We start from the raw sequence: 55,472 nt of genomic DNA on the forward strand, positions 1-55,472 counted from the left end.
GATTGGGGTGGGCCTCACTGGCCTGGCCGTCATGCTGAGTGCCGACGGTGCCGCACCCCTTCCGCGCAGCGTCGGTGAATGGATGGCGCTCATCGCGGGGCTACTCTGGTCGATTGCCACAACCGGCATCCGCTCAAAGTCCACGCTCGCGCCCGCCGCATCGGCCTTCGTTTTCTGTGCCGGTGCGATGGTGACGTCCCTTTTGTTGGCACCTGTTCTGGCTTCGTCGCCGACCGTTGAAACGTTCGATAACCTCGGGCGCCTGTTTTCCGTCGCCTTCGCGACTGGGGGCATCTGGTGGGCGCTATCCGTGAGCAGTCTCATGTGGGCGACCGTGCGCCTGGAACCGGCACGGGTTGGCATATTGCTGATGTCCGAGGTTCTGGTGGGGGCGATATCCGCCGCGATCCTTGCCGGTGAGCACCTGCATTCCCTCGAACTCGCGGGAGGATCGCTTGTCTTGCTTGCCGGCATTCTGGAAGTGTGGCCCATTCGCCGGGATCGCGCGTCGACGGCGGCATGAGGCAATCCATCGCGTAATGTCCTTTCAAGACGGGCGGGGATCATTTCGCGAGGAATCCTTTTCCCGCCCGGGAATCCGATTGAAACGGTTCTGGACCAACGGGTTTGGTCCGAAGGCAATTAGACCAAGGGAGCAACGCTGATCTGTTGATCCCCCGCCGCGGAATGCCGAATATGGCGCAGGGGGAGAGGGGTAATTTCTTGAACGGACTGCAAATATCCGAACTTGGCTTCTCCTATGGCTCGAAACGGGCGCTCGACAGCGTGAGTTTCAGGGTCGAGCCCGGAGCGTTCTGCGCGTTGCTGGGTCCGAATGGGGCCGGCAAGAGCACATTGTTCGGGCTCCTGACCCGGCTCTTCACGACCCGCGAGGGTTCGATCGAGATCGAGGGTTTCGATCTTGCCCGCAACCCGCGCGCCGCTCTCGCGCGGATCGGCGTCGTCTTCCAGAGCCAGACACTCGACCTCGACCTGACGGTCCAGCGAAACCTCTCCTATTTCGCAGCGCTTCACGGACTCGGGGGCAAGGATGCAGCGCACCGCATATCTGCCGCCCTCGAGCGTCTCGGTATGGCGGATCGCGCGGGCGAAAGGGCGCGTGATCTCAATGGCGGCCATCGCCGGCGCACCGAGATCGCGCGGGCACTGATCCACGATCCCAAGGTCCTGTTGCTGGACGAACCGACCGTGGGCCTCGATGTCTCCGCCCGCGCGTCCATCGTCTCCCATGTTCATGCCCTTGCGGACGAGGAAAACCTCACTGTCCTCTGGGCCACGCATCTCACCGATGAAGTCCATCCCGGCGACCAGCTCGTCCTGCTGCATCGGGGTCGCATCCTCGCAGACAGCACGGCCAAAGAGGTCGCGGGTGACAAAACTCTGTCCGACAGGTTCCTCGCGATGACCGAGCTTGCGTCATGAAGGGCTACATGCTTGCGCTCCGGGCCATCGTGCTGCGGGAAGCGCTCCGTTTCCTGCAACAGCGCGGTCGGTTTGTTGCGGCCCTGGTGCGTCCGCTGGTCTGGCTGCTCGTCTTCGCTGCCGGGTTTCGCGCCGCACTCGGCCTCTCGATCATCCCGCCCTACCAGACCTACATCACCTACGAGACCTATATCGTGCCCGGTCTCTGCGGCATGATCCTGCTCTTCAACGGCATGCAGGGCTCGCTGTCCCTCGTCTACGACCGGGAAATGGGCTCCATGCGGCTCCTGCTCACGAGCCCCCTGCCCCGAGGCTGGCTTCTCTTCTGCAAGCTCCTGGGCGGCACCGCGATCTCTATCTTGCAGGTCTATTCGTTTCTCGCCGTGGCCGCGGTTTTCGACATCCGACTGCCCGCACTGGGCTATGTCACCGTCTTTCCCGCCCTGCTTCTGGGCGGGCTCATGCTCGGCGCCCTCGGCCTCGCACTTTCCTCCTTCATCCGCCAGCTGGAGAACTTCGCTGGCGTGATGAATTTCGTGATCTTCCCGATGTTCTTCCTGTCCTCCGCGCTCTATCCGCTGTGGAAGATGGCCGAGAGCTCGCCGCTGCTCCGGGACATCTGCGCCGCCAACCCCTTCACCTATGCCGTCGAGATGATCCGTTTCGCGCTCTATCTCCGCATCGAGCCCACTTCGATCGCCATCGTCATCGCCTCCACCGCAGGTTTCCTGGCTCTCGCACTGTGGGGCTACGACCCGTCGCGCGGCATGATGACCCGGAAGGGCTGAGTGCGATGGGCCATTCGTTCGATCCGGATGTCCTGCTGGAAAGACCGTTGATGGCGACGCTCTCGACCATCGGACCATCCGGGCCCTGCAATGCGCCGGTCTGGTATGTCTGGGAAGACAATGCCCTCTGGATGCTCGGCTCGGACACGGGAAGTTCCGTCCGCCGGTTGCGCGAAGATCCGCGCTGCGCGGTCGAGATCGTGGATTACCAGAACGCGGCCGGCATTCTCCTGCATCTCGGATTTCGTGGTAGCGCTAGCATCGAACCCTCATGCCCCGCGCGCTTCCGGAGACTCCTCTCCCGATATCTCGACCCGGAAGAGGCGTCGTGGAATCCCTGGTTCATCGAGACAGTGGCCCGCATGGACGACCCAGACAACCGATGGATCCGGCTCGCCCCCGAGAGCACCTTCACCAACAACGTGTCCTATTTCCGCTCCGGGCCAAACCTCGCATGGCCCTGATCGGGCCCGTGCAGCACCGCCGGGCTTCCTTCAAGCCGCAGGATGCGGTCAGCCAGCGCCTCCGCTTCCCGGGTTTCGTGCGTCACCAGCACCGTAGCTACCCTGCTTCTGGATCGCAGCGCGATGAATAGCTCCATCATCTCGGCGGCGAGCTCGGGATCGAGCGACACGAACGGTTCGTCCATCAGAAGCACCGTCGGATCGCGCGCAAAGGCCCGCGCCAGCGTGAGGCGCCGCTGCTGCCCGAGAGACAGCTCCGCCGGATAGTAGTCGGCCTTGCCCCCCAGCCGCACGGTCTCAAGCGCGGGTTCGACCTCATCCTGCGTGAGATGCGCGGTCAGCATCAGGTTTTCCCCGGCCGTCCGCCAGGGAAGCAGGCGCGGCTCCTGAAACACCATCGAAAGCCGCTCCGCAGGTGCGATGCGGCCCACGAACCCGGTTTCGACCTGCGCCAGAACCCGCAACAGGGTCGTCTTTCCGATCCCCGATGGTCCGGTGATCGCGACCGTCTCACCCGGTTGCAGCACGAAATCGACCTGCCCGAGAATGGCCGCCCCACCTAGCTCCAGACGCTCCAGATGCAGCTCCAGGGCGGGCGCGGCCCCGCTCGAGGCCGGAAGATCAGCTGCCAGGCTGGTAGAAGACGCCATCGGGAAGTTCCTTCACCGATCCCAGAAGATCCTCGCCACCCAGTTCGGCCATGAATCGCAGCATCCGATCGGCGGCATCGGTATCGATCGGACCCGCCTCCGGGATACCGGCCCGCCAGCCCGAGACCAGCGCGTCAAACTCGGCATCGGACGCGGCGTTCATCCGCGGGCGCAACCGCTCCCACGCCTCGGCGTCTTCCGCGAGCAGTTCCTTGGCCTCCCGCGACGCCGTCGCCAGCCCCGCGACCGCACTTGGGTTGGACTCGATGAGCTCTTCCCGCACTACGTAGCCCAGAAGCGGAGTATTCGGGTCGAGCCCGAGCGCCAGTGCCGCGTCCTCGACACTCACGAGGAGTTCCATCCCGCCCGCTTCCATCTTCGCCATGTAGTGCCAGAAGTTGATCGCACCATCGAGATCACCGGCAAGCGCCGTCTTATAAATGAGTGGAGGTGCCCCGAACACTTGCTCGGTACTCGCCATCAGGTCCATCCGGTGTTCCTGTTCAGCAAAGGCGCGCAGGATGAGCCAGCTCTTGTCGAGCGGACCGCCGGCAATGCCGATCTTGCCGCCATTGAGATCGGCGATGGTCAACGCATCGCTGTCGCCGGGCACCATCAGCCCGCCAACCGCCTTCGAATAGGGAATGAAGACATAATCCTTGCCATTGGCGCGTTGCCGCGCGACCCAGAGCCAGTCGGAAACGATCACATCCGTCTCGCCACCCTGGAAAGCCACCTGCGCGGCCGAACTGCCCGCCATACCCTGAACCTCGAGGTCGAAGCCGTTCGCCTCATCGAGCCCGTAGTGCTCGATCGTGTCGAGTTCCCAGTTCACCGTGCCGAATTCCAGCACTGCCGCCCGCAGGACTTGCGTTTCGGAAAGGGCCGCCGGCGCCAAGCCCAGCATGATCGAGAACAGAGCCAAGACGGAAATGTTCCGGGCAAAACTCATGCGATTCTCCACTTAATCAAAGATCTAACAATAGTAGGTCCGCGTGAATCGTTCCGCAAACACCTCTGAGGATGCGGAGTTTGACCAGATCCATCGCCATGTATACCCGGAAGTTCCACCCGACGCCGAAGTATTTCGTACCACAATCGCATCAGGCCCGGCGCGAACCCCTGCTCGCGGCGTTTACATTTGCACGACGAGAGGTCAGAAGAGCGGCACTTCATTCCGGAGAGTCGAAAAAATGGGTTATCGCATCGCCGTCGTCGGTGCCACGGGCAACGTGGGCCGTGAAATGCTGAACATCCTCGCCGAGCGGGAATTCCCCGTGGACGAGATCGCCGTTCTTGCTTCGCGCAAGAGCCTTGGTACCGAATGTTCCTTCGGCGACAAAACCCTGAAGACCGACGATCTTGACACGTTCGACTTCACCGGTTGGGACATGGCGCTCTTTGCCATCGGCTCCGAGGCCACGAAACAGTATGCTCCCAAGGCCGCCAAGGCCGGCTGCGTGGTGATCGACAACTCGTCGCTCTATCGCTACGAGCCCGACGTTCCGCTGATCGTACCGGAAGTGAACCCGGACGCGATCGAGGGTTACGCGAAGCGCAACATCATCGCCAATCCGAATTGCTCGACCGCTCAGATGGTCGTGGCACTCAAGCCGCTGCACGACCGCGCGACGATCAAGCGCGTCGTCGTCTCGACCTATCAGTCCGTTTCCGGTTCCGGCAAGGAAGCGATGGACGAACTGTGGAACCAGACCAAGGGTCTCTACGTGCCGGGACAGGAAGTCGAGCCGAGCGTCTATCCGAAACAGATCGCCTTCAACGTCATCCCGCACATCGATGTGTTCATGGAAGATGGCTACACGAAGGAAGAGTGGAAGATGGTCGCCGAGACCAAGAAGATCGTGGACCCCAAGATCAAGGTCACCGCGACCTGCGTCCGCGTTCCGGTTTTCGTCGGCCATTCCGAGGCGGTCAACGTCGAGTTCGAGGATCCGCTCGACGAGGACGAGGCCCGCGACATTCTCCGCGAGGCGCCGGGCTGTCTGGTCGTCGACAAGCGCGAGGACGGTGGCTACACCACGCCGGTCGAATGCGTCGGCGATTACGCAACCTTCATCAGCCGCATCCGGACCGATCCGACGATCGACAATGGCCTGGCGATGTGGGTGGTTTCGGACAACCTGCGCAAGGGTGCCGCCCTCAATGCCGTGCAGATTGCCGAGCTTCTGGGTCGCCGCGTTCTGAAGAAGGGCTGATCGACCAGAACTATTAATCATATGCGGGGCCGCTTGATGCAGCCCCGCATTTTTTGTGACTAGAAGGTGTTCAGACCTTGGTGTCTTCGTCGCGGCGAACGCTTTCGCCCACGCCCTGACGCTCGCTTTCCTTGCGACCGGCTTCTGCCACACGCTCAGCAGCAGCGCGAACCTTCGCCTCGGCGCGATCCACCGCCTCACGTCCATCGGGCGTCTCAGTGTTGGCGGAATCCGCGGTCTCGTCAGCCATGTTTGCGGCTTCATCGACCATCGCTTCACCAACCGCCTTCATTTTGGCGCCTTCGGTTTCCGCGACACGGCGGGCCGTATCCTTGGCACGGGCCGAGGTCTTGCCGAACAGGCGGTTCTCGGTCTGCGACGCCGGCATGGAACTGCCGAAGGCCGCGCCCAATGCGAGGGCCAGCGCGCCGAAGACGAGCGGTTGCTCCTGCATCATGGAGTCGAGCGAGTTCCGACCCCGACGACCGGCTGCCGTCGCCCGTTCGTGGGCGCTGCGAGCATTGCGGCGCATCGCGCGACCTGCATCGGACATAGCGCCCTGAGCCTGCCCGGCCCGGTCACGGATTGCATCGGACGCGCTTTCGGCACCTGCACGTGCCTTGTCTGCTGCATTCCGACCGCCTTCGGCAACTCGACTGGCCGCATCCTTTGCACCGGACGCGGCGCGCTTGGCTACACCATCCGATGAGGAATCGGACGTGCCTGCGGTTGAGACGGTATAGGCGCCGCCACCGGAGGTGTTCTTCGGCGGCATCAGCGGATCGTGGTAGGGTTCCGTGTAGCCGACGCCGCGCGCCGGGGTGTCGAAATCCTCGTCATCGCGCCAGTCGTCCGAACCGTAGTCGTCGCGGTAGGACGACCGTTCCAAGCGCGGACCGCCACCACCGGCCATCAGCCAGGCAATTCCGACCGAGGTCAGCAGCACTGGAAGCGGGTTGTCACGCAGGGTGCGCCCGAGGTTGCGGCTGACTTCCCCACCGTTTTCGCTGACCGCCTTGACGACCTGATCGATGATCCCGTCCCGGCTTGCTCGGGCCTGAAGCTCGTCGATCGTATTGGAGACCGTGCGGCGCTGGGTCTCAACATCGCGTTCTAGTTCGCCGACACTGCGCGAACCCGGATCTGTCGTAGTCACTGCCATTACACTTTCTCCTTAATCATCTCAGCGTCGCGCATCGTGGCGCGGGCGGTGCGCTCGGGTGCGAGATTGCTGGCCTTAAGCGAGCTGGCTCCTTTCGCGGCGAGCCCGATCGCACAAAGGGCAATCGCACCACCCACGATCACCGCAGACCAGACGGCCGGAATACCGGCTTCGACCAGCGCCGAAACCAGCGCCGCCGAAAGCACGTTGAGTGCTACGATGCTGAAGACGAGGGCTGCGACCAGCGTGCCGAGAGCAACGGCGATCTGCGTCGATTTCGAGCTCATCTCGGCCCGAAGCAACTGAACTTCCTTGCGGAACAGGTCGGTGATGTTACCGACGAGATCCGTCATCAGCGCGGGCGTCGAACGTTCGTTCAAATCCTGCATGTCTTATACTCCCGTCGGGTTGGTGATGCGGCCGGCCGGCGTGGTTTCGGTCGGACGATGTGGCGCGGGCGTATCCACGGGCACAGGTCCGGCCGAACTCGGCATGGGCGCGGGACGTGGAGACGGAGGCAGCGGGCGATCCACGGTCTTCCGGGATTCAGCCATCCGTGGCGCAGAGTCATCTTCCGCGGGATCGGTTGCACGGGCGAAACGTGCCATCGCGAAACCGGCCAACGCAGCCCCACCGAGGAACGCTGCAGGGTTTTTGCGGGCCAGATCGGAAAGACCCGATGCCATTTCCGAGAGGCTCTTGCCTTCGACGCTGCGGGAGATCTGCTTCAGCCCGTCGGCGGCCTCGTGAAGAAGGTCGCGCTGAAGCGGCGAATCCTCGAGTTCTGCTGCGGCAGCTTCCAGCCCATCCGCAGTGCGGCGCACCTCACCGGCGGCATCCTTCTTGGCCGCCTCGGCCTTGTCCATCGCCATGGCGCTGGCGTCCTGCAGACCGGCTTCCGCCTGGGCGCGAGCATCGTCGAACCGTTCCCTGGCGCGCTCTGCTGCTTCACGACCTGTTGCTTCCAGACCTTCTTTGCCGGAAAGCGTCTCACTCTGCGGTGTAGATTTATCGTGTTCCATAGTATTCATCACTTCTCCTGTTCGGTGATTTCTTTCGACTGCGCTCAAGCCAATCCAACAAGAGACAGAACAGCGAGAATCACCACAATCACACCGATCAGCCAGAAAATATTATGCATGACATACCTCTCCTTTTTACGTGCTGTGGCCCCGCGATTTCGCGGCTGCCTCAGCAAGTGATTTGGGTCGTTAACGTCGCGTGGCTGGAATTGTTCCCGGAAATCCGGCCGACAACGCGCCTCTCAGAAAGTTTACCAAGGGCGCCTTTGCGCAGTAGTGGCACAGGTCACGGCGAAGGTTGCCGGAATGCGATAGAGCTGCATTCTCGATAAACACATAACTTTTTGTAAAATTACCGCAGCCCCTCTCTATCGCTGGGCGTGCTGGGTTGGGGTGGCGCATTCCCGCGTCGTGGAACAGGCCCGGCACGACATGCGCACCGGGCCGCCAGGAATGGTCAGGCGTCAGAGGATCGCGCCCAGAGGTTGATATCCTCTTCGGTCGCGTATTGATCGATCAAGCTCAACTCTTCTGCGGTGAATTCGAGATTGTTCACCGCTTCCGCACAATCGGCCACCTGCTCCGGGCGCGAGGCCCCGATCAGCGCGGTGGTGATACCCTCGTCCCGCAGCACCCAGGCAATCGCCATCTGCGCCAGTGTCTGTCCACGGGCCTGCGCGATCTCATTGAGTTTTTGCAAATGCGTGATCGCCTTGTCACTCAGCATGGAGGGTTTCAGCGACTTGCCCAGCGTTGCGCGCGAGCCTTCCGGGATACCCTTGAGGTATTTCGATGTGAGCATTCCCTGCGCCAATGGCGTGAAGGCAATAGACCCGACACCAAGCTCGGCGAGCGTTTCCTTCAACCCGTCACGCTCCACCCAGCGGTTGAGCATGTTGTAGCTCGGCTGGTGAATGAGCAGTGGCGTGCCCATTTCCTTCAGGATCCGGCAGGCTTCCCGCGTGCGATCCGAATTGTAGGAGGAAATGCCCACATAGAGAGCCTTTCCTTGCCGCACGATGGAATCGAGGGCTCCCATCGTCTCCTCGAGCGGCGTATCCGGATCGAAGCGATGGGAATAGAAGATATCGACATAGTCGAGACCCATACGTTTCAGCGACTGATCGCAGGATGCCATGAGATACTTGCGGCTGCCCCAGGCCCCGTAGGGTCCGGGCCACATGTCGTAACCTGCCTTGCTCGAGATCACCAATTCGTCCCGATAGCCGCGAAAATCCGTTCGCAGCATCTCGCCGAACGCTTCCTCGGCACTGCCCGGCGGCGGGCCGTAGTTGTTGGCAAGATCGAAATGGGTGATGCCCCGGTCAAAGGCCTCCCGGCAGATCGCACGCTTGGTATCGAGCCGCGAATCTTCTCCGAAATTGTGCCAGAGCCCCAGCGAGATCGCGGGAAGCTTGAGCCCCGATCGCCCGCATCGGCGGTATTTCATGGTCTCGTAGCGTGCATCGGATGGTGTGTAGGTCATACAGCCCTCAATCTTCGTCTTTTGCTACCGTTCGGTAACCGAGTTCATACCGGGAGGCAAATCGTGCATACGGCGGCAAAGGCAAGCGCCAGTATTGTGATACTTTCCTCTGAGACCGCCGGGGAGCAACATCTATCGACCAAAGTCTGCACCGGTCTCACGTTCGAGGACCATGGATCAGCCGCCTCTTGCATGAGACACTGCGACCGGGAGGAAATCGGGCTTGATCAAACGCCGGAAAGACAGGGTAGACCCAAGAGTCATGGTCGCCTCACTCGGCGCATTCCTGCTTTTCTGGGCTCTGCTGTCGGCCCTCAAGGGCGATCCGAGCATCCTGCCTTCTCCAATCGCCGTCTGGCAGGCCTTGGTCAACCAGTTGCTCGCGGGCAAGCTCCTCTACCATGTCTGGATGACACTGCTGCGGGTGATTGCCGCCTTCTCGATCTCGATGGTGATCGGAACCGGGCTCGGCATGGCTCTAGGCACCTGGCCACGCTTCAACCGATGGGCCGATCCCTGGGTCGTTGTGTTCCTGAACCTTCCAGCCCTTGTGGTGATCGTGCTCTGCTATCTCTGGATCGGCCTGAATGATGTGGCCGCGATCACGGCCGTTGCCATCAACAAGATTGCCATGGTCTCGGTCACCGTCCGGGAAGGCATGTTCGTTCTCGATCGGGGCATTGCCGAAATGGCTCAGGTCTACCGCCTTGGCCGGTGGACCCGCTTCCGCCATATCCTCCTGCCGCAACTCGCCCCGTTTCTTGCCGCAAGCGTGCGCAATGGGCTGGCCGTCATCTGGAAAATCGTGCTGGTGGTCGAGTTCCTGGGCCGCTCGAACGGCGTCGGCTTCCAGATCCATCTCTATTTCCAGCTCTTCGATGTGGCGAATGTCCTGGCTTATTCCCTCAGCTTCGTCGCTGTCATGCTGGCAATCGAATACCTGATCGTGAAACCCTTCGAGCGACGGACGACTACCCCCCGTTAACCTTTTCCGCGGCGGAAGTGAGGGGGCTTGAGGAAGGATCATTGATCCGGTTCACTGGCTCCGTCCGCGGATCATCACCAGAAAGCCACATGACCGAAACGCCCTCAGTTCTCTTCGTCTGTCTCGGCAATATCTGCCGCTCACCACTGGCCGAAGCCGCAATGCGACTGGCCGCCAGTGATGCCGGTGTCGATATCGAGGTCGATTCCGCCGGCACAAGTGGCTGGCATGTGGGCGAGCCTCCGGACGACCGGGCACGGGCAACCGCGTTGCGCCATGGAACGGACATCGGGGGCTATCGTGGCCGTCAGGTGGATCGCGAGGATTTCACGCGCTTCACCCACATCATCGCGCTTGATCGCAGCAACATGGCAAAGCTGAAGGCCCTTCGACCCAAGGACTCCACCGCGAAGCTGAGCATGTTGATGGATCACGTTCCGGGCGACGGGGGGCGGGATGTGAAAGATCCCTACTACGGCGGCGCATCCGGTTTCGAGGACACGTGGTCGGTTGTGACGAAGGGCGCAGAGGGTCTTCTTCAGGCCATTCGGTCCGGGGAATGACCAATCTCGCCGCTCATGCGTCCCGTTTGCTCGGTCGAGGCGCCATCGGTTCCACGCCACTCCATGGCGGCGATCTTTCCGAGATCCAGATGGTCACGCTCGAAGGCGGCACCCGCCTCGTAGCGAAATCGGGCGAGACCGCCAAGACCGAAGCGGACATGCTTGCGGCCATCCGCGCCGCAGACGTTCCCGCACCGGCCGTTCTGGCCTGTGACGAAACAATGCTCGTTCTTGAGTTGCTCCCCGACGACGGCTCGCTGTCAAATACCTGGGCGGATCTCGGCGAGAAGATCCGCAGACTGCACGCGGCCTTGGGATCAGCATATGGGTGGGAAAAGGACTACCGTTTCCATACGGTTTCCATACCGAATATGTATGCCGAGTCATGGCCCCAATTCTGGGCCGAGCGCCGGCTTTTGCCGTCCCTGCCCCATGTCGCTGCAAGCTTCGTTCCCCGTATCGAAAAACTTGCAGCCCGGCTTGGCGAGATCCTGCCCACAACCCCTCCCCCGTCCCTGCTGCATGGGGATCTGTGGTCGGGTAACATTTTGTCCTACAAGGGAAAAACAAGCGGGCTTATCGATCCGGCCTGCTATTACGGGCACGGGGAGGTTGATCTCGCCATGCTCCATCTTTTCGCCTCGCCCGGCCCGGAATTCCAGGCAGGTTACGGAGAGCTCGAAGCAGGATGGGAGGCAAGACTTCCAATATACCAGCTCTGGCCTGCTTTGGTGCATCTCCGCCTCTTCGGCAGCGGTTATTCCGGCATGGTCGACCGGATGCTGCGCGCGGCAGGTGTCTGAACAAACTTGTGAAATATTGCTGTCAGACCAGCGCAGGATCTTCGAGATAAAGCCGCAACATCCGCCGGATTTCCGTGCGCATCAGGGAATCTGACGCTGGATTCGCGACCAATCCGGGTGCATGGGCCGCATCCGCAAGGTGTAGCACAAGGATGGCCGAAACCATTGCGCGCGAAGGCGACAGAGGAGGCTCCGCCCGTCGCAGCCGATCCGCAATTCTCGCGCAGATCATGTCCCGCATCTGCTTCCTGGCAGCCGGATCGAGATCGTGCCGTTCACTTATGACGCGGAATGCCGGATCCTTGTTCCCGCAATCCACCAGCGCGTCGAATGCCTCGACCGCAATCTCGGAAGGCGGCCGATCACAAGCGCCCAGACCATCGAGACAGGCCAGAACGGCGGAGAGCCCATCCTTCTCGATCTCCTGGACAATGTGCTGTTTCGTCGGGAAATATTGATAGAGCGACCCGATCGAGGCCCCGGCCTCCGCGGCAATCGCACTCATGGTTGTGCCGTCGTAGCCAAGATCCACGAAGAGTCCTTTGGCCGTTTGTTTGAGCAGATCAACCCTCAGACGACCTTTCTGCGTCCGTGGTACGCGCCCCTTGGCATTGGTTTTGCTGCAATCTGGAGACATTTTCATTTCTGCGCCCCCAAGGATCCGATTTCCCCTGTTTGCTTCAATATGCAGGATGGCGAAGAAACGAGCCATCGATCCACTGGTTGAATACGATCTATACACGCACAGCTTGCAGGTATGTTCAACTATGCCGTGAAGTTTTTCGTGGGCTGGCATGATCCCCCTCCATCGAAGTATGGGGGAGGCCAAGAGGCAGGGGAATTCTGGGAGAATCGATGTGTGCAGCGACTTCGTCATAGGCTGGGAAGAGTGGGTTTCCCTGCCGGACCTCGGTCTGCCCGCAATCAAGGCAAAGGTGGATACCGGCGCCAAGACACCGGCCCTGCACGCCTCGGTGATCGAACCGTTCGGTCCCGCGGACAATCCGCAGGTCCGTTTCATGCTGCAACCGAATCCCGACAATCCTGATCTAGAGATTACCTGTTCTGCACCTGTGATCGATCGACGCTATGTCACCAGTTCAAACGGCGACAGCGAACAGCGCTACGTGATTTCCACGCATATCAAGATTGCCGACCGAACATGGCCAATCGAGGTGACGCTTACGGACCGCAGTTCGATGGCCTATCGGATGCTGCTCGGGCGGTCCGCCATCGACTCCGACATGGTTGTCGATCCAAACCGCTCGTTCATCCAGCCGCAACTGTCCTTCGATCTGTTTCGCAATATCCCGCACCGCAAACCGATCCACCGGCCTCTGCGAATTGCCTTGCTGACGCGAGAACCCGAAAACTACTCGAGCCGCCGCTTGGCCGAAGCTGCACGGGAACGCGGCCATGTGCTTGAGATGATCGACACCAGCCGCTGCTACATGCGTATCGGAGGAACGATTTCCGAAGTGCATTACGACGGCAAGGTTCTGCCTCGCTACGATGCGGTGATCCCGCGTATTGGCGCTTCCATTACCGCTTACGGCATGGCTGTCCTGCGGCAATTCGCCAGTACTGGCGCGCTTTGCCTCAATTCCGCCGAGGCAATCGGCGCCTCGCGAGACAAGCTTCTCGCCCACCAGCTTCTCGCGCGCGCCGGGATCGGCATGCCCATAACGACCTTCGCGAATTCACCCAAGGACACGCGCGACCTGATCAACATTGCCGGAGGATCGCCGGTCGTTGTAAAGCTGCTCGAATCGACCCAGGGGCGCGGCGTGGTGCTCGCCGAAACCCGGAAGGCGGCAGAAAGTCTGGTAGACGCGTTTCGCGGGCTCGATGCCAACTTTCTCGTTCAGGAGTTCGTCAAGGAAGCCGGTGGCTCGGACATCCGCTGCTTCGTGGTCGGCAACAAGGTTGTCGGCGCCATGATGCGATCGGCGGCAGAAGGCGAGTTTCGCTCCAACCTTCACCGCGGGGGTACCGCGAGAGTTGTGAAACTCAGCAGGGACGAGAGGAATGTTGCGCGCCTGGCCTCCCGCGAACTCGGCCTATCCGTCGCCGGTGTGGACATTCTGCGAAGCTCCGAGGGCCCGAAGGTTCTCGAAGTGAATTCCTCGCCGGGGCTGCAGGGGATCGAGGCCGTCACAAAGAAGGACGTCGCGAGCCAGATGATCATGCTCCTCGAGAGTCGGGTACGACCGCTTTCCAAGACCCGCGACACCATAACAAAACGCTCTTGAGAGCCAGATCGGGCGTAGCGGCGCCATTTCGAAAGGTCGATCCAACGCGCGGACCTACAACAGGCCGAGGCTTCGGAAGGAAGAGTCCGTTTCCTTTCCAATGATCACATGGTCATGCACCACCACGCCGATCGCCTTGCACGCCTGCGCGATCTGTTCGGTCATGTCGACATCAGCTCGGCTCGGCGTCGGATCTCCTGACGGGTGATTGTGAACAAGGATGATTGCGGTCGCATTCAATTCGAGTGCCCGCTTCACGACCTCGCGCGGATAGACGGGCACATGGTTCACCGTTCCCTTGGCCTGTTCTTCGTCGGCGACCAGCACGTTCTTCTGATCGAGGAAGAGGATGCGAAACTGTTCGGTGTCCCGGTGCGCCATGACCGTTTTGCAATAGGTCATCAACGCGTCCCACGAACTGATCACAGACCGCTGCATCACCTTGGCGCGTGCCATGCGGTGCGCGATGGCTTCGACGATACGCAGCTGCAGATAGACCTTGCTTGTTGTGCCCGGCACTTGCAGCAGCCGATGCTCTGACGCTGCGACCACGCCGTTCAGATCCCCAAAGGACTCCAGCAGCTTCTTGGCCAGGGGCTTCACGTCAATGCGCGGGATCGCGTTGAAGAGCAACAGTTCGAGCAACTCATATTCCGGCATGGCATCGTGTCCGCCGGAGAGAAATCTCTGCCGCAAGCGCTCTCGATGCCCCCAGTAGTGCGGGCGGTTCGGGTTCGCATTCTGTCCGCTCGGTCCGGGAAACTGCGCATTGGGCGCGCCCGACGTCATCCGCTGATAAGCATCGGGCGGCGGCAGGTGTTGCTCGAATGCTTCGAGACTCCGCATGGCTTCTTCAGAGAAACCGTAATTTTGCCGCTTTTCCGTCATGGCTGCCTCCGCTGCGCGGAAGCCAAATTCCACTGCTCTGGTTAAGGGAGAGTTTCAGACCTCTCCCTCCAAACCGCCCGTTGCCGCTACGTCGCAAAAAGAATGGAGAGTTCGTCCCAGGCTCCGGGGGCTGCGGTGAGAACCCGTTCCTGCTTCGATTCCGTCGGATCATGCGCCAGCGGCAAGCTTTGTCCACCTGCTTCGTGGACCATCAGCAGACCACCCAAACAATCCCAAGGGTACATCACCGTCTCGTAATAACCAGCCAGCCGGCCCGCCGCCACATAAGCCAGCATCTGAGCACCAGACCCATTGCGATAGAACATGCCGCCGGCTCCAAGAAGCTGTTCGACCTTGATCCCGAGGTCCTGAGGCACGGAATAGGCGCTGGCCCCGAGCCCGACGATGCCGGTACCGACGGTCAGATCAGGCGAAATGCGGCTTAGTTTGCCATTGACCAACATTCCCCCACCCTTGATCGCCGCAAACCGCTCGGTGTTTGTCGGAACCTCCGTGACGGCAGCGACGCATTCCCCTCCCTTCAGGACGGCAATGGCCACGCACCAGTTGGGCAAACCGTGGAGGAAGGGTGACGTGCCATCGATCGGGTCGATCACCCAGATGAACTCGGATTGACCGGTCTCGAAGCCATATTCCTCTCCGAGAAAGCCATCCTGCGGAAAGACCTTGCCGACCTTCTCCCTGACAAGCCGCTCAATGGTGCGATCCGCCTCTGAGACGACGTCCTGCGCCCCGCCCTTGGCCTCAACCGCGAGATTTTCCCGGTTCTGCCAGAAGTTGAACGCGAGCCGTCCAGCCTCTTCCGCTATGGTTTGAGCCAAATCGAAGCGTTCGCGAACCTGCTGATCTATCAAGGTTTCCTACTCCAATACCCTGCTTCAACATTACATGAAATCCTGCCTCTCCGTGTCACATCGCGACACCCGTCTCATCTCTGGCGGGACAGGTAGACATAGAATGCGCCCTCGCCGCCATGCCGGCGGTGCGCGGGTGTCACCTGCAGGATTCGTTGACGGTTGGGGGACATCGACAACCAGTGTGGGACGCTGCGACGCAGAATGCCATGTCCGCCATCCCCGGACATGAAATCATTTTCTGCCCTGCCCTTGCCCGTGATGATCAGAACAAGCCGCAGGCCTGAATGGTAGGACGAAGCAATGAAGCCGTTGAGCGCACCGTGCGCGCGCTCGGCCGTCATGCCATGGAGATCGAGCCGAGCTTCGGGTTTCATAAGTCCCCGTCGAAGCTTTTCGTACCGTCTGCGGTCCATCCGCAAGGACGGCGAAGATGGCTTCTCGGCTTGCTGGAGCAACCTCGGCGCAATCTCTGGCCGTTTAGAGCTGGCTGCGGGTTTCTTGATCGGTACAGGTGCTACAGCCGGTTCCGCCGATTGAGCCGCTTTCCGAACAGCCTCACGGTGCAATGGCTCAACCGTTGCCTTCAGCCGATCCCAAAGTTCCGCATCTTCGGGGCTGAGACCCCGCCGACGCTTTCGCCCCGCCATGCCCCCATTGCCCCGACGCTTAGCCGCCGGTGCCGGTCAGGAGCCAGTTCGGATTGCCGGAGGTCATGTCGCGGCTGAATGTCCATACATCAGGCTGCTGCTTGATATCATTCGGTCCGCCCTCGACGATTTCGCCTTCGGCATTCCGTACGGTCGACGTCAATTCACCAAGGAACCGCATCGTGATATCGCCTTCGTTGGTTTCCTCGTCGAACTGTGCATCGACCAGCTTCACCTCGCGAATGCCTGCAAACTGAGCCTCGACCGTGTAACCCTTCGCGTTCCGCTCCTCGATTGCCGCCGCAAAAGGCTCGAACACCTCGGGCGCGAGAAACTCGCGAAGCGTGTCAAGGTCGCCGTTCTCATAGGCCATAACAATCATTTCATAAGCCGAACGCGCGCCATGTGCGAACTCGCTTGCAGAAAAATCCGGATCGACGCGCTTCATGGATGCAAGCGCGCGCCCAGCTTCGCTTTCGGGATCCACGAGCTGTGCGATGTCGTGATCCACGCCACCGCCATCAATGACCTCAAACGCTCGTCCATTGTTGGCCGCAGCGTTTTGATCCGGCAATTCGCGTGGTTTTTCAAAACCTTCACGGGTACCAAGAACATTACGGAGCCTCAGGATCAGGAACAGCGCAACGCCGGCCAAGATTATGATCTGGATCATTTGCGACCCCATCGGCCACCCTTTCAGTTAATTTGCTTGCCAGTTTATGGCGTTTCGTCTCGGTTACTCTTATGTAAGCACTCAAAGAGGCGAAGTCCATCAGAGCAGGGCTGTCGCGGGGAGGGTTGGACCGTCGATGTGGTTGTTTCTGATATTTGTGGCGGTTCCGATTATTGAAATCGCCCTGTTCATCCAGGTCGGCGGTGCAATCGGTCTGCTCCCTACACTTCTGATTGTGGTAGCCACCGCCATCGTGGGAACCGCACTCATGCGCCATCAGGGAGTGCAGGCTCTCGCGCGACTTCAATCGAGGCTGGAAGCGGGAGGAGATCCTGTCGGCCCGATTGCCCATGGCGCGCTGATCCTCGTGGCGGGTGTGCTGTTGCTCACACCGGGTTTCTTCACGGATGCGACCGGTCTTCTGCTTCTCGTTCCCGCAGTCAGGGACCGCGTCATATCCTGGGGCGCATCGCGGATCACCGTTCAGACCTTCTCATTCGGGTCCACAACCCGACAACAGCCAAAGCCCGGGACGGACACGATCGACGCGGAATACGAGGAGATCCTCGAAGAAGATGATACCGGGAAACCGCGCGGCAACTCGGGCTGGACCCGCCCGGACTCCTGAGAGATTTCGGAGCAGAACTTGCAAGGGCTGCGTTGTGAGCCGGGTTCGGAAGTGATAGACGGCCCCAAACGCATTTTTCCAACGGATGGTCTGACACATGGCTGATGAAACCACCAATGGAGCGGACGCCCCCGCCCTGCCGAAACTCCAGATCCTGACGCAGTATATTCGGGACATGTCCTTCGAGAACATCGCGGTTCAGAAGGGCCTCGGTGGCGAAGGCAAGCCGGATATCAAGGTCCAGGTCAACCTTGATGCCAAGAAGCGGTCCGAAGATCGCTACGAGGTCTCGATCAAGGTCACCGCGAACTCCACCATTGGCGAGAACCCGGTTTTCATCCTCGAACTCGACTATGCAGGTCTTTTCGTCGTGCAGAACGTGCCGAAGGAGCAGCTGCATCCGTTCCTTATGATCGAATGCCCGAGGCAGATCTTCCCGTTCCTTCGCCGCATCGTCAGCGATGTGACCCGTGACGGTGGCTTCCCGCCGCTCAATCTCGAACCCATCGACTTCGTCGCGCTCTACAAAGCCGGCATGGCACGTCAGGCTGAAGCGGCAAAACAGCAGGAACCGGCCGGGACCGCCTGAACCGTATCGTTCTTCTGCCAAGCCTTGAGAACTCGTCTGCCCTGTTTGCCTAGCGGCAACAGGGCAGAATTCTTTGATCCAGCGCCCCGGCTATCCAATCATTCCGTTGCAGGCCATAGCGGTGCCGCGCCAAGGCTCGCCAAAAAGCCCGCATGCGCCTCGCGCTCGGCGTCGGTCAGTCTTTCCGGCAGTGGCCGTGGCCGCTTCGTCGGCTGCCAATTCCCTGCCCCTTCGGTCTTTGTTTCCGACTGAACGACAGAGAGCGTGAAATCCGGCTGCCGCCCGCCCATGAGCTCGAGATAGACTTCCGCAAGCAATTCGCTGTCGAGCAGAGCTCCGTGTTTTTCACGGCCCGAGTTGTCGACGCCGAACCTGCGGCAAAGGGCATCCAGTGTATTCTGTGCACCCGGATACCTGCGCCGTGCCATGTCCAACGTGTCGACGGCCTGTGCCCACGGGATACTGGGCCGTTTGACCCACCCAAGTTCAGCATTGAGAAACTTCATGTCGAACGCCGCGTTGTGGATCACCAGTTTGGCATCGCCGACGAAGTTCAGAAATTCATCCGCAATCTTCTCGAATACCGGTTTGTCCGACAGAAACTCGCTGCTCAGCCCGTGCACCTTGAAAGCATCTTCCGGCATGTCGCGTTCCGGATTGATATACTGGTGATATGTCCGACCTGTCGGCACCAGATTGAGAAGTTCCACCCCACCGATCTCCACAATCCGATCCCCTGCACTTGGATCAAACCCGGTGGTTTCCGTATCCATCACGATTTCACGCATTTGTTGGCTCCTCTCCTTCCTTGGAAAGCCTCCGAAGGATCTTCCGGACCTCGTCGCGAGCATGATCGAGACCCTTGTGTGTCTCGATCAGAAAATCCGCACGCTTTCTCTTTTCGTCATCAGGCACCTGCCGCGAAAGAATTCGCGCAAAATGCGCTTCAGTCATGCCTGGTCGAGCCAAAACCCGATCTTTCTGGACCTCCGCAGGTGCGGTCACGACAACGATTCCGTCCATCACCGCATCCGCAGATGTCTCAAACAGGAGCGGAATATCAAACACCAGCACAGGGTGGTGTAGATGACGATTGATGAAATCCGCTCGATCCTGCGCGACGAGCGGGTGTATCACAGCCTCGATCTGCGCAAGCAATTCCGGTTTCGCGGCAATCTCGTGCTTCAAATTCCCACGATCTACGAGGCCGTCGGCAATTGCCCCCGGAACGATCCGGGCAATGGGCGCAACCCCTGCCCCCCCACGGTCATAAAGTCGATGCACTGCGGCGTCTGCATCCCAAACCGGCACGCCTTCCTCTGCGAACATTCGGGTCGTGGTGCTTTTTCCCATTCCGATCGAACCGGTAAGCCCGAGTTTATAGGGTCGGGAGACACTCACCCCAGCACGCGGGCCCTGAGGTCGGCGTCGACGACCGGCATCTTGCCGAACCAGGCCTGAAATCCGGGCACACCCTGGTGAAGCAGCATTCCCAGTCCATCGACTGTCCGGAAACCTTGCGACGACGCCTTTTTCAGGAAAGGTGTTTCGAGAGGGACATATACAATATCCGACACAATTGCCTCGGGGTCGGCGCGCATCAGGTTCACTTCCAATGGCTCCTGCCCGGCCATTCCCAGAGCCGTCGTGTTGACCACGGTAACTGCGCTGTCCGTGGCATCTTCGAGTTTAGACCAATCGACAGGTTTTACCGGCCCACCGAAATGCTCCGATAGTGCTTCAGCTCGTTGTCGTGTTCTGTTTGCCAAACGGATTTCAGGTGTACCCTCGTCGATGAGCGTCTGGATCACGGCCCGAGATGCGCCGCCCGCACCGATAACGAGCGCCGGCCCCCGATCGGCGCGCCAATCGGGATGAGTCTGACGAATGTTCTCCCTGAAACCGTAGGCGTCCGTGTTGTCGGCGTGAAAGCCGCCACCTTCGAGAAAGGTGATCGTATTCGCCGCTCCGATCGCCTTGGCGGTCTCCGACACGGTCTTGGCAAGCTCCAGAACGGCTTCCTTGTGCGGAATCGTGACATTGACGCCGCGAAACCCCAGCAAGGAGAGCGAGCCGAGCGCCTCGCGCAAGTTCTCAGGCGCCACGGCGACAGGCACGTAGTAGCCCGTGATTCCATATCGCTCGAGCCAATAGCCATGCAGAACCGGCGAACGGGAATGGTTGATCGGCCAGCCAATGACGCCTGCAAGCGGAATTCCGTCTTTCATGCCGTTCCTATGTTTCTTGTCCGGAGAAAGCCGAGAATTTCGAGCAAGGGAAGGCCCAGGACGCAGAAATAGTCACCGGAAACCTGTGTGAACAGTTGCGCGCCCAATCCTTCAAGCCTGTAGCACCCCACCGTCTGGAGAAGAGCCTCGCCTTCAGCGGCAATATACCTGTCGAGAAATGCGTCACTGAAAGGCCGCATGGTGAGTCGAACTTTCCCGACGTGCCGCCAGACCGGTTGGCCGCCCTCATAGATAACCGCTGCTGAAAGCAAATCATGCGGTCTGCCGCTCAGCGACTTGAGCTGGAACCGGGCGTCCTCCAGATCGCGAGGCTTGCTAAAAAGCTTTCCCCTGCAATCCAGAACCTGGTCGGCGCCGATCGTCAGTGCCGCCGGATCACGTGTAGCTGCCCTGTGCGCCTTCAGTTCCGCGAGAGTGTCGGCGATGTCCCGTGGTGGGGCGCCCTCCGCCAACATGCTCTCCTTCACGGCATCCTCGTCCACCGAAACCGGACGGGCTTCGAATGCGATGCCTGCATTTCGCAGCAGGGTCGCTCGACTGCTGGAACGTGAGGCGAGAATCACCCTTGGCTGCATATTGGCTAAAGTCCGGCTTTTCTGTGTCGAAGCCCCTATTTGCGGCCTATCGGAACGACTGGCAACCCGCCGGACTGCCCCGCAACGCGTCAGAAACCGGTTGTACTAAAAGAATCCTGCGGGTACATCTGTGGATAAGGACTGCGCGCCCCTTGCACGGTACGGGGGATAACTCGGTGAGCTGAATCTGCTCCCCGTGTGCCTGGAGGTTATCCACCGAGTCCTTCCACGTGGACAAAAGAATCGGAGGGTTCGGGATAACTCGCTTAACGATGTGTCCAAATAGGTAAAGATCGCCTTAACACTCACCTTCTCCAATTTATATCAACTTGTCAAATAACTGAAATATATGAGAAAAATTGGTTTCCGGATTCCTGAAGGCAAAGCCTCAAAGTTTCTCACATCGGCCTACAGCCTGTGGAAAACTTTGTGGGAAGTTTTTGGTTTACGGTTATCCCCATGACTCACGGGATAAACCTTCTAAAACCATCCTGAGACTCAAATAAGGATTAGAGAGGGATATCCGGCCAACTTGCGTACCCTCCCACATGTGCTAGCCCAGAGTGAGAATCTGATCGGAGAAGCCGATGCTCGACCTGTTGTCAGCACTCTATCCCTGGACGAAAGCGTTCCACGTCATCTCGATGACGGCCTGGATGGCCGGAATGTTCTACATGCCCAGGCTTTTCGTCTATCACGCCGAAAGAGCGCCGGTTGGTTCGGAAACATCTGAAATCTTCAAGGTGATGGAGCGAAAGCTTCTCCGGCTCATCATCAATCCATCCATGGTCGCGACATGGGTCTTCGGCCTGATGCTGCTATTCACCCCGGGCATCGTGTCATGGAGCGTTGATTTCTGGATCTATCCGAAACTGGCTGCCGTTCTTCTCCTGACGTGGATGCACCATTGGATGGTCAAACGATGGAAAGATTTCTTGAATGACGAAAATACCCGTTCCGGTCGCCATTACCGGCTCATGAACGAAGTTCCGACGCTGGCTCTGGTTGTCATCGTCATCATGGTGATCGTAAGACCCATTTGACAGATGCCGAGAAATGTGACATTGAGCCAAAAATTCGGGGAGGCGTCCTGCCTCGAACCCCGCTTCTTCCCCTTATACATTCCGGATCAATTCTGTGTCTCCGATGGATCTATCGACTGATTTCAAGCAACTTTCGCTGGCCGAACTCAAGGCCAAAAGCCCGGCCGATCTTCTGACCTTTGCGGAAGAGCTCGAGATCGACAACGCATCGAGCATGCGCAAGGGCGACATGATGTTCGCCATCCTCAAGGACATGGCCGAAGAGGGCGTTGAGATCTCCGGTGACGGAGTGCTCGAGGTTCTTCAGGATGGCTTTGGCTTCCTGCGGTCTCCAGAGGCTAACTATCTCGCAGGTCCGGACGATATATATGTAAGCCCGACCCAGATCCGCAAATTCAATTTGAGAACGGGCGACACGGTTGAAGGTGTCATTCGGGCTCCGAAAGAGAACGAGAAATATTTCGGTCTCGTGAAGGTCTCGAAGATCAACTTCCAGGAACCCGAGGCCGCCCGGCACAAGGTCCATTTCGACAACCTGACACCGCTTTATCCCGACGAGAGGATCAAGCTTGAAGTCGAGGATCCGACGATTAAGGACAAGTCTGCTCGGGTGATCGACCTGGTGGCGCCAATCGGTAAGGGCCAAAGGGGTTTGATCGTGGCTCCGCCGCGTTCGGGCAAGACGGTCATCCTTCAGAATATCGCCAGCTCAATCGAGAAGAACCATCCGGAGTGTTTTCTCATCGTGCTGCTTGTAGATGAACGTCCGGAAGAAGTGACCGACATGCAGCGCTCCGTGCGGGGCGAAGTCGTTGCTTCCACTTTCGACGAACCAGCATCTCGTCACGTGGCCGTGGCGGAAATGGTGATCGAAAAGGCGAAGCGCCTCGTCGAACACAAGCGGGACGTGGTTATCCTTCTCGACTCGATCACGCGCCTTGGCCGCGCTTACAATACGGTCGTTCCGTCCTCCGGGAAGGTTCTGACGGGTGGTGTCGATGCCAATGCATTGCAGCGGCCAAAGCGCTTCTTCGGTGCTGCTCGAAATATCGAAGAGGGCGGCTCGCTGACTATCATCGCGACGGCGCTGATCGACACCGGTAGCCGAATGGACGAAGTGATCTTCGAAGAGTTCAAGGGAACGGGTAACTCCGAAGTCGTCCTGGATCGCAAGATTGCGGACAAACGTGTATTCCCGGCCATCGACATCCTGAAATCCGGTACCCGGAAAGAAGAGCTTCTCGTCGATAAGGTCAATTTGACGAAGATGTTCGTGCTTCGTCGAATCCTGAATCCGATGGGCACAACGGATGCGATCGAATTCCTCCTCGGTAAATTGAAACAAACAAAGAGCAACTCCGAGTTCTTCGATTCGATGAACAGTTGATCTAATGGTGTGGCTCAACAATCTGAAGACACGATATTCGCGCAGTCATCCGCCCCTGGAAGGGCGGGTGTTTCTGTTGTTCGACTTTCGGGATCCCTTGTAGGGCAAACTATAAAGTCGATTTGTGGTCTGGTGCCTGCTCCACGCCACGCTACATTACTTTGGGTACGTGAGCCAGGTTCAGGTGCACGGATAGATCAGGCGCTTGTCCTTTGGTTTCCCGGACCGGCGAGCTTCACGGGTGAAGACGTCGCTGAACTCCATCTCCATGGCAGTCCTGCGGTCGTTCGGAGGATCTTCTCCGTTCTAAGTGAACAATCGGGACATCGGATAGCGGAACCCGGTGAGTTCACCCGTCGAGCGATTCTTAATGGGAAGATGGATATCGTTCAGGCCGAAGGTCTTGGCGATCTCCTGTCAGCCGAAACCGAGGCGCAGCGCCGACAGGCCTTCGATGTCCTGGACGGGAAACTCTCCAAGAGTGCGCAAGCATGGAAACAGTCCTTGATGACTGCGCTATCGCTACTCGAGGTTTCGATCGATTTTTCTGACGAAGAGCTACCGTCGGACGTACTCGATAACGTTCATGGTTTGGTCTCTGAGGTTCTTCGGGCCATCAAGACCAGCCTTGAAGGGAGCTCGCAAGCCGAACGTCTGCGTGAAGGTTTCGAGGTCGCAATTGTCGGACCTCCAAACGCAGGTAAGTCAACACTGCTGAACTATTTGGCCGGTCGCGAAGCTGCAATAACATCTGCACGCCCAGGCACTACGCGGGATGTAATTGAACTGAGTTTCGATCTCGATGGTATCCCGGTTACCTTTCTCGATACAGCCGGCCTGAGATCTACGGATGACGAGATAGAGGCAATTGGAGTCGAACGCGCACTGCGACGGGCGCGGAACGCTGATGTGAGGATCTTCCTTCGGAGCGATTCATCAGATGAAAATTTTGACGATCTGATACCGGCGGGTGATGATCTGGTTCTCACCGCAAAGTCGGATTTGGACGCAACTGCAGGTCGGGCCATTTCCGGAAAGACGGGAGATGGTGTTAGGGAGATGCTCAGTGATCTGAGTGCGGTGCTAAGCGGCCGGATAGCTGGCGCTAGTCTCGTCGCTCACGAACGGCAACGCATCGCGCTCGAGAGAGCAGCATCGGCTTTGGATCTAGTGGTCAGGCGAGGGGGCTCCATTGCCTTTGATCCGGAACTTGCCTCCGCTGATATACATTCGGCTTTGAATGCCCTTGATTACCTGATCGGAAAATTCGATATCGAAGCAGTGTTCGATCTGATCTTCAGGAATTTCTGTCTCGGGAAATAGGGAATGTTTCACGTGAAACACCAGAACTTCGACGTCATCGTGGTCGGTGGCGGGCATGCGGGTACCGAGGCGGCATACGCGGCACACCGCAAGGGTATGAATGTCGGCCTTGTCACCCATCGGTTCGATAGACTGGGTGAGATGTCATGCAATCCGGCGATTGGCGGGCTCGGCAAGGGACATATGGTGCGGGAAATTGACGCACTCGATGGCATGATGGGCTGGGCTGCAGATCAGGCCGCGATCCAGTTTCGCCTTCTCAACAGGTCCAAAGGTCCTGCAGTTCGGGGGCCGCGGGCCCAGATCGATCGTGATCTCTATCGTCGGACAGTCCAGGGGTTTCTCAAACACTTGCCGCGACTTACGGTGATTGAAGGCGAAGTTACTGATCTGCTCACCGAGAAAGACAGAGTTTTGGGTGTCAGGATTGCCGATGATAGTGAGATACATGCACCGGCCGTTGTTCTGACTACCGGAACTTTCCTTGGTGGAAAGATATTCATTGGCGAGAAGGTCGTTGAGGCCGGAAGGATGGGCGACAAGGCAGCGACGCGTCTATCGGATTCGCTCAAGGATCTGGGTATCGGGCTGGGCCGGTTGAAGACGGGCACCCCGCCACGACTGGACGGCAGGACTATTGATTGGTCTGTGGTCGACTCCCAAGAGGCGGATGATGAGCCGTTCTATTTCTCGTTTCTCACGAAGAACACTGCAGCAAAACAGATTCCGTGTGGCATAACCCATACAAACGCTAGGACACATGACGTGATCCGGGAGAACATTGGTCGTTCAGCGATGTATGGCGGGCACATCCATGGTGTTGGTCCAAGATACTGCCCGTCGATCGAAGACAAGGTCATGAGGTTCGCGGACAAGAACAGTCATCAGGTCTTCCTTGAACCGGAGGGCTTGGAGACAGATGTCGTTTATCCGAACGGCATCTCGACATCGCTTCCCGAGGATGTTCAGAAGGAATATGTGAGGAGTATCAAAGGCTTGGAGAATGTGGACATTCTGCAGCCTGGATACGCAGTCGAGTACGACTACCTCGATCCTCGCGGGTTGGGTGCAACCTTGGAAATGAAGAACCTCAAGGGCCTGTTTCTCGCGGGGCAGATCAACGGGACAACGGGTTATGAGGAAGCCGCAGCACAAGGTTTGGTAGCTGGATTGAACGCAACCCGATATATAGTGGGTGGCGATGCCTTTGTTCTGAGCCGTGGCGATGCATATATCGGTGTAATGATTGATGATCTCGTGACAAGAGGAGTATCCGAACCTTATCGGATGTTCACGTCCCGGGCGGAGTTCAGGCTTCATCTGCGAGCTGACAATGCGGATCAACGTCTCACGCCACTTGGCCAGGAATTCGGCTGTATCGGAATCGAGAGATATGAAGTCTTCGAAAGGAAACGAGAAGCTCTTCGCACAGCGGAGTGTTTCGCGAAAGAGACTGTAGTCACGGACGAGCAGGCTCGAGATCTCGAGTTTCGTATGGCTCAGAATGGCCAGAAGCGTTCCATATATGATCTGTTCAGTTACCCTGAAGGGTCCGTAGATCGGCTCTGGCCCCTGTTTGACGCGCTAGATGGGGTTAAACGAGAGGCAATCGAGCAATTGGCAAATGATGCGAAGTATGCTCCGTATCTACAGAGACAAGAGAGCGAAATAACCCAGTTGCAGCGTGATGAGGCGGTATTGCTCCCGGAATCAATGAGATACGAGGGTATTTCTGGTCTTTCAGCCGAACTGGCGGGGAAACTTGAGAAAGTTCGACCACGGACACTAGGCCAGGCAGGTCGGATAGAGGGTATGACGCCTGCGGCGCTTACGCTTGTACTTCTGAACGCCAAGAAAGCTGGCTTGGGCAAGACTGGCTCGTGATATTCTCATAGTTCCGGAAATTACACCTGATGGCATTCCATGTTTCACGTGAAACAACCGACGATCTGCGGCAATTCAGCGAACTCCTTCTAAAATGGAACAGGAGGATCAATCTCGTTTCCAAGTCGTCGGAAAATGACATCTGGGAGCGGCATATTGAGGATTCTCTGCAGATTTGGGGTCTGAAACCCGAGAAACTGGATGCTTGGGCTGATCTGGGGTCGGGTGGTGGGTTTCCGGGTATCGTGATTGCCATCGCCGCCAAGACCGAAAAGCCTGAACTGCAGGTAAATCTTGTTGAAGCAGATGCCCGAAAATGCGCGTTTCTTCATACAGTGGCAACCAATCTGAATCTTAATACGAGGATAATCAACACGAGGATCGAGGAGCTCCCGCCCTTGAATACCGATGTGATTTCCGCTCGAGCGCTCGCTCCACTGCCGACATTGCTCGAGATGGCAAAAAAACATCTGCAACCTAAGGGTATTTGCTTGTTCCCGAAGGGGGAGACAGTGCATAAGGAGATCGAAGCTGCCCGGAAGCTCTGGTCGTTCGAGTGCATTTCTCACCCAAGTCAAACGAGCCCAGCCTCTGCGATCCTGGAAATTGGAGCCATTGAGCGTGATCGAGCCGTATCGTAAGACCAAAATCATCGCGATCGCCAACCAGAAGGGTGGCGTAGGAAAGACTACCACCGCGATTAATCTGGGTACTGCATTGGCCGCACTTGGCCGCAGCGTGCTTTTGATTGACATCGACCCGCAGGGGAACGCATCGACGGGATTGGGGATTCTGCCCTCAGAGCGCAGTTTTACGTCCTATGATCTGCTGTTCCGGTCTCGACCCGATGAACTGAAGAGCTACACGACATCTGTCCCAGGCCTCGAGATCGTGCCGGCAACGTCCGATCTCAGCTCCGCAGATGTCGAGATGGTTCAGGACCCTCGCCGCATCCACAAGATGAGGGATAAACTCCACTCAAGAATACCTAATATGGTGAAGAGAGACTTCATACTGATTGATTGTCCACCATCCCTCAATTTGTTGACGATCAACGCGCTTGTGGCCGCGGATTCTGTTCTGGTGCCTCTCCAGTGCGAGTTCTTTGCTCTGGAAGGATTGTCCCAGTTGATGCGGACAGTACAGACAGTGAAAGCAGGATCGAACCCGGCCTTAAAGATCGAGGGTATCGTTCTGACGATGTTCGACCGGAGAAACAATCTCTCGGGTCAGGTTGAATCCGATGTTCGGGAGAACCTCGGAGAACTGGTTTACGAGACTGTTATTCCGCGCAATGTGAGGTTGAGCGAAGCGCCGTCTCACGCCGTTCCAGCATTGATTTACGATCACTCGAGCAGCGGAAGTGTCGCTTATCAGAAACTCGCGGGCGAACTGCTCGCACGACTGCAGCGGTCAGAGCACATGGCTGAAACGGCCTGATTGGGAGGAGTGGGATTTGGAAAAGAAGGGATTGGGCCGAGGTCTATCCGCTTTGTTAGCGGACGTAGCTCCGGCAGAAGAGCCATCGCTCATGCGACCTGTAACGTCGCCGGACCGAATGATCCCGATCGAGTGTATTCATCCAAATCCCGATCAGCCGCGACGCCAGTTCAATGAGAAGGACCTGACCGACCTCTCGAACTCGATCCGGGAAAAGGGTGTAATTCAGCCCCTGATCCTGCGACCACTCCCGGGTCAGGCTGGCGAGTATCAGATCGTCGCCGGTGAACGTCGTTGGCGGGCCGCACAGATGGCCGAGCGGCATGAATTGCCTGCGGTCATCCGCGAGTTGACAGATGCGGAAGTCATCGAACTTGCAATCATCGAGAATATTCAACGTTCGGATCTCAACGCCGTGGAAGAAGCATTGGGCTATCGCATGTTGATGGAACGTTTTGGCCATACGCAGGAAAAACTAGCTGAAGCGCTTGGCAAGAGCCGCAGCCATATCGCGAACTTGCTCCGTTTGCTGAATCTGCCCGAAACAGTTCTGGCTCTGGTGCGCGAGGGGAAGCTCTCAGCTGGACATGCACGGACCCTCGTGACGGTTCCCAATCCGGAAGAACTGGCCAAGCAGATTATCGAGAAGGATCTCTCCGTCCGCCAGGCGGAACAGCTCGCGCGCACGATAGGTGTAAAGCCCAAGAAGAAGGTCGCGAAGAAGGAGCAGGAGAAGGACGCCGACACACGGGCGTTGGAGGCGGATCTTTCGGCCAACCTGCGCATGGAAGTCCTGATCGCCCACAGGCCGGGACAACAATCAGGCGAATTGCGCGTTCGGTACACGACGTTGGAACAGCTTGATGGTCTTTGTCAACGACTTGGTCAGTAAGTTACTGGATTAAAAGAGATTTTATGATGGCGTTGGCCAAGGGACGGCCCTTGGCCGTCAGCTTCAGCATCCCATCTTCCATGCGCGCGAAATCGGCGCTTTCCAGTTCGGCAATGACCGTCGGGTTCAGCTCTTGTCCGGCCAGAATTGCATAGCGGCGGCAATCTATTCCGCCTGCGAGCCGCAACCCCATCATGACCATTTCTTCTGCTTGGTTCTGGGGCGAAAGAATTTCTCGTTCGAGTTCGCCCGAACCTGTCTCGGCAACCCGTTTCAGCCACGTCTCGGGATTGGACGCACTGACGGTCGATTGGCGCGTGCCCCGAAGCGAAAGACGTCCATGCGCGCCGGGCCCGACACCGACATAGTCGCCGTATCTCCAGTAGACGAGATTGTGCCGGCACTCGGCTCCCGGTCTCGCATGGTTGGAAATCTCGTAAGCCGGAAGCCCATTCTGTTCGAGTGTTTCCTGGGTCATCAGATACATATCGGCCGCGGAATCGTCGTCCGGCAATCCGCGCAATCGGTCCAGCGCGGCCAGCTCTCCGAAACGAGTGTTCGGTTCGATCGTCAGCTGGTAGAGGGACAGGTGATCGACCGCGATATCAATCGCTTGAAGCAGCTCCGCGCGCCATGCTTCAGGGGTTTGCCCTTGTCGCGCATAGATCAGGTCGAAGCTGATCCGCGAGAATGTTTCCCGGGCAATATTGAATGCGGCCAATGCCTCTGACGCCGTATGCATCCGACCAAGCGCCTTGAGGTCCCGGTCGTTCAAGGCCTGAACCCCCATGGAGAGCCGATTGACTCCGGCGGAACGGAACGCCCGAAACTTACCGGCTTCTACCGACGTGGGATTGGCCTCCAACGTGACCTCCACGTCTGGAGAAAGAGGCCAATGACGCGAGATCGCGGTCAGAATGGTATCGACAAGCGCAGGGTCCATCAGGCTCGGGGTACCACCGCCGAAGAAGATCGAACCGACTTCCCGACCGGCAAGTTCCTCGGAAAGACGTTCAAACTCGCGCAAATAGGCCTTGGCCCAGCGATCCTGATCTATGTTGCGCGAAACGTGACTGTTGAAATCACAGTAGGGGCATTTTGCCGCGCAGAATGGCCAGTGGACATAGATGCCGAACCCGCCATTCCTCCAGTCCTCAGCCAAAGCAGGCTGAAACGAACTCTCCGAAGGCATCGGCGCGGTGGCTGATCCGGTTCTTTTCATCGGGGTCCATCTCGCCCAGGGTGATCTCATATCCATCCGGTTGGAATATGGGATCGAATCCGTGCCCCTGTAGTCCGCGCATGGGCCAGACGCAACGCCCCTCGATCTTGCCCTCGAACACTTCGTCATGACCGTCCGGCCAAGCCAGAACGAGCGTACAGCGGAACCGTGCCGTTCTTGGTTCCGGTGCGCCAATCTTCTCCAGCTCGTCATGAACGCGCGCCATGGCCATGGGGAAATCCCGGCCCTCGGGCGTCTCGGCCCAATCCGCGGTGTAGACCCCGGGCGCACCGTCAAGCGCATCGACCTCAATTCCGCTGTCGTCCGCAAGTGCCGGTTGCCCGCTCGCCTTTGCCGCGGCATGAGCCTTTATCCGGGCATTGCCCAGAAAAGTCGTCTCGGTCTCATCAGGCTCGCCGAGGCCAAGCTGTTTTGCGGAGGTGACATCAACTCCGAAGGGCCCGAGCAGCGCCCGAATCTCTGCCAGTTTCCCGTCATTGTGGGTGGCAACGAGCAGGGATGTCTCGGTGAAACGCCGCGTCATGCAACCGCCGTCTTCTGTGCTTCGACGAGGTCAGCAATTCCCTTCTCGGCAAGATCGAGAAGACCGACCATCTGATCGCGAGAGAAGGTAGCACCCTCCGCACTGGCCTGAACCTCGATCAGCCCGAGCGCATCGGTCATCACGAAATTCGCATCTGTCCCGGCCGTGCTGTCTTCCGCATAGTCCAGATCGAGAACCGGCTGACCTCCATAGACACCGCAACTAATGGCAGCCACATGGGTCGTGATCGGGTCGTTCTTCAGAACCTTGTCGGCGAGCAGCTTGTTCACAGCCAGGCGCAATGCCACCCAACCGCCCGTAATCGAGGCGCAACGTGTTCCGCCATCGGCCTGCAGCACATCGCAGTCCACCGTGATCTGGCGTTCACCGAGCGCCACGCGATCTATCCCGGCGCGCAGCGAGCGCCCGATTAACCGCTGGATTTCCTGGGTCCGGCCAGACTGCTTTCCGGCCGCTGCCTCGCGGCGGTTCCGGCTCGTGGTGGCGCGGGGCAGCATCCCGTATTCAGCCGTGACCCACCCGAGCCCTGTTTTGCGCAGGAAGGGCGGTACGTTTTCCTCCACACTCGCCGTGCAGAGAACATGGGTGTCACCCATCTTGATGAGGCAGGAGCCCTCCGCGTGGCGGGTGGCGTTCGTAACGATCTCGACGGAACGGATGGCGTCCACAGCTCGGCCAGAGGGGCGCATAAATATGTCTCCAAGTCTGAAGTATTCGAATTTCGCTCCCCTTAGCGGCTCAGGCGGCCAACGTCCAGCAAGAGCCGCCCGATGTTCCCTTGACGCTCAACATTGACGTGATACGTGCCGGTTTCTATGTCTTGTTGAGGTTCCGCACGGGTCGGCAGTGTGACAGAAAACAAGTCCCCGCTGAATGAAATGAGCGCGAGAAGCCGCGAAGTTTTTCGCAGGCTGGTCGAGACTTATCTCGAAACCGGCGAACCCGTGGGATCGCGAACACTCACCCGACAGATCGAGGAAAAGGTCTCGGCCGCCACGATCCGTAATGTCATGCAGGATCTTGAATATCTTGGGTTGCTCGACTCGCCCCATGTCTCGGCGGGGCGAATCCCGACGCAATTCGGCTTGCGGCTGTTCCTCGACGGCATTCTCGAGATTGGTGATGTCAGCGGGGCGGAGCGCACGGAGATCGAGCGTTCGCTCTCCAGTTCCGATGGCGGGCTCGGTGATGTGCTCGACAAGGCCGGCGAGATGCTCTCGGGATTGACGCATGGGGCCAGTCTCGTTCTGGCACCAAAGACGGAAGCGCCCATCAAGCATATCGAATTCGTGTCGCTGGGGCCGGAACGCGGCCTCGTCGTGCTCGTCACCGCTGACGGAAATGTCGAGAACCGGCTTTTCACGCCACCAAAGGGGCTGACGCCGTCGGCGATGCAGGCCGCGGCGAACTTCCTCAATACGATTCTGGTTGGCCGGACGCTCGGCGACATGCGCAAGGTTGTAGCCGAAGAAATCAGGAAGCGCCGCGCCGAGCTCGACACGTTGTCTCAGGAGATGATCGAAAGCGGTCTGGCTGTCTGGGAAGAACCGCCTGAAAATGGAGGGCGGCTCATCGTGCGGGGCAGGGCCAACCTTCTCGAGGCAACGGATGACGCGGCCCAACTCGAACGTATCCGGGAGTTGCTGGATGATCTCGAACGCAAACGCGATCTGGCCCAACTCCTGGAACAAAGCGAAACCGCCGATGGCGTGCGTGTCTTTATTGGCTCCGAGAACAAGCTTTTTTCACTTTCCGGTTCATCTCTAGTGGTCTCTCCCTATATGAATGCGGATCGAAAAATCATTGGTGCTGTTGGTGTGATCGGACCAACGCGGCTGAACTATGGCCGGATTGTTCCGATTGTTGACTATACGGCGCAATTGGTCGGCCGGTTGGTGACAAGCCGAGGCCAAGTGTAGGACGGAGTGCAATGAGCAAAGAGAAATTCAGCGAGTCAGACGAGGAAGCCTTTCTCGATGACCCGGACGAACTGGATCCGGAGGCCGAGGAATACTCCGATGAAGCAATCGAAGCCGACGAGCTTCAGGCGCTGAAGGCCGAGAACGGTGAATTGAAGGATCGACTGCTGCGCGCGTTGGCGGATGTGGAAAACGTTCGCAAGCGTGGCGACAGGGATCGGCGTGACGCGGAACTTTATGCATCGACACGGTTCGCGCGGGATCTCCTTTCGGTCCATGACAATTTCGACCGGGCTCTCGACAACATCACGGATGAGCTGCGCGACACTGCGCCCGGTCTCATCGAAGGTATTGAACTGACCCAGCGCGATCTGCTGAACGTGTTCGAGAAGCACAAGATCGTTCGTGTCGAGCCCTCGCCGGGTGAGAAATTCGATCCGAAGCAGCATCAGGCGATGTTCGAGGCACCGGTCCCCGGGACGAAGGCCGGCGACATCATTCAGGTGATGAATGTCGGCTTCATGATTGGCGAGCGTCTGCTGCGCCCGGCCCAGGTAGGTGTTTCCGCAGGTGGACCGGCCACACCCGCTCCAGAACAGGACATTTCCGGCGAATAGGTCTCAATTCGCGATCAGGTCGCGGAGTTCGTAGACAAGCGACAGTGCCTCGCGCGGAGACAATTCGTCCGGGGCGATCTGTTTCAGTCGGGTTTCGAGCGCGGAACCCGAATTTTTCCTTGGCGCCGATGCGCGATCTTCCAGGAATTGAGTGAAGAGCGGTAGCTCGTCCACCAGGGCCTTCGCTTTTCCGCCGTGCTCGCGCTCGGCCTCTTCCAGCGTTTCGAGCACATATCTGGCGCGCTCGATTACCGCGTCGGGCAGCCCGGCCAGTCGCGCGACCTGAATGCCGTAGGAGCGATCCGCAGCACCGTCGCGCACCTCGTGCAGGAAGATGACTTCACCCTCCCATTCGCGAACCGCAACCGTCGCGTTGCGCAAGCCGGGCAGTTTCGCCGAGAGCGCGGTCAATTCGTGGTAGTGAGTGGCAAACAATGCGCGGCACCGGTTCCGGTCGTGCAGATGCTCGAGCACGGCCCAGGCGATCGACAGCCCGTCATAGGTCGCGGTTCCACGGCCGATCTCGTCGAGAATGACAAGCGCCCGTTCGCCCGCCTGATTCAGGATCGCCGCGGTCTCAACCATCTCGACCATGAAGGTCGAGCGCCCGCGCGCCAGATCATCTGCGGCGCCAACCCTGCTGAACAGCCGATCGACAATACCGATCCGCGCATACTTTGCCGGAACATGCGCGCCGATTTGCGCGAGCAGGGCAATGAGCGCGTTCTGTCGCAGGAAGGTCGATTTGCCGGCCATGTTCGGACCGGTCATCAGCCAGATCGGTCGCGCCTTGGGCGTTCCGGCCGAGAGGTCGCAATCGTTCGAAACGAACTGCTCGCCGGTTCTGCGCAGGGACTGCTCGACCACGGGATGGCGTCCTTCCCGCACATCGAAGGCTCGGCTTTCATCGACATCAGGGCAGACCCAATTCTCGGCGAGTGAAAGATCCGCCAAGGCTGCGGCCAGATCCAGTTCCGCGAGCGCCTTGGCGGCCACGCCGATCTCTCCCGCCCGATCCAGTATTGCGCCGCGCAGGCTCTCGAAGATCCGCTTCTCGATTTCCAGCGCATGACTGCCGGCATTCAGGATGCGCGTCTCGATTTCCGACAGCGCCAGCGTCGTGAAACGAACCGCGTTGGCCGTGGTCTGGCGATGGACGAAGGTCTCGTTCAGCGGCGCGCTCATCATTCGTTCCGAATGGGTCGCAGATGTCTCGATGAAATAGCCAAGCACGTTGTTGTGCTTCACCTTGAGAGAATTGACTCCGCTTGTCTCGACATATTCCTTCTGCAGCTCCGCGATTACGGCGCGTCCTTCGTCCCGAAGCTTCCGGGTTTCGTCCAGTTCGCCATCATGTCCGGGGGCAACGAAACCGCCATCCCGCGCCAGGAGCGGTGGTTCGGCCACGAGCGCGGCATCGAGCAATTCGACAAGAGTGTCATGCCCCGAAAGCCCTTCCCGAGCAGCGCCGACGATCCCGCCGATATCCTCGGGCAGAAGAGCGATGAGGCGCTCTCCCTCACCAAGGGCATCGCGGATGGCCGCTAGATCCCTTGGTCCCCCACGCTCAAGCGCCAATCGGGACAACGCACGCTCGAGATCGGGAACATTGCGAAGGATGTCGCGGAACTTGCGTGAGAGTTCGGCATTGCCGTGAAAAAGGGCCAGCGCCTCCTGACGTTCGCGGATCACGGCAACATCGGTGGAAGGTCCGTTGAGCCGCGTTTCCAGCAGGCGCGCCCCGGCACCGGTCTGCGTTCGATCGATGGCGGCAAGCAGAGAACCATCCCGACCTCCGGACATGCTCCGCGTCAGCTCGAGGTTTCGCCGTGTGGCGGCGTCGATCTGCATCACGCCCCCGGGTGCCTCTCGCATGGGCGGTTTCAGGAGCGGAAGTTTCCCTTTCTGCGTCATTTCGAGATAGTCGAGCATCGCACCGAGGGCCGAGATCTCGTGCCGTCCGAATGTCCCGAAACCTTCCACCGACCCGACCTTGTAGGCCGTCGTGATCCGGCCTTCGGCAAGCTGCGAGTCAAAGCTCGAACGGGCCAGCGGTGTGGCGACTGTCGCCGTATCTTCCAGGAGGGGCGCTATCTCGCTTTCCTGCGCTTCGCTGACGAGTATTTCACGCGGTGCAAGTCGCGCAAGCATCGGCCCGAGTTGAACGCGCGGACAAGGAGCAGCCCAGACATCGCCCGTGGACATGTCGAGCCATGCGATTGCGCCTTCGCCGCGAATTTCGGCATAGGAGGCAAGATAATTGTGCTGGCGGCTTTCGAGCAGGCTTTCCTCTGTCAGCGTGCCGGGTGTCACAAGCCGAACAACCTCCCGCCGCACGACAGATTTCGATCCGCGTTTGCGGGCCTCCGACGGGTCTTCGGTCTGTTCGCAAACCGCCACGCGAAAGCCCTTGCGGATGAGCGTCAAGAGATACCCTTCGGCCGAGTGGACCGGCACACCGCACATCGGGATGTCGTTGCCCAGGTGTTTCCCGCGCTTCGTGAGCGCAATGTCGAGCGCAATGCTTGCGGCCTCCGCATCCTGGAAAAACAGCTCGTAGAAATCGCCCATTCGGTAGAAGAGCAGCGCGTCCTGATGCGCTGCCTTGATTTCCAGATACTGGGCCATCATCGGCGTTACGGATGCAGTCATGCTTGTTCGCTCGGAATGGTCAGGGGGGGCAGGGGGCTCATGCTCGTGTCATGGAACACACCTGAAAACGTGTCGGGCACCATTTGAAGGCTTCGGGTTCATCGTTCGGGCATTCCAACCGCATACATGGGCTGGATGGCAACGGCAATGAATTGGCGGCTCCTTCCCCGGCGACAACCGGCTTCATGCGGCCACGATCACAGGACCGTTAACAAATCCTCTTTTTGCGGGAGAGTATGTCCCAGTTAAATGCGGAAGGACCCCCCTCTGCCCCAAGTTCGCCCTACAGCGTTTCGAGGAATCGGAGCGTGTCGTCGAAACTGACAGGTCTTGGAGGGCTATCTTGCAGACACCGAACAACGAATTTCTTCGTGAGATTGTGTCTTACACCCCCGCACTTACGCGGCGGGCGCGTCGGCTCTGCTATGATGTCAACATGGCGGACGATCTCGTGCAGGAGACACTCATGCGCGCGATCCAGCGGCATCACCAGTTCCGAACAGGCAGCAATCTCGCCGCGTGGCTCATGACGATTTTGAGGAACTGCTTCCTCACCGACATGCGCAAGGACAAGCGCCGTCGCGCCGTAATGGAACGGATCAGCGCGGGACCGACGTCCTGCCAGGGATCTCAGGAGCATACGGTCAAGCTCCGTGAGGTTGCGAACGCACTGGAGGATCTGCCCGAACAGCAGCGCGCATCCCTTGTGATGATCGGTATCGAGAACACGAGCTACACGGAAGCCGCCGATCGCAGCGGATGCTCGGTCGGAACGATCAAGAGTCGCGTCAGCCGAGCTCGTCGCAGGCTCGCAGAGTGCGGCCTCGAAGCGTAAGGAGTAACCGCCTCCTCCGGCGCGGCTGGGAACCGCGAGCCTGGGTCGAGCATTTGCAAGGCAGATCCAGAACGGAGGAGGCACCAATGCTCAAATGGGCACTGATTTTCCTGGCCGTCGCGATCGTCGCTGGAATCCTGGGATTTGGCGGAATTGCGACAGCCTCTGCAGGCATTGCGCAAGTTCTGCTGGTGGTATTCATCGTCCTGCTCGCGATCATACTGGTCGCGAACTCCCAAAGCGGACGGGGGCCACGTATCTGACGTGGTTTGCGGGCCGGTCCATCGGAGGTGGACCGGCCCGTTTCTTCAGCCCTTCATTCCATCCCAGAAATGTTTTACCCGGCTGAAGAAGTCGTTTGTTTCAGGGCTGTTGTCCTTGCCTGCACCTTCGAACTCCCGCAGGAGTTCCTTCTGACGGTGCGACAGGTTGACCGGTGTTTCGACCTTCAACTCGATATATAGATCACCAAAGCCCGATCCGCGCAGGGCGGGCATCCCCTTTCCACGAAGCCGGAGCTGTTTGCCCGACTGCACGCCGGCCGGAACCTTCACACGGGTCCGTCCGCCATCAAGCGTCGGGGCTTCCAATTCGCCACCCAGAGCGGCCGTGGTCATCGAAACGGGAATGCGGCAGAACAGGTTCTGATTGTCCCGCTCGAAGATCGCGTGTGGCTCGACCTCGATGAAAATGTAGAGATCACCCGCCGGTCCCCCGCGAAGTCCGGCTTCGCCCTCACCGGCCAGCCTGATCCGCGTGCCGGTTTCTACGCCCGCCGGGATATTGACATTGAGGGTGCGATCCTTTCGCACACGACCGGCCCCGGCACACGCACCGCAGGGGTTCTTGATGATCTGCCCGCGTCCATTACAGGTCGGGCAGGTTCGCTCCACGGTAAAGAAACCCTGCTGGGCACGCACCTTCCCCATGCCTGAACAGGTCGGGCAGGTCGTGGGTTCAGCGCCGCCCTCGGCACCGGTCCCGTCGCAGGTGTCGCAGGTCACACTGCCGGGCACCGTGATCGTGGCCTGTTTCCCGTGAAACGCTTCCTGAAGCGAGAGCCGCAAATTGTAGCGCAGATCGGACCCGCGCGAGGCCCGCTGACTGCGGCCACGTGCTCCACCGGCATTGTTGCCCATGAAATCGCCGAAGAGATCGTCGAAAACGTCGGAGAACGCAGATGCGAAATCCGCATTTCCGGCCGCTCCGCCGCCACCGCGAAAACCACCGGCGCCAGGACCTGCGCTGCCATTCTCGAAAGCCGCGTGACCAAAACGGTCGTAGGCCGCCTTCTTCTGATCGTCCTTCAGGACGTCATAGGCCTCGTTGATTTCCTTGAACTTGGATTCGGCCTGCGGATTGTCGCGGTTCCGGTCGGGGTGAAATTCCATTGCCTTCTTCTTGAAGGCCTTCTTGATCTCGGCGTCCGACGCGCCGCGAGCGACGCCGAGCATTTCGTAATAGTCGCGTTTCGCCATGAACGTAGGCTCTCCCGAAACGGCAAAGTGGCCCACTCATGTGAGAGGGCCACTCCAACCAGGTCAAAGGGTTCAGGACTTCTTGTCGTCCTTGCCGATATCCTCGAAATCGGCATCGACGATGTCGTCGTCAGCCTTGTCAGTGGATGCGGCCGGCTCGGCTTCCATGCCGTCGCCCCCCTCTGCGGCGGCCATCTCTTCGGCCTGAGCCTTGTAGATCGCTTCACCGAGCTTCATCGAGGCTTCGGTCACATCCTGGATGCGTGCCTTGATGGCTTCCGGCTCGTCCTTCTCCATCGTTTCCTTGAGCGCCTTGATCGACAGCTCAATGGCTTCGATGGTGGTCGGGTCGACCTTGTCGCCGTGATCCTGAATCGACTTTTCGGTGCCGTGGATGAGGCTTTCGGCCTGGTTCCGGGCCTCGACCAGCTCGCGGCGCGCCTTGTCGGCTTCCGCGTTCTCCTCGGCTTCCTTGACCATCTTCTCGATGTCGTCGTCGGACAGACCGCCCGAAGCCTGGATCGTGATCTTCTGCTCCTTGTTGGTGCCTTTGTCCTTCGCGGAAACGGACACGATGCCGTTTGCGTCGATGTCGAAGGTCACCTCGATCTGCGGCACGCCGCGCGGGGCAGGGGGAATCTGCTCGAGGTTGAACTGGCCAAGCATCTTGTTGTCGGCCGCCATCTCGCGCTCACCCTGGAAGACCCGGATGGTCACGGCATTCTGGTTGTCTTCCGCCGTGGAGAAGATCTGGCTCTTCTTCGTCGGGATCGTGGTGTTGCGGTCGATCAGACGGGTGAAGACACCGCCCAGCGTCTCGATGCCGAGCGAAAGCGGCGTGACGTCGAGCAGAACCACGTCCTTCACGTCGCCCTGAAGCACGCCGGCCTGGATCGCAGCACCCATCGCCACGACTTCATCGGGGTTCACGCCCTTGTGCGGCTCCTTGCCGAAGAACTTCGTGACCTCTTCGATCACCTTCGGCATGCGGGTCATGCCGCCAACGAGAACCACTTCGTCGATCTCGGACTTGGAGACGCCCGCATCCTTGAGCGCGGCAGCGCAGGGCTTCATGGAGCGCGCGATCAGGTCTGCGACGATGCTTTCGAGCTTGGCACGGGTCAGCTTGAGCACGAGGTGCAGCGGCTGGTGCGTCTTCGGGTCCATCGAGATGAACGGCTGGTTGATCTCGGTCTGGGACGAGGAGGACAGCTCGATCTTGGCCTTTTCCGCAGCTTCCTTGAGCCGTTGAAGCGCCATCTTGTCCTTCGTCAGGTCAACGCCGTTCTCTTTCTTGAACTCGTTGGCGAGGTATTCGACGATCCGCATGTCGAAGTCTTCACCGCCGAGGAACGTGTCGCCGTTCGTGGACTTCACCTCGAAGAGGCCTTCGTCGATCTCGAGGATCGAGATATCGAACGTGCCGCCGCCAAGGTCATAGACCGCGATGGTCTTGGAACCTTCCTTGTCGAGGCCATAGGCCAGTGCGGCCGCGGTGGGCTCGTTGATGATGCGCAGGACTTCGAGGCCCGCGATCTTGCCCGCGTCCTTGGTCGCCTGACGCTGGGCGTCGTTGAAGTAGGCCGGAACCGTGATGACCGCCTGGGTCACGTTCTCGCCGAGATAGCTTTCGGCGGTTTCCTTCATCTTCTGGAGCGTGAAGGCCGAGACCTGGCTGGGGGAATACTTCTCGCCCTTCGCTTCGAGCCAGGCATCCCCGTTGGGGCCCGAGACGATCTTGTAGGGGACCATCTCCTTGTCCTTTGCCACGGTCGGGTCGTCATAACGACGACCGATCAGGCGCTTGACGGCGAAGAGGGTGTTCTCGGAGTTGGTGACGGCCTGACGCTTGGCGGACTGGCCAACGAGGCGCTCGTCGTCGGTGAAGGCTACGATCGACGGGGTCGTGCGCGCACCTTCCGAGTTCTCGATGACTCGCGGCTGGCTGCCGTCCATAATGGCAACGCAGGAGTTCGTCGTACCGAGGTCAATACCGATGACTTTCGACATTTATGTTCCTTCCTTTCGGCGATTACTCAGGGCAGGTCCGGGACAGGCCCCCGCCCCTCATCCCTCTCCAACGCCTCACAAATCCGTGTGAGCGCTGGATTTGCAGGTATATAGGTGCCGATCCTTTGGCCTGCAACCAGTCCGATGCCGAGCAATTGGGCTTTTTCGAGGAAGTGTTCCGGGATGCTGATCAATCATCAGGGATTCGAGATCCACAAGGCGTATCTGGATGAGGCTGCGCAGGCCGGACTCGTCGAGGATATCCGCAAGGTCTCGGAGCAGGCACCGTTGTTTTCACCCGAGACACGCTGGGGAAAGAAAATGAGCGTGCGCATGACTTCGGCCGGGCGCTACGGCTGGTTCAGCGACCGGTCGGGCTATCGTTACATCGAACGTCATCCGTCAGGGAGCCACTGGCCGCCGATCCCCGAAAGCGTGCTCGCAATCTGGCGCACCCTCTGCTCCCCGCAGCGCGACCCGGATTGCTGTCTTGTGAATTTCTATGGCGAGACGGCAAAGATGGGTCTTCATCAGGACAAGGATGAGAAGGAGTTTTCCTGGCCCGTCCTGTCCATCAGCCTCGGGGACCCCGGGCGCTTTCGCATGGGAGGGCAGGAGCGGGGCGGCAAGACCCATGCGGTCGTTCTGGAGAGCGGCGATGTGGTGGTGATGGGCGGAGAGGCCCGTCTCGCCTATCATGGAATCGACCGGATCTACTTCGGCCGGTCCACTCTCCTGCCCAAGGGCGGGCGGATCAATCTGACGCTTCGGGTGGTGGATTGAAGCTGCCGTTCTCCGGCTCGGCCACATGCACCTCCGTTCCCCAGGCAAGGCAGAGTTCGGCGAGTTTCGGTGTTACCGGGCAATCGGTGAAGAAGTGATCGATGTCGCGCAGCGAGGCGATCTGCGCCGGGGCCGTCCGCTGGAACTTGGTCGCATCCGCCACCAGGCAGGTCCGCCGCGCCCGCTGGATGATCAGGCGGCTCACCCCGACTTCCTGAATGTCGAAATCCAGAAGGTCCCCGTCTTCGTCGAGCGCCGAACAGCCGATCACCGCGAAGTCGAACTTGAACTGTTCGATTGCCTGCAAAGTCAGTGTGCCGACGAGGCCGCCATCCGCACGGCGCAGCGATCCCCCGGCCACGATGGTTTCGCAGTTTCGGTTCTCGCGCAAAATGTTGGCGACGTTGATGTTGTTCGTGACCACCAGCAGTCCGTGGTGGCGAAGCAGCGCCCGCGCGACTTCCTCCGTGCTCGTGCCGATATTGAGAAAGATCGAGCAGTTGTCGGGGATGATCTCCGCGCAGGCCCGTGCAATCGCGGCCTTTGCCCCTGCAGCCAGGTCGCGCCGGAATTCATAGCCCATGTTGCTGACGCTGGAGGGCAGGATCGCCCCGCCATGCACCCGCTCCAGCTTGCCGGAATTCGCAAGTTCCGCGAGGTCGCGTCGGATGGTCTGGACCGTGACGCCGAAACGCTCGGCCAGATCGTCCACCGTGACCTTTCCCTCCCTGCGGGCGACTTCGAGGATGTCGGGATGGCGGAACGTCTGGGACATCTGGCAAGGTATCCGGCTTCTCGGTGAGGGGAATCCCACCTCAGGGGCGCTGAGCGCGATCACAATCGAAAACAACCGAACGCTATCCGCCGATCATGGCCCATGACAAGGGGGTGAAGCATCAGTTCTGGGCCGATCTGGCGCCGATCCGCGGAAAATCGCACGTTCCTTTCGCAGTTGCAGCGCTCCCTTCGGCAGAAGCGAAGCGCGCGAACATTCCTAAACGAACACAAAAGAAAATATGTTGACAGAACTCGCGCATTCGTATTTCGTATTTACCAAGGGGAGGACAAACATGCACGAAAAAGCGGATGCTGATGCCGTCAGCGACCTGATCGTCATTGGGGGCGGGATCAATGGCTGCGGGATAGCCCGCGATGCCGTGGGGCGGGGCCTCTCGGTCACGCTGCTCGAGATGAACGATCTCGCGTCCGCCACGTCCTCTGCATCCACCAAGCTCTTTCATGGCGGGCTGCGCTATCTCGAATATTTCGAGTTCCGGCTCGTGCGTGAGGCCCTGATCGAGCGTGAAACCCTGCTTCGCGCGATGCCGCATATCTCGTGGCCGATGCGCTTCGTTCTGCCGTACCACCCATCGATGCGGTTCGAGAGCGAGACGCCCACGTCGCGCCTGCTCAACATCTTCATGCCCTGGATGAAGGGGCGCCGCCCGGCCTGGCTCATCCGGTTCGGTCTTTTTCTCTATGATCACCTCGGCGGCCGGAAGATCCTTCCCGGAACTTCCAGCGTCGATCTGCGCAACGGCCCGGAGGGCGCGCCGCTCAAGTCGAAGTTCGAGCGCGCCTACGAGTATTCCGACTGCTGGGTCGAGGATTCCCGGCTGGTTGCTCTCAATGCTCGCGATGCCGCGGTCCGCGGTGCCGAGGTTCTGACTCGCTCCAAGCTCGTTGCGGCCCGATGCGACGATGGTGTGTGGACCGTCACCGTCGAAGACACCGAAACGGGCGAGCAGCGTGAGCGCAAGGCGAAGATGCTGGTCAATGCCGGCGGACCTTGGGTGGCCGACATCATCAGCGGCAAGCTCTCACGGAATTCGGGCGAGAAGGTCCGCCTCGTGCGCGGCAGTCATATCGTGACCCGCAGGCTTTTTGATCATGGCAAGTGTTATTTTTTCCAAGGCACCGATGGCCGCATCATCTTCGCAATTCCCTACGAGACGGATTTCACCCTGATCGGAACGACGGACCGCGAGCATTCGGATCCGTTCGAGACGCCGGTTTGCACCGATGCCGAGCGGGACTACCTGCTGAAATTTGCGTCCGAGTATTTCGAAAAGCCGATCACCGCCGATGAAGTCGTCTGGTCCTATTCCGGTGTGCGCCCGCTCTACGATGATGGCGCCAAATCCGCGACGGCTGCTACCCGCGATTACGTGCTTCGGCTCGACCAGAGCGCGGGCGCGCCGGTGCTCAACGTCTTCGGCGGAAAGATCACCACCTATCGCCGACTTGCCGAAAGTGCGCTTGAGAAGATCGGCGAGAGCTTCCCGAACCTCAAGGGTCCCTGGACTGCCGGTGTGCCGCTTCCGGGCGGCGACTTCCCGGTAGACGGTTTCGATGCACTGGTGGCCGAGCTTTCTGCGTCCTTTCCGTTCCTGACCGACCGCTGGGCAAGACGTCTTGCCCGCGCCTACGGGACCGAAGCGCGTGACATTCTGGGCGAAGCCGGGGCTGCCGCCGATCTGGGTGAGGATTTCGGAGCCACGCTGACGGAAGCCGAGGTTCGCTGGCTCATGACGCGTGAGTTCGCACGATCCGCAGAGGATGTAGTCTGGCGCCGCTCCAAGCTCGGTCTGCGCCTCGACGTGGACCAGATCGCCCACCTTGACCAATGGATGAAGACGCAGAAGGAGAATCTGTCGTCCGCCGCAGCGGAATAGCGGTCTGCCAGCGCAAAACGCGCCAAGGCGAGAAGATAGGAACAAGAACAGAGGAGGAAACGCTCAATGACATTGACGCTCGACGGCGTAACGAAGGTCGTCCAGGGACAAACGCATATCTACCCGACGAGCCTGACGTTGGAAAAGGGCACGATGAACGTGCTGCTCGGGCCGACTTTGTCGGGCAAGACCTCGCTGATGCGTCTCATGGCGGGGCTCGATGTCCCGCAATCGGGCAAGGTGATCTGGAACGGGGAAGACGTGACCGGGATGCGCGTGCAGGAGCGTGGCGTCGCCATGGTCTACCAGCAGTTCATCAACTACCCCTCCATGACCGTCTACGACAACATCGCCTCGCCCATGCGCCTGCTGGGCAAGCCGAAATCGGAGATCGACGAGGCGGTCAGACGCGCAGCCGACCTGATGAAGCTCGGCCCCATGCTCGACCGCAAGCCGCTCGAGCTTTCGGGTGGCCAGCAGCAGCGCTGCGCCCTTGCCCGCGCTCTGGTGAAGGATGCCGGTCTCGTTCTGCTCGACGAACCGCTTGCCAATCTCGATTACAAGCTGCGCGAGGAATTGCGCGTCGAGATCCCGAAGATCTTCGAGGCCTCCGGCTCCATCTTCGTCTATGCCACCACGGAACCCGAAGAAGCCCTGCTTCTGGGCGGCAACACCGCAACGCTCTGGGAAGGCCGCGTTACCCAGTTCGGCCCGACCGCGCAGGTCTATCGCAAGCCGGTCGATTCCACGACCGCGCGGGTCTTCTCCGATCCGCCGATGAACTTCCTGAAGATCTCCAAGGCGGGCAGCCGCCTGCTCTTCGGAGACGGCCAGTCCGCTGAAGCCAGGGGGGCGCTCGCCAACCTTCCCGATGGTCGCTACACCGCCGGATTCCGGCCCAATCACGTGGAGCTCGAGCAGCACACGGCCGACGCCATGGCGTTCCGAACCAGGCTCGCCGTGTTCGAGATCACCGGCTCGGAAACCTTCGTCCATCTCGATCACCACGGCGAACGCTGGGTCGGCCTGATCCACGGTGTGCGCGATCTGGATATCGGCTCCGACCTGACCGTCTATCTCGATCCGTCGCATGTCTACACATTCGCCGAAGATGGCGCGCTGGTCGCACCGGCCGCCTATGCGCAGGCGGCTTGAGGAGAAGCGCATGGCAAAGATCACTCTCGACAACCTCGCCCATTCCTACAAGCCGAACCCGGCGGGCGAAGACGACTACGCGCTCAAGGAACTCAACCATGTCTGGGCGGATGGCGAAGCCTATGCGCTGCTCGGGTCCTCGGGCTGTGGCAAGTCGACGCTGCTCAACATCATTTCGGGCCTGCTGCAGCCGAGCCGTGGCCGCATCCTTTTCGACGACAACGACGTGACCCATGCGCCGACGGCCGAACGCAACATCGCGCAGGTCTTCCAGTTCCCGGTGGTCTACGACACCATGAGCGTGCGCGACAATCTCGCCTTCCCGCTGCGCAACCGTGGTCGGGACGAGGCCTATGTCGCGGCCCGCGTCCAGGAAATCGCGCAGATGATCGGCATGGAAGCCGAGCTCGACCGCAAGGCGCGCGGTCTCACCGCCGATGCCAAGCAGAAGATCAGCCTTGGTCGGGGCATGGTCCGCAAGGACGTGAACGCGCTCCTCTTTGACGAGCCTCTGACCGTGATCGACCCGCATATGAAATGGGCGCTGCGCACCCAGCTCAAGTCACTGCACCACCAGTTCGGTCACACGATGATCTACGTTACGCATGATCAGACCGAGGCGCTCACCTTCGCGGACAAGGTCGTGGTCATGTATGACGGTCGCGTGGTGCAGATCGGCACGCCTCAGGAGCTTTTCGAGAAACCGGCCCACACCTTTGTCGGCTATTTCATCGGCTCGCCGGGCATGAACCTTCTTCCGGCCCGCGTCGAGGGTGACAGGGCCATCGTCGAGGGCTCGGAAGTCCGGCTTGGCGGCGGCTACAGCGCGCTTTCCGGCAAGGTCGAGATCGGTGTGCGCCCCGAATTCGTCCGCCTCACCTCCGGTGAAGGCCTGCCGGTCCGCATCCGTCGTGTCGAGGACGTGGGTCGCCACAAGATTGTGCGCGCCGAAGCGTTTGGCAAGGAAATCAACATCATCGCAGCCGAGGGAGAGAGCATCGGCCCGGACATGACCCGTGCCACCTTCGATCCGGCGCACGTCAATGTCTATGCCGACGACTGGCTCGTCGAACCCCGGAATACCACCACGCCGGTCGAGGAGGCCGCCTGATGGAAAAGACAGTCAACCAGAAGGCCTGGTTCCTCGTTCTCCCGGTCCTCATCCTCGTCGCCTTCTCGGCCGTTATCCCGCTCATGACGGTGGTCAACTACTCCGTGCAGGACACCTTCGGAAACAACGTGTTCTTCTGGGCCGGTCTCGAATGGTTCGAGGAAATGCTATCGAGCGACCGGATGTGGGATGCGCTCGGGCGTCAGGCGGTGTTCTCCGCGATCATTCTCGCCATCGAGGTTCCGCTCGGCATTCTCGTAGCCCTCAGCATGCCCAAGAAGGGCGTATGGGCCTCGGCCTGTCTTGTGCTCATGGCACTGCCTCTGCTCATTCCGTGGAACGTGGTCGGAACGATCTGGCAGATCTTCGGCCGCGAGGATATCGGCCTTCTGGGCTACATCCTCAATGCGCTCAACGTCGACTACAACTACACCCAGGGCTATTTCGCCGCCTGGATCACCGTCATCGTGATGGATGTCTGGCATTGGACCTCGCTTGTCGCGCTTCTCGCCTATGCCGGCCTCCAGTCGATCCCGGATGCCTATTATCAGGCCGCGAAGATCGACCAGGCCAGCCGCTGGAAGGTGTTCCGCTACATCGAACTGCCCAAGATGCAGGGCGTGCTCATGATCGCGATCCTGCTGCGTTTCATGGACAGTTTCATGATCTACACCGAGCCATTCGTCGTCACGGGCGGTGGACCGGGCAACGCGACCACCTTCCTTTCCATCGACCTCGTGAAGATGGCCCTCGGGCAGTTCGACCTCGGACCGGCCGCCGCCTTCTCACTGATGTATTTCCTCGTGATCCTGCTGATCTCCTGGGTGTTCTACACCGTGATGACCAATCTCGAAAAAAGGGATGGCGTGTGATGGCTGAACTGACCGAAACCGCCCCGCAAACACGCAGCCGCAGCCTGCCGCGCGTCAATACGAGTGCCGTGGTGATGGTGCTCTACCTGCTCTTCCTGCTTCTGCCGATCTACTGGCTGATCAACATGAGCCTGAAGACCAACGCGGAGATCCTCGGTTCCTTCTCGCTCTGGCCGCGTGATCTCACCTTTCAAAACTACGCCACGATCCTCACCGACCCGGCCTGGTACATGGGCTATGTGAACTCGCTGATCTACGTGGTCATGAACACGGTCATCTCGCTCGCCGTGGCGCTCCCGGCGGCTTATGCCTTCTCGCGCTATCACTTCATGGGCGACAAGCACCTGTTCTTCTGGCTGCTGACCAACCGCATGGCCCCGCCAGCTGTCTTCGCACTGCCCTTCTTCCAGCTCTACTCGTCGGTCGGACTGTTCGACACGCATATCGCGGTTGCGCTGGCGCACTGCCTCTTCAACGTTCCGCTGGCAGTCTGGATCCTCGAAGGGTTCATGCGCGGCGTGCCGAAGGAAATCGACGAGACCGCCTATATCGACGGCTATTCCTTCGGGCGCTTCTTTGTGAAGATCTTCATGCCTCTGATCGCCTCCGGCATCGGTGTCGCGGCCTTCTTCTGTTTCATGTTCTCGTGGGTCGAGCTGCTGCTTTCGCGGACACTGACCTCCGTGGATGCGAAGCCCATCGCCGCCACCATGACGCGCACGGTCTCGGCTTCCGGGCTCGACTGGGGTGTTCTTGCCGCGGCGGGTGTGCTCACCATCGTGCCCGGCGCACTCGTGATCTATTTCGTCCGCAACTACATCGCCAAGGGCTTCGCCCTCGGGCGGGTCTGAGAAAGAGGGAGAAGACATATGGCATGGATGGCATGGACCTGGCCGACCGCGATCTTCTTCATCGTGATCGCAAGCCTTCTCGCGCTCTTCACCGTTCTCGCGATTCGGCGCCCGGAAACGCCGCGGATGGGCATTCTCCAAATCGAGACCACCCGCGGGGACCGGCTTTTCATCACGCTGCTCGGCTCGGCTTTCATCAACCTGGCGTGGCTAGGCGTGGGCGTCGGCCCGCAATGGATCGCGCTCATCATCTGCGCGGCCTATGCGGCGGCGGTCTTTCGATGGGTCTAGGCGGGTACTGATCCCGCCTGCCAACAGAACAACAAGGTTCATACACAGGGAGAAAACGAAATGAACCCAGTCCTAAAATCAACCACGGCGATGGGCTTGGCACTTGCCATGCTCTCGGCGCCTGCCTTTGCGGGCATGGAGGAGGCGACCGAGTTTCTCGACAGCGAGATCAACGGCGTCTCTGTGCTCTCCCGCGAGGAGCAGGACGCGGAGATGCAGTGGTTCATCGACGCCGCCGAACCGTTCCAGGGTATGGACATTCGCGTCGTCTCCGAAACGATCACCACGCACGAATATGAGTCGAAGGTGCTCGCACCGGCGTTCACGGCAATCACCGGCATCAATGTCACCCATGACCTGATCGGCGAAGGCGATGTCGTCGAGAAGCTCCAGACCCAGATGCAGTCGGGCGAGAACATCTACGACGCCTACATCAACGACAGCGATCTGATCGGCACCCACTGGCGCTACCAGCAGGCCCGCAACCTGACCGACTGGATGGAAGGCGAAGGCGCTGATGTCACCAATCCGGGGCTCGACCTCGAGGATTTCATCGGGATTTCCTTCACTACCGGCCCGGATGGCAAGCTCTACCAGCTTCCCGACCAGCAGTTCGCGAACCTCTACTGGTTCCGCTACGACTGGTTCACCGATCCGAAGAACATGGAGGATTTCCAGTCCGAGTATGGCTACGAGCTCGGCGTGCCGGTCAACTGGTCGGCTTATGAGGACATCGCGGAGTTCTTCACCGGTCGCGATCTGAGCCATCTCGATGTCTCGGGCGATGTCTATGGCAACATGGACTACGGCAAGAAGGACCCGTCCCTCGGCTGGCGTTACACCGATGCGTGGATGTCCATGGCCGGCATGGGCGACACGGGCGAGCCGAACGGCCTGCCGGTCGATGAATGGGGCATCCGGGTCAACGAGAACTCGCAGCCCGTCGGATCCTGCGTCGCCCGCGGCGGTGCCACCAATTCGCCCGCGGCCGTCTATGCCGTGACCAAGGCGATCGAATGGCTCCAGAAGTATTCGCCGCCCACCGCCGCCGGCATGACCTTCTCCGAGGCCGGCCCGGTCCCGGCACAGGGTCAGATCGCCCAGCAGATGTTCTGGTACACCGCCTTCACCGCCGACATGGTGGGCGATGGGGCTGATGCGGTGCTCAACGAGGACGGCACGCCGAAATGGCGCATGGCGCCCAGCCCGCACGGTGTCTATTGGGAAGAAGGCATGAAGGTCGGCTACCAGGACGCTGGCTCCTGGACGCTGATGGAATCGACCCCGGTGGACCGCGCCAAGGCCGCCTGGCTCTACGCGCAGTTCGTGACCTCCAAGACGGTGGACCTCAAGAAGTCCGATGTCGGTCTCACCTTCATCCGCGAGTCGACCATCAATTCGGATCACTTCACCGAACGCGCCCACAAGCTCGGCGGTCTGGTCGAGTTCTACCGCTCGCCGGCCCGCACGCAGTGGTCGCCGACCGGCACGAACGTTCCCGACTACCCCAAGCTCGCGCAGCTCTGGTGGCAGAATATCGGTGACGCGATGTCGGGCGCGAAGTCGCCGCAGGAAGCCCTCGATGGCCTGTGCGCCGACCAGGAGCGCGTGCTAGAGCGCCTCGAGCGCGCCGGCGTTCAGGGCGATATCGGTCCGAAGATGAACGAGGAGATGGACCCCGAGCACTGGCTGTCCCAGCCCGGCGCCCCGAAGGCCCTCCTCGAGAACGAGGACGAAGAGCCGATCACCGTCTCCTATGACGAGTTGATCGAATCCTGGAACAACTGATCCAGGCAAGACACCAGCTTGCGCGCGCGCTCCGGCCCTGCGCGCAGGCCACCACACAACGAAAAGACTGACGACCACGCATTAGGGGGCGGAAACGATGGGCCATATTCTCGCCATCGACCAGGGAACGACGTCAAGCCGGGCCATCATCTTCGATGCGTCGATGCAGATCACTGCCAGCGCGCAGGAAGAGTTTCCCCAGCACTACCCTTCGAGCGGCTGGGTGGAGCATGACCCCGAAGATCTCTGGTCCTCGACCATCCGCACCTGCCGCGAGGCCATCGAGAAAGCCGGCCTGAGCGCCTCCGACATCGCGGCCATCGGCATCACCAACCAGCGCGAAACGGCCCTCGTCTGGGAGCGCTCGACCGGCAAACCGATCCACAACGCCATCGTCTGGCAGGACCGCCGCACCGCGGAAATCTGTCGCGAGCTGCATGACGCCGGCAACGAGGAAACCGTCGCGGGCATCACCGGCCTCCTGCTCGACCCCTACTTCTCGGGCACCAAGGTCAAATGGATCCTCGACACCGTCGAGGGCGCGCGCGAACGGGCCAAGGCCGGCGAACTGCTCTTCGGCACGGTCGACAGCTACCTGATCTGGCACCTCACCGGCGGCACGGTCCACGCGACCGATGCGACCAACGCCTGCCGCACCATGCTCTACGACATCCGCGAAGGGTGCTGGAGCGAAACGATCTGCGACATGCTCGGCATCCCCCTCTCCATGCTGCCGGAGGTCCGCGACAGCGCAGCCGATTTCGGCAAGACCCGCTCCGATCTCTTCGGCACGGAAATCCCCATTCTCGGTGTTGCCGGTGACCAGCAGGCCGCCACGGTCGGCCAGGCCTGCTTCAAGCCCGGCATGCTCAAGAGCACCTATGGCACCGGGTGCTTCGCGCTCCTCAACACGGGCGAGACCCCGATCACATCGGGGCACAGGCTTCTCACGACCATCGCGTATCAGCTCGATGGCACACCCACCTATGCGCTCGAGGGGTCGATCTTCGTCGCTGGCGCCGTCGTGCAATGGCTCCGCGACTCACTCAAGCTCGTTCCCGATGCCGCAGGGTCCCAGACCCTGGCCGAGACCGCCGATCCGAGCCAGGAGGTCCTGCTCGTGCCCGCGTTCACCGGCCTAGGCGCACCGCACTGGGACCCGAATGCCCGAGGCGCGATGTTCGGCCTCACGCGGAATACTGGCCCTGCGGAGTTCGCTCGTGCCGCACTCGAAAGTGTGGGATATCAGACCCGCGATCTGCTCGAAGCGATGCATGCCGACTGGGAAGAAGCCGACGGTGGCCCCACCCTGCGCGTCGATGGCGGGATGAGTGCCTCGGACTACGCCATGCAGTTCCTTGCCGACATCCTGGGTGCTCCCGTGGATCGCCCGCGTATTACCGAAACCACCGCGCTCGGTGCCGCCTGGCTTGCGGGAATGAAGGCTGGAACCTATCCGGGAATGAAGGAGTTCTCGGAGAACTGGGTGCTCGACCGCGAGTTCAAACCTCAGGTTTCACAGGCCGAGATCGACCGGAAATACGCCCGCTGGAAAACCGCCGTCGAGGCCGTGCGCAGCGTCGGATGATCAGGACCGCGGGCCAGCATCAGCCGGTCTAACGCGAGACGGAGCAGCATCCCGTGACAAGCGTCTTGTCACCTTCGGAATCGAGCAGGACATTCGCGGAAAGCCCGTACTCCAAACCGTTGTCATGGGTGCGACATAGTCCTTCCGCGACGCTGATATAGGCTCTGTTGCGCGGGTTCACCGCCTCGATGAAACGGCTGGAGCGGTTCTCGCCGTCGGGTGCGAACATCTCGGCGATTGTCAGGGAGTGATCCTCGCCAGTTCCCAGGGAAAGCGCCACCTCGGGACCTGAAATCTGCAACCACCAGACCGGACCGTTTCCGAGACAGGCAAGAAACTCCGGCGCCGAATCCCGCGCCCAGACCGAATCCGTCTGCTTGAGATAGCGCATTTCCACCCAGCCCGCGCGCTCGTCCGAATTCACTATTCCCCAGGCAGTGTCAGGCGTCTGGCCAACCACCTCGATGTCTTTGCCGTCAGACGGAATGAAACCGATCGGATCGCTCGTGGGATTGGGCTTGGCGTGAATCGTCACTGCCTCACCAGGCTTGATGCCGCTGATCTGGAAAATCGCCGGAAAATGGATCTCATGCGCCGGTGCGGACGCCGCAACGAACAGGATGGCGGCAGGAAAGGTCAACTGAAACTTCACACGTCCTCCTGCTCCGGCAGTGGGCGTTTCCTGCCATTCTCGTCGACGGCAACAAAGACGAATTCCGCCTCCGTTACCTTGATCCGCGTCCCTTCGGGCTGGCGCAGGATCCAGGCCTCGATCTTCATCTGCATGGAGGTATTGCCCTCGCGCAGCATCGTGGCATGGATGGAAAGCACATCGCCCACGTGAACCGGATGATGGAAGGTCATGGCATCGACCGCCACGGTCGCGACCCGGCCCTTTGCCCGACGCCGCGCCATGACCGAGGAGCCCAGGTCCATCTGGCTCATCAGCCAGCCACCGAAGATATCACCGTTCGCGTTGGTGTCCGCCGGCATGGCAATCGTTTGCAGGGTCAGTTCGCCCGTAGGCTGATCTTGTGTCTTCATGGAGTCACCCGGGCTGATTCGACCTTACCGATAGCAGATGTTCTGCCTCTGGATGTTTACAAATCGAGCATTCGTGGTCCATAGCTTGCCAAGGTCTCGGGCTGTGGGTCCGCGCGCATGTGTGTTTCGCGTGGTCCCGCCCGGTGAAATGGTAACGAGAGGTTGGCCAAGGTCATGGATTACACGAGTATCGTAAGCACCATCCGGAAACTCGCGCTCGAGGCGGGCGATGCGATTCTGGAAGTCTACAATCGCGAAGATTTCGATGTCCGCGCAAAGTCGGACGATTCGCCCGTGACGGAAGCTGACGAACTCGCAGACAAGCTGATCTCCGCAGGTCTCAAGGCCGCGTTCCCCGAGATCGCCATCGTGACCGAGGAACAGTCCGATACCCACGATGTGGCGGCTTCCGTGTTCTTCCTCGTCGACCCGCTCGACGGAACCAAGGAATTCGTGAAGCGCCGCGGTGATTTCACCGTGAACATCGCCCTGATCGAGAATGGCGTGCCCACCCGTGGCGTCGTCTACGCACCTGCCAAGGACCGCCTGTTCTATACCGGCGGCGACGGGAAGACCGTCGAGGAAGCAGGTCCTTTTGCCAAGGATACCGCCGGCGACGTGAAGCCGCTCAGTGTCTCCAACCCTGATCCCTCGGCTCTCGTGGTCGTCGCGTCGAAATCGCACCGCGATCAGGCAACGGATGACTACATCAACAGCTACTCCGTTTCCGAATTCCGCTCGGCCGGTTCCTCGCTGAAGTTCTGCCTTGTTGCGGCCGGTGAGGCCGATCTCTATCCGCGTCTCGGCCGCACCATGGAATGGGATACCGCCGCCGGTCAGGCCGTTCTTCTGGGCGCAGGCGGCAAGGTCGTCCGCTTCGACGATCACACTCCGCTCACGTATGGCAAGAACATCTATGAAAACCCGTTCTTCATCGCCTATGCTCCGGGTATCGAGCTGAAGAAAAGCGCCTGAACGGGAGGGGCGGAAACCATGTCGGTCCTGATCGTCATTCCCGCCCGCTACGCTTCCACCCGCTATCCCGGCAAGCCCCTGGCCGAACTCAGGGGCGCGACCGGTGAGGCGAAAAGCCTCATCCGCCGCAGTTGGGATGCGGGGTGCAGTGTCACCGGTGTCGACCGGGTTGCCGTCGCGACCGATGACGACCGGATCGCCTCCGCGGCCAGGGCCTTCGGCGCGGACGTCATCATGACGCCCGAAACCTGCCGCAACGGCACCGAGCGGTGCAGTGCCGTTCTCGAAACGCTCGATGCCGAACCGGAAATCATCGTCAATCTTCAGGGCGATGCGCCACTCACGCCGCACTGGTTCGTGGAGGCGCTGGTCGAGGCGATGCGTGCAAATCCCGAGGCGCAGGTGGCCACTCCGATTCTACGCTCGAGTGCGCAGACCGTCGCCGATCTTCTGGAGGATCGCCGCGAGGGCCGGGTCGGCGCCACGACCGCCGTATTTGACCGGGCAGGAGACGCGCTCTACTTCTCCAAGGAGGTTCTGCCCTTCACCGGCAGGCCGCTGAGAGAGGACGAGACCATCCCGGTCTTTCATCATGTGGGGGTCTATGCCTATCGCCCGGCAGCCCTGCGCGCCTATTCCCAATGGGACATGGGCGAACTGGAGCGGTGGGAAGGCCTCGAACAACTTCGGTTCATGGAGAACGGGGTTCGGGTGAAATGTGTCGAAGTCGAAGCCAGAGGCCATGCCTTCTGGGAGGTAAACAATCCGGCGGATATTGCCCGAGTAGAGAGCATTTTCCAGAGATTGGGTATCGAATGACCGGCATATAACTGCCTGAGCATCCATTCTTTGGACTTTTTTAGTGGGACCGTTGTCATGGGTTATGGTAGCCAACGGTCGGGAACTGTTAGCCTGCGTATGCCAGAGTTGATCTAGTAAATGGGGAAGATATGACCAATCGAGTGACCAAGGCGGTTCTTCCGGTAGCGGGGTTCGGAACGCGCTTCCTGCCTGCGACGAAATCCGTGCCGAAAGAAATCATGCCGCTCGTCGATCGGCCGCTGGTACAGTATGCCATTGATGAGGCACGCGCCGCGGGGATCACAGAATTCATCTTCGTGACGTCGCGCGGCAAAAGCGCCCTCGAAGACTATTTCGACAGCGCGCCCGAACTCGAGAAGGCGCTGCATGACGGCAAGAAGCATCACCTGATCGAAGCGCTGAAGCAGACCGATATGGACAGCGGCGCCGTCGCCTACATTCGTCAGCAGGAACGCCGCGGCCTTGGCCACGCCGTCTGGTGTGCCCGCCGCCTGATCGGCGACGAGCCCTTCGCCGTCATCCTGCCCGACGACGTGATCGATGCCGACAAGCCCTGCCTTCAGCAGATGGTCGAAGCCTATGCCGAGCATGGCGGCAACATGGTTGCGGCGATGGAAGTCGAGCACAGCCGCGTTTCCTCCTACGGTATCCTGGACGTGAAGAGCGAATCGGGCGCCTCCATGAAGGTGCAGGGCATGGTCGAGAAGCCGCAGCCCGAGGATGCGCCCTCTGATCTCGCGGTTATCGGTCGCTACATCCTGAGCCCGCAGATCCTGCGCAATCTCGACACGATGGACAGCGGCGCGGGCGGAGAAATCCAGCTCACCGACGCCATCGCGGCCGAGATCGAGAAGAACGACAACGTCTATGCCTACCGGTTCCAGGGCCGCCGTTTCGACTGCGGGTCCAAGTCCGGCTACCTGCAGGCAACGGTCGCCTTCGGCATGGCCCGTGACGACCTGCGTCCGGAGTTCGTCGAATTCCTCCGCAGCTACCTCGAGAACGACGCGCCGAAGCCGGCGATCCGCGCCGTCTGAGACCGCAGGCGTCCGATCTTCCCGTATGACGCTCTTGGTCACCCCTCGGGGTGGCCTTTTGCATGCAAGCGTGTCGCGCAAAGCCGGGCACCGACTTTGCGCTATCCGACACGCGACCGGACAGATTATGCGTGTCGCGCAAAGCCAAGCATCGGTTTCGAGCTGCCCGACACGCGACCGGACAGATTCAGCGTAGCGTGCAAAACCACGCTCCCCGAAACGAAAAAGCCCCCGCGTGGTGCAGGGGCGCAA

At 60.0% G+C, this 55,472-nt stretch carries 58 protein-coding genes (1 of these 58 cut by a window edge); 34 read left to right on the top strand and 24 right to left on the bottom strand.

Translation table 11 applies throughout. The features are described from left to right. The 4 genes from ACP15W_RS16235 to ACP15W_RS16250 all read left to right on the top strand — a co-directional run. Positions 1-523, top strand: the 3' portion of a protein-coding gene (locus ACP15W_RS16235) for a DMT family transporter (protein WP_424933966.1). Its footprint begins 377 nt before the window's first position; 523 of the gene's 900 nt are visible here — the last part of the coding sequence; the start codon falls outside the window, past its left edge; its stop codon occupies positions 521-523. Positions 524-723: 200 nt separating this feature from the next. Further along, a complete protein-coding gene (locus ACP15W_RS16240; RefSeq protein ID WP_424933967.1) occupies positions 724-1,443 on the top strand; it encodes an ABC transporter ATP-binding protein in 720 nt (239 codons plus the stop codon). After that, complete coding sequence (locus tag ACP15W_RS16245) at positions 1,440-2,231, top strand: ABC transporter permease (protein ID WP_424933968.1); 792 nt, start codon at positions 1,440-1,442, stop codon at positions 2,229-2,231. The genes ACP15W_RS16240 and ACP15W_RS16245 overlap by 4 nt, the downstream gene beginning before the upstream one ends. Positions 2,232-2,236: 5 nt before the next feature. Next, the gene (locus ACP15W_RS16250; RefSeq protein WP_424933969.1) at positions 2,237-2,695 is read left to right on the top strand and encodes a pyridoxamine 5'-phosphate oxidase family protein; all 459 of its coding nucleotides are present in this window, start codon (positions 2,237-2,239) and stop codon (positions 2,693-2,695) included. Here ACP15W_RS16250 and ACP15W_RS16255 read toward each other — a convergent pair. Together ACP15W_RS16255 and ACP15W_RS16260 are read right to left on the bottom strand one after the other, a co-directional pair. After that, entirely contained in the window at positions 2,659-3,345 is a 687-nt protein-coding gene (locus ACP15W_RS16255) for an ABC transporter ATP-binding protein (RefSeq protein WP_424933970.1), read from the bottom strand. The two genes, ACP15W_RS16250 and ACP15W_RS16255, sit on opposite strands and share 37 nt — an antisense overlap. After that, positions 3,317-4,297, bottom strand: a complete 981-nt coding sequence (locus ACP15W_RS16260) for an ABC transporter substrate-binding protein (protein ID WP_424933971.1) — start codon at positions 4,295-4,297, stop codon at positions 3,317-3,319. Before ACP15W_RS16260 ends, ACP15W_RS16255 begins: the two co-directional genes overlap by 29 nt. 241 nt (positions 4,298-4,538) lie before the next feature. Between ACP15W_RS16260 and ACP15W_RS16265 the strand changes: the two genes are divergently transcribed. Beyond that, a complete protein-coding gene (locus ACP15W_RS16265; RefSeq protein ID WP_424933972.1) occupies positions 4,539-5,561 on the top strand; it encodes an aspartate-semialdehyde dehydrogenase in 1,023 nt (340 codons plus the stop codon). Positions 5,562-5,631: 70 nt separating this feature from the next. On the opposite strand, the gene ACP15W_RS16270 is transcribed toward ACP15W_RS16265, so the two are convergent. From ACP15W_RS16270 to mgrA, 4 genes are all read right to left on the bottom strand, one after another. After that, the gene (locus tag ACP15W_RS16270; RefSeq protein ID WP_424933973.1) at positions 5,632-6,723 is read right to left on the bottom strand and encodes a hypothetical protein; all 1,092 of its coding nucleotides are present in this window, start codon (positions 6,721-6,723) and stop codon (positions 5,632-5,634) included. After that, positions 6,723-7,112: a phage holin family protein gene (locus tag ACP15W_RS16275; protein ID WP_424933974.1), complete on the bottom strand. Its 390-nt coding sequence runs from the start codon at positions 7,110-7,112 to the stop codon at positions 6,723-6,725. Before ACP15W_RS16275 ends, ACP15W_RS16270 begins: the two co-directional genes overlap by 1 nt. 3 nt (positions 7,113-7,115) lie before the next feature. After that, positions 7,116-7,754, bottom strand: a complete 639-nt coding sequence (locus tag ACP15W_RS16280) for a hypothetical protein (RefSeq protein WP_424933975.1) — start codon at positions 7,752-7,754, stop codon at positions 7,116-7,118. A gap of 448 nt (positions 7,755-8,202) precedes the next feature. Further along, a complete protein-coding gene (mgrA, locus tag ACP15W_RS16285; RefSeq protein ID WP_424933976.1) occupies positions 8,203-9,231 on the bottom strand; it encodes an L-glyceraldehyde 3-phosphate reductase in 1,029 nt (342 codons plus the stop codon). A gap of 262 nt (positions 9,232-9,493) precedes the next feature. On the opposite strand from mgrA, the gene ACP15W_RS16290 reads away from it, so the two are divergent. The 3 genes from ACP15W_RS16290 (at position 9,494) to ACP15W_RS16300 (ending at position 11,582) form a co-directional block, all read left to right on the top strand. Then, positions 9,494-10,216, top strand: coding sequence for an ABC transporter permease (locus ACP15W_RS16290; protein WP_424933977.1), 723 nt, complete (start codon positions 9,494-9,496; stop codon positions 10,214-10,216). Positions 10,217-10,305: 89 nt separating this feature from the next. Continuing rightward, positions 10,306-10,779: a low molecular weight protein-tyrosine-phosphatase gene (locus tag ACP15W_RS16295; protein ID WP_424933978.1), complete on the top strand. Its 474-nt coding sequence runs from the start codon at positions 10,306-10,308 to the stop codon at positions 10,777-10,779. Then, positions 10,776-11,582, top strand: a complete 807-nt coding sequence (locus tag ACP15W_RS16300) for a fructosamine kinase family protein (RefSeq protein WP_424933979.1) — start codon at positions 10,776-10,778, stop codon at positions 11,580-11,582. The genes ACP15W_RS16295 and ACP15W_RS16300 overlap by 4 nt, the downstream gene beginning before the upstream one ends. Positions 11,583-11,604: 22 nt before the next feature. Here ACP15W_RS16300 and ACP15W_RS16305 read toward each other — a convergent pair whose 3' ends face one another. Then, positions 11,605-12,378, bottom strand: coding sequence for a TetR/AcrR family transcriptional regulator (locus tag ACP15W_RS16305; protein WP_424933980.1), 774 nt, complete (start codon positions 12,376-12,378; stop codon positions 11,605-11,607). A 19-nt stretch (positions 12,379-12,397) separates the two neighbouring features. On the opposite strand from ACP15W_RS16305, the gene rimK reads away from it, so the two are divergent. Beyond that, the gene (gene rimK / locus ACP15W_RS16310) at positions 12,398-13,834 is read left to right on the top strand and encodes a 30S ribosomal protein S6--L-glutamate ligase (RefSeq protein WP_424934057.1); all 1,437 of its coding nucleotides are present in this window, start codon (positions 12,398-12,400) and stop codon (positions 13,832-13,834) included. Between the two features lie 54 nt (positions 13,835-13,888). Here rimK and radC read toward each other — a convergent pair whose 3' ends face one another. The 4 genes from radC to ACP15W_RS16330 all read right to left on the bottom strand — a co-directional run bounded on the left by radC (position 13,889) and on the right by ACP15W_RS16330 (position 16,920). Beyond that, positions 13,889-14,722: a RadC family protein gene (gene radC / locus ACP15W_RS16315; RefSeq protein ID WP_424933981.1), complete on the bottom strand. Its 834-nt coding sequence runs from the start codon at positions 14,720-14,722 to the stop codon at positions 13,889-13,891. 86 nt (positions 14,723-14,808) lie between these two features. Then, a complete protein-coding gene (locus tag ACP15W_RS16320; RefSeq protein ID WP_424933982.1) occupies positions 14,809-15,597 on the bottom strand; it encodes an inositol monophosphatase family protein in 789 nt (262 codons plus the stop codon). A 74-nt stretch (positions 15,598-15,671) separates the two neighbouring features. Then, positions 15,672-15,974, bottom strand: a complete 303-nt coding sequence (locus ACP15W_RS16325) for a Smr/MutS family protein (RefSeq protein WP_424933983.1) — start codon at positions 15,972-15,974, stop codon at positions 15,672-15,674. A gap of 292 nt (positions 15,975-16,266) precedes the next feature. Further along, positions 16,267-16,920: a Tim44/TimA family putative adaptor protein gene (locus tag ACP15W_RS16330; RefSeq protein ID WP_424933984.1), complete on the bottom strand. Its 654-nt coding sequence runs from the start codon at positions 16,918-16,920 to the stop codon at positions 16,267-16,269. A gap of 136 nt (positions 16,921-17,056) precedes the next feature. Here ACP15W_RS16330 and ACP15W_RS16335 point away from each other — a divergent pair, with 136 nt between their 5' ends. Next, positions 17,057-17,548 (top strand): FxsA family protein, encoded by a 492-nt coding sequence (locus ACP15W_RS16335; protein ID WP_424933985.1) that lies wholly within the window; start codon positions 17,057-17,059, stop codon positions 17,546-17,548. Positions 17,549-17,645: 97 nt separating this feature from the next. Beyond that, positions 17,646-18,137, top strand: coding sequence for a protein-export chaperone SecB (secB, locus tag ACP15W_RS16340; protein ID WP_424933986.1), 492 nt, complete (start codon positions 17,646-17,648; stop codon positions 18,135-18,137). A 98-nt stretch (positions 18,138-18,235) separates the two neighbouring features. Here the strand turns inward: secB and dnaQ are convergent, their stop codons facing one another. From dnaQ to ACP15W_RS16360, 4 genes are read right to left on the bottom strand one after another with little or no spacing between them, the layout of a single operon-like run. Then, positions 18,236-18,925 (bottom strand): DNA polymerase III subunit epsilon, encoded by a 690-nt coding sequence (gene dnaQ / locus ACP15W_RS16345; RefSeq protein ID WP_424933987.1) that lies wholly within the window; start codon positions 18,923-18,925, stop codon positions 18,236-18,238. Further along, on the bottom strand, positions 18,918-19,538 hold the full coding sequence (gene coaE / locus ACP15W_RS16350; RefSeq protein WP_424933988.1) for a dephospho-CoA kinase: 621 nt from the start codon (positions 19,536-19,538) through the stop codon (positions 18,918-18,920). Before coaE ends, dnaQ begins: the two co-directional genes overlap by 8 nt. After that, positions 19,535-20,365 (bottom strand): shikimate dehydrogenase, encoded by an 831-nt coding sequence (locus ACP15W_RS16355; protein WP_424933989.1) that lies wholly within the window; start codon positions 20,363-20,365, stop codon positions 19,535-19,537. The genes coaE and ACP15W_RS16355 overlap by 4 nt, the downstream gene beginning before the upstream one ends. Further along, positions 20,362-20,961 (bottom strand): Maf family protein, encoded by a 600-nt coding sequence (locus ACP15W_RS16360; RefSeq protein WP_424933990.1) that lies wholly within the window; start codon positions 20,959-20,961, stop codon positions 20,362-20,364. Before ACP15W_RS16360 ends, ACP15W_RS16355 begins: the two co-directional genes overlap by 4 nt. A 587-nt stretch (positions 20,962-21,548) precedes the next feature. Between ACP15W_RS16360 and hemJ the strand changes: the two genes are divergently transcribed. From hemJ to ACP15W_RS16395, 7 genes are all read left to right on the top strand, one after another. Next, a complete protein-coding gene (gene hemJ / locus ACP15W_RS16365; protein ID WP_424933991.1) occupies positions 21,549-22,004 on the top strand; it encodes a protoporphyrinogen oxidase HemJ in 456 nt (151 codons plus the stop codon). Positions 22,005-22,107: 103 nt separating this feature from the next. Further along, positions 22,108-23,391 carry a transcription termination factor Rho gene (gene rho / locus ACP15W_RS16370; RefSeq protein WP_424933992.1) on the top strand — a complete coding sequence of 428 codons (1,284 nt, stop codon included), beginning with the start codon at positions 22,108-22,110 and terminating at the stop codon, positions 23,389-23,391. A 9-nt stretch (positions 23,392-23,400) separates the two neighbouring features. Next, entirely contained in the window at positions 23,401-24,714 is a 1,314-nt protein-coding gene (mnmE, locus tag ACP15W_RS16375) for a tRNA uridine-5-carboxymethylaminomethyl(34) synthesis GTPase MnmE (RefSeq protein WP_424933993.1), read from the top strand. 3 nt (positions 24,715-24,717) lie between these two features. Continuing rightward, positions 24,718-26,598, top strand: a complete 1,881-nt coding sequence (gene mnmG / locus ACP15W_RS16380) for a tRNA uridine-5-carboxymethylaminomethyl(34) synthesis enzyme MnmG (protein ID WP_424933994.1) — start codon at positions 24,718-24,720, stop codon at positions 26,596-26,598. A 29-nt stretch (positions 26,599-26,627) separates the two neighbouring features. Further along, positions 26,628-27,239, top strand: a complete 612-nt coding sequence (gene rsmG, locus ACP15W_RS16385) for a 16S rRNA (guanine(527)-N(7))-methyltransferase RsmG (protein ID WP_424933995.1) — start codon at positions 26,628-26,630, stop codon at positions 27,237-27,239. Continuing rightward, complete coding sequence (locus ACP15W_RS16390; RefSeq protein ID WP_424933996.1) at positions 27,214-28,038, top strand: ParA family protein; 825 nt, start codon at positions 27,214-27,216, stop codon at positions 28,036-28,038. The genes rsmG and ACP15W_RS16390 overlap by 26 nt, the downstream gene beginning before the upstream one ends. Before the next feature lie 16 nt (positions 28,039-28,054). After that, positions 28,055-28,930 (top strand): ParB/RepB/Spo0J family partition protein, encoded by an 876-nt coding sequence (locus tag ACP15W_RS16395; protein WP_424933997.1) that lies wholly within the window; start codon positions 28,055-28,057, stop codon positions 28,928-28,930. 1 nt (position 28,931) lies between these two features. Here ACP15W_RS16395 and hemW read toward each other — a convergent pair whose 3' ends face one another. Genes hemW through rph form a run of 3 tightly spaced genes read right to left on the bottom strand, consistent with a single transcriptional unit; the run spans position 28,932 to position 31,406 of the window. After that, positions 28,932-30,152 (bottom strand): radical SAM family heme chaperone HemW, encoded by a 1,221-nt coding sequence (hemW, locus tag ACP15W_RS16400; RefSeq protein WP_424933998.1) that lies wholly within the window; start codon positions 30,150-30,152, stop codon positions 28,932-28,934. After that, complete coding sequence (gene rdgB / locus ACP15W_RS16405) at positions 30,085-30,696, bottom strand: RdgB/HAM1 family non-canonical purine NTP pyrophosphatase (protein ID WP_424933999.1); 612 nt, start codon at positions 30,694-30,696, stop codon at positions 30,085-30,087. The genes hemW and rdgB overlap by 68 nt, the downstream gene beginning before the upstream one ends. Then, entirely contained in the window at positions 30,693-31,406 is a 714-nt protein-coding gene (rph, locus tag ACP15W_RS16410) for a ribonuclease PH (RefSeq protein ID WP_424934000.1), read from the bottom strand. Before rph ends, rdgB begins: the two co-directional genes overlap by 4 nt. Before the next feature lie 189 nt (positions 31,407-31,595). Here rph and hrcA point away from each other — a divergent pair, with 189 nt between their 5' ends. Next, positions 31,596-32,636: a heat-inducible transcriptional repressor HrcA gene (gene hrcA, locus ACP15W_RS16415; protein ID WP_424934001.1), complete on the top strand. Its 1,041-nt coding sequence runs from the start codon at positions 31,596-31,598 to the stop codon at positions 32,634-32,636. An 11-nt stretch (positions 32,637-32,647) separates the two neighbouring features. Then, positions 32,648-33,253 (top strand): nucleotide exchange factor GrpE, encoded by a 606-nt coding sequence (grpE, locus tag ACP15W_RS16420; RefSeq protein ID WP_424934002.1) that lies wholly within the window; start codon positions 32,648-32,650, stop codon positions 33,251-33,253. A gap of 3 nt (positions 33,254-33,256) precedes the next feature. Here the strand turns inward: grpE and mutS are convergent, their stop codons facing one another. Further along, the gene (mutS, locus tag ACP15W_RS16425; RefSeq protein ID WP_424934003.1) at positions 33,257-35,905 is read right to left on the bottom strand and encodes a DNA mismatch repair protein MutS; all 2,649 of its coding nucleotides are present in this window, start codon (positions 35,903-35,905) and stop codon (positions 33,257-33,259) included. Between the two features lie 379 nt (positions 35,906-36,284). Here mutS and ACP15W_RS16430 point away from each other — a divergent pair, with 379 nt between their 5' ends. After that, on the top strand, positions 36,285-36,740 hold the full coding sequence (locus ACP15W_RS16430) for a sigma-70 family RNA polymerase sigma factor (RefSeq protein WP_424934058.1): 456 nt from the start codon (positions 36,285-36,287) through the stop codon (positions 36,738-36,740). 86 nt (positions 36,741-36,826) lie between these two features. Further along, positions 36,827-37,003: a DUF1328 domain-containing protein gene (locus tag ACP15W_RS16435; RefSeq protein WP_424934004.1), complete on the top strand. Its 177-nt coding sequence runs from the start codon at positions 36,827-36,829 to the stop codon at positions 37,001-37,003. Between the two features lie 45 nt (positions 37,004-37,048). Here ACP15W_RS16435 and dnaJ read toward each other — a convergent pair whose 3' ends face one another. Further along, entirely contained in the window at positions 37,049-38,218 is a 1,170-nt protein-coding gene (gene dnaJ / locus ACP15W_RS16440; RefSeq protein ID WP_424934005.1) for a molecular chaperone DnaJ, read from the bottom strand. Positions 38,219-38,290: 72 nt separating this feature from the next. After that, positions 38,291-40,228, bottom strand: a complete 1,938-nt coding sequence (gene dnaK / locus ACP15W_RS16445; protein WP_424934006.1) for a molecular chaperone DnaK — start codon at positions 40,226-40,228, stop codon at positions 38,291-38,293. Positions 40,229-40,411: 183 nt separating this feature from the next. On the opposite strand from dnaK, the gene ACP15W_RS16450 reads away from it, so the two are divergent. Further along, positions 40,412-41,011: an alpha-ketoglutarate-dependent dioxygenase AlkB family protein gene (locus tag ACP15W_RS16450; RefSeq protein ID WP_424934007.1), complete on the top strand. Its 600-nt coding sequence runs from the start codon at positions 40,412-40,414 to the stop codon at positions 41,009-41,011. Here the strand turns inward: ACP15W_RS16450 and ACP15W_RS16455 are convergent. Beyond that, the gene (locus ACP15W_RS16455) at positions 40,983-41,786 is read right to left on the bottom strand and encodes a DeoR/GlpR family DNA-binding transcription regulator (RefSeq protein WP_424934008.1); all 804 of its coding nucleotides are present in this window, start codon (positions 41,784-41,786) and stop codon (positions 40,983-40,985) included. The genes ACP15W_RS16450 and ACP15W_RS16455 overlap by 29 nt on opposite strands. Positions 41,787-42,081: 295 nt before the next feature. On the opposite strand from ACP15W_RS16455, the gene glpD reads away from it, so the two are divergent. The 8 genes from glpD (at position 42,082) to glpK (ending at position 51,342) form a co-directional block, all read left to right on the top strand. Beyond that, positions 42,082-43,686, top strand: a complete 1,605-nt coding sequence (glpD, locus tag ACP15W_RS16460; protein WP_424934009.1) for a glycerol-3-phosphate dehydrogenase — start codon at positions 42,082-42,084, stop codon at positions 43,684-43,686. 66 nt (positions 43,687-43,752) lie between these two features. Next, positions 43,753-44,841, top strand: coding sequence for an ABC transporter ATP-binding protein (locus tag ACP15W_RS16465; RefSeq protein WP_424934010.1), 1,089 nt, complete (start codon positions 43,753-43,755; stop codon positions 44,839-44,841). A gap of 10 nt (positions 44,842-44,851) precedes the next feature. Further along, complete coding sequence (locus ACP15W_RS16470; protein ID WP_424934011.1) at positions 44,852-45,952, top strand: ABC transporter ATP-binding protein; 1,101 nt, start codon at positions 44,852-44,854, stop codon at positions 45,950-45,952. After that, positions 45,952-46,824: a carbohydrate ABC transporter permease gene (locus ACP15W_RS16475; RefSeq protein ID WP_424934012.1), complete on the top strand. Its 873-nt coding sequence runs from the start codon at positions 45,952-45,954 to the stop codon at positions 46,822-46,824. Before ACP15W_RS16470 ends, ACP15W_RS16475 begins: the two co-directional genes overlap by 1 nt. Next, a complete protein-coding gene (locus ACP15W_RS16480; RefSeq protein ID WP_424934013.1) occupies positions 46,824-47,675 on the top strand; it encodes a carbohydrate ABC transporter permease in 852 nt (283 codons plus the stop codon). Before ACP15W_RS16475 ends, ACP15W_RS16480 begins: the two co-directional genes overlap by 1 nt. A gap of 18 nt (positions 47,676-47,693) precedes the next feature. After that, on the top strand, positions 47,694-47,966 hold the full coding sequence (locus tag ACP15W_RS16485; protein ID WP_424934014.1) for a DUF2160 domain-containing protein: 273 nt from the start codon (positions 47,694-47,696) through the stop codon (positions 47,964-47,966). A gap of 60 nt (positions 47,967-48,026) precedes the next feature. Beyond that, positions 48,027-49,754 carry an extracellular solute-binding protein gene (locus ACP15W_RS16490; RefSeq protein WP_424934015.1) on the top strand — a complete coding sequence of 576 codons (1,728 nt, stop codon included), beginning with the start codon at positions 48,027-48,029 and terminating at the stop codon, positions 49,752-49,754. Positions 49,755-49,851: 97 nt separating this feature from the next. After that, positions 49,852-51,342 (top strand): glycerol kinase GlpK, encoded by a 1,491-nt coding sequence (gene glpK, locus ACP15W_RS16495; protein WP_424934016.1) that lies wholly within the window; start codon positions 49,852-49,854, stop codon positions 51,340-51,342. A gap of 28 nt (positions 51,343-51,370) precedes the next feature. Here glpK and ACP15W_RS16500 read toward each other — a convergent pair whose 3' ends face one another. Together ACP15W_RS16500 and ACP15W_RS16505 are read right to left on the bottom strand one after the other, a co-directional pair. After that, positions 51,371-51,994 (bottom strand): SH3 domain-containing protein, encoded by a 624-nt coding sequence (locus ACP15W_RS16500; protein ID WP_424934017.1) that lies wholly within the window; start codon positions 51,992-51,994, stop codon positions 51,371-51,373. Next, complete coding sequence (locus ACP15W_RS16505; protein ID WP_424934018.1) at positions 51,991-52,386, bottom strand: acyl-CoA thioesterase; 396 nt, start codon at positions 52,384-52,386, stop codon at positions 51,991-51,993. Before ACP15W_RS16505 ends, ACP15W_RS16500 begins: the two co-directional genes overlap by 4 nt. Positions 52,387-52,560: 174 nt before the next feature. Here ACP15W_RS16505 and cysQ point away from each other — a divergent pair, with 174 nt between their 5' ends. From cysQ to galU, 3 genes are all read left to right on the top strand, one after another. Beyond that, positions 52,561-53,361: a 3'(2'),5'-bisphosphate nucleotidase CysQ gene (cysQ, locus tag ACP15W_RS16510; protein WP_424934019.1), complete on the top strand. Its 801-nt coding sequence runs from the start codon at positions 52,561-52,563 to the stop codon at positions 53,359-53,361. Between the two features lie 18 nt (positions 53,362-53,379). Then, entirely contained in the window at positions 53,380-54,180 is an 801-nt protein-coding gene (locus ACP15W_RS16515; protein WP_424934020.1) for a 3-deoxy-manno-octulosonate cytidylyltransferase, read from the top strand. Positions 54,181-54,311: 131 nt separating this feature from the next. Beyond that, positions 54,312-55,220: a UTP--glucose-1-phosphate uridylyltransferase GalU gene (galU, locus tag ACP15W_RS16520; protein ID WP_424934021.1), complete on the top strand. Its 909-nt coding sequence runs from the start codon at positions 54,312-54,314 to the stop codon at positions 55,218-55,220. Positions 55,221-55,472: the final 252 nt, after the last annotated feature.

This window comes from Amaricoccus macauensis (genome assembly GCF_049800915.1).
GTDB classification, from domain to species: domain Bacteria; phylum Pseudomonadota; class Alphaproteobacteria; order Rhodobacterales; family Rhodobacteraceae; genus Amaricoccus; species Amaricoccus macauensis_A.

Bases quoted from the DNA above. Each gene is read 5' to 3' on its own strand.
- ACP15W_RS16480 (WP_424934013.1), top strand. From the start codon at position 46,824: ATGGCTGAACTGACCGAAACCGCCCCGCAAACACGCAGCCGCAGCCTG.
- ACP15W_RS16325 (WP_424933983.1), bottom strand. From the start codon at position 15,974: ATGAAACCCGAAGCTCGGCTCGATCTCCATGGCATGACGGCCGAGCGC.
- ACP15W_RS16300 (WP_424933979.1), top strand. From the start codon at position 10,776: ATGACCAATCTCGCCGCTCATGCGTCCCGTTTGCTCGGTCGAGGCGCC.
- rph (WP_424934000.1), bottom strand. From the start codon at position 31,406: ATGCGCCCCTCTGGCCGAGCTGTGGACGCCATCCGTTCCGTCGAGATC.
- ACP15W_RS16255 (WP_424933970.1), bottom strand. From the start codon at position 3,345: ATGGCGTCTTCTACCAGCCTGGCAGCTGATCTTCCGGCCTCGAGCGGG.
- rdgB (WP_424933999.1), bottom strand. From the start codon at position 30,696: ATGACGCGGCGTTTCACCGAGACATCCCTGCTCGTTGCCACCCACAAT.
- mnmG (WP_424933994.1), top strand. From the start codon at position 24,718: ATGTTTCACGTGAAACACCAGAACTTCGACGTCATCGTGGTCGGTGGC.
- ACP15W_RS16490 (WP_424934015.1), top strand. From the start codon at position 48,027: ATGAACCCAGTCCTAAAATCAACCACGGCGATGGGCTTGGCACTTGCC.
- hemW (WP_424933998.1), bottom strand. From the start codon at position 30,152: ATGAAAAGAACCGGATCAGCCACCGCGCCGATGCCTTCGGAGAGTTCG.
- ACP15W_RS16245 (WP_424933968.1), top strand. From the start codon at position 1,440: ATGAAGGGCTACATGCTTGCGCTCCGGGCCATCGTGCTGCGGGAAGCG.
- grpE (WP_424934002.1), top strand. From the start codon at position 32,648: ATGAGCAAAGAGAAATTCAGCGAGTCAGACGAGGAAGCCTTTCTCGAT.
- dnaK (WP_424934006.1), bottom strand. From the start codon at position 40,228: ATGTCGAAAGTCATCGGTATTGACCTCGGTACGACGAACTCCTGCGTT.
- ACP15W_RS16260 (WP_424933971.1), bottom strand. From the start codon at position 4,297: ATGAGTTTTGCCCGGAACATTTCCGTCTTGGCTCTGTTCTCGATCATG.
- ACP15W_RS16435 (WP_424934004.1), top strand. From the start codon at position 36,827: ATGCTCAAATGGGCACTGATTTTCCTGGCCGTCGCGATCGTCGCTGGA.
- ACP15W_RS16475 (WP_424934012.1), top strand. From the start codon at position 45,952: ATGGAAAAGACAGTCAACCAGAAGGCCTGGTTCCTCGTTCTCCCGGTC.
- ACP15W_RS16265 (WP_424933972.1), top strand. From the start codon at position 4,539: ATGGGTTATCGCATCGCCGTCGTCGGTGCCACGGGCAACGTGGGCCGT.
- secB (WP_424933986.1), top strand. From the start codon at position 17,646: ATGGCTGATGAAACCACCAATGGAGCGGACGCCCCCGCCCTGCCGAAA.
- ACP15W_RS16465 (WP_424934010.1), top strand. From the start codon at position 43,753: ATGACATTGACGCTCGACGGCGTAACGAAGGTCGTCCAGGGACAAACG.
- cysQ (WP_424934019.1), top strand. From the start codon at position 52,561: ATGGATTACACGAGTATCGTAAGCACCATCCGGAAACTCGCGCTCGAG.
- glpK (WP_424934016.1), top strand. From the start codon at position 49,852: ATGGGCCATATTCTCGCCATCGACCAGGGAACGACGTCAAGCCGGGCC.
- ACP15W_RS16455 (WP_424934008.1), bottom strand. From the start codon at position 41,786: ATGTCCCAGACGTTCCGCCATCCCGACATCCTCGAAGTCGCCCGCAGG.
- ACP15W_RS16450 (WP_424934007.1), top strand. From the start codon at position 40,412: ATGCTGATCAATCATCAGGGATTCGAGATCCACAAGGCGTATCTGGAT.
- ACP15W_RS16275 (WP_424933974.1), bottom strand. From the start codon at position 7,112: ATGCAGGATTTGAACGAACGTTCGACGCCCGCGCTGATGACGGATCTC.
- rsmG (WP_424933995.1), top strand. From the start codon at position 26,628: ATGGCATTCCATGTTTCACGTGAAACAACCGACGATCTGCGGCAATTC.
- dnaJ (WP_424934005.1), bottom strand. From the start codon at position 38,218: ATGGCGAAACGCGACTATTACGAAATGCTCGGCGTCGCTCGCGGCGCG.
- ACP15W_RS16485 (WP_424934014.1), top strand. From the start codon at position 47,694: ATGGCATGGATGGCATGGACCTGGCCGACCGCGATCTTCTTCATCGTG.
- ACP15W_RS16250 (WP_424933969.1), top strand. From the start codon at position 2,237: ATGGGCCATTCGTTCGATCCGGATGTCCTGCTGGAAAGACCGTTGATG.
- ACP15W_RS16515 (WP_424934020.1), top strand. From the start codon at position 53,380: ATGTCGGTCCTGATCGTCATTCCCGCCCGCTACGCTTCCACCCGCTAT.
- ACP15W_RS16295 (WP_424933978.1), top strand. From the start codon at position 10,306: ATGACCGAAACGCCCTCAGTTCTCTTCGTCTGTCTCGGCAATATCTGC.
- mgrA (WP_424933976.1), bottom strand. From the start codon at position 9,231: ATGACCTACACACCATCCGATGCACGCTACGAGACCATGAAATACCGC.
- ACP15W_RS16270 (WP_424933973.1), bottom strand. From the start codon at position 6,723: ATGGCAGTGACTACGACAGATCCGGGTTCGCGCAGTGTCGGCGAACTA.
- ACP15W_RS16335 (WP_424933985.1), top strand. From the start codon at position 17,057: ATGTGGTTGTTTCTGATATTTGTGGCGGTTCCGATTATTGAAATCGCC.
- ACP15W_RS16290 (WP_424933977.1), top strand. From the start codon at position 9,494: ATGGTCGCCTCACTCGGCGCATTCCTGCTTTTCTGGGCTCTGCTGTCG.
- rimK (WP_424934057.1), top strand. From the start codon at position 12,398: ATGGGGGAGGCCAAGAGGCAGGGGAATTCTGGGAGAATCGATGTGTGC.
- rho (WP_424933992.1), top strand. From the start codon at position 22,108: ATGGATCTATCGACTGATTTCAAGCAACTTTCGCTGGCCGAACTCAAG.
- ACP15W_RS16305 (WP_424933980.1), bottom strand. From the start codon at position 12,378: ATGCCAGCCCACGAAAAACTTCACGGCATAGTTGAACATACCTGCAAG.
- ACP15W_RS16355 (WP_424933989.1), bottom strand. From the start codon at position 20,365: ATGAAAGACGGAATTCCGCTTGCAGGCGTCATTGGCTGGCCGATCAAC.
- hemJ (WP_424933991.1), top strand. From the start codon at position 21,549: ATGCTCGACCTGTTGTCAGCACTCTATCCCTGGACGAAAGCGTTCCAC.
- glpD (WP_424934009.1), top strand. From the start codon at position 42,082: ATGCACGAAAAAGCGGATGCTGATGCCGTCAGCGACCTGATCGTCATT.
- ACP15W_RS16360 (WP_424933990.1), bottom strand. From the start codon at position 20,961: ATGCAGCCAAGGGTGATTCTCGCCTCACGTTCCAGCAGTCGAGCGACC.
- galU (WP_424934021.1), top strand. From the start codon at position 54,312: ATGACCAATCGAGTGACCAAGGCGGTTCTTCCGGTAGCGGGGTTCGGA.
- dnaQ (WP_424933987.1), bottom strand. From the start codon at position 18,925: ATGCGTGAAATCGTGATGGATACGGAAACCACCGGGTTTGATCCAAGT.
- mutS (WP_424934003.1), bottom strand. From the start codon at position 35,905: ATGACTGCATCCGTAACGCCGATGATGGCCCAGTATCTGGAAATCAAG.
- hrcA (WP_424934001.1), top strand. From the start codon at position 31,596: ATGAGCGCGAGAAGCCGCGAAGTTTTTCGCAGGCTGGTCGAGACTTAT.
- radC (WP_424933981.1), bottom strand. From the start codon at position 14,722: ATGACGGAAAAGCGGCAAAATTACGGTTTCTCTGAAGAAGCCATGCGG.
- ACP15W_RS16280 (WP_424933975.1), bottom strand. From the start codon at position 7,754: ATGAATACTATGGAACACGATAAATCTACACCGCAGAGTGAGACGCTT.
- ACP15W_RS16470 (WP_424934011.1), top strand. From the start codon at position 44,852: ATGGCAAAGATCACTCTCGACAACCTCGCCCATTCCTACAAGCCGAAC.
- ACP15W_RS16330 (WP_424933984.1), bottom strand. From the start codon at position 16,920: ATGATCCAGATCATAATCTTGGCCGGCGTTGCGCTGTTCCTGATCCTG.
- ACP15W_RS16505 (WP_424934018.1), bottom strand. From the start codon at position 52,386: ATGAAGACACAAGATCAGCCTACGGGCGAACTGACCCTGCAAACGATT.